Annotated in this window: 57 protein-coding genes and 1 other RNA gene (2 of these 58 only partly in view); 38 read left to right on the top strand and 20 right to left on the bottom strand. The window is 63.2% G+C overall.

The genetic code is table 11. The features are described from left to right. Together FJV77_RS03130 and FJV77_RS03125 are read left to right on the top strand one after the other, a co-directional pair. Positions 1–472, top strand: the 3' portion of a protein-coding gene (locus FJV77_RS03130) for a DUF4239 domain-containing protein (RefSeq protein WP_142865371.1). Its footprint begins 284 nt before the window's first position; the window shows 472 of its 756 coding nt (coding positions 285–756); its start codon lies off the left edge, out of view; its stop codon occupies positions 470–472. 71 nt (positions 473–543) lie between these two features. After that, a complete protein-coding gene (locus FJV77_RS03125) occupies positions 544–858 on the top strand; it encodes a hypothetical protein (RefSeq protein ID WP_142865370.1) in 315 nt (104 codons plus the stop codon). 27 nt (positions 859–885) lie between these two features. Here the strand turns inward: FJV77_RS03125 and FJV77_RS03120 are convergent, their stop codons facing one another. Beyond that, positions 886–1911, bottom strand: a complete 1026-nt coding sequence (locus tag FJV77_RS03120) for a LacI family DNA-binding transcriptional regulator (protein WP_142865369.1) — start codon at positions 1909–1911, stop codon at positions 886–888. A gap of 194 nt (positions 1912–2105) precedes the next feature. Between FJV77_RS03120 and FJV77_RS03115 the strand changes: the two genes are divergently transcribed. From FJV77_RS03115 to FJV77_RS03095, 5 genes are all read left to right on the top strand, one after another. Further along, positions 2106–3137: a Gfo/Idh/MocA family oxidoreductase gene (locus FJV77_RS03115; protein ID WP_142865368.1), complete on the top strand. Its 1032-nt coding sequence runs from the start codon at positions 2106–2108 to the stop codon at positions 3135–3137. After that, positions 3134–4042, top strand: a complete 909-nt coding sequence (locus tag FJV77_RS03110; RefSeq protein WP_142865367.1) for a sugar phosphate isomerase/epimerase — start codon at positions 3134–3136, stop codon at positions 4040–4042. The genes FJV77_RS03115 and FJV77_RS03110 overlap by 4 nt, the downstream gene beginning before the upstream one ends. A 98-nt stretch (positions 4043–4140) precedes the next feature. Beyond that, entirely contained in the window at positions 4141–5154 is a 1014-nt protein-coding gene (locus FJV77_RS03105; RefSeq protein ID WP_142865366.1) for a substrate-binding domain-containing protein, read from the top strand. 87 nt (positions 5155–5241) lie between these two features. Beyond that, the gene (locus FJV77_RS03100; protein WP_142865521.1) at positions 5242–6039 is read left to right on the top strand and encodes an ATP-binding cassette domain-containing protein; all 798 of its coding nucleotides are present in this window, start codon (positions 5242–5244) and stop codon (positions 6037–6039) included. Continuing rightward, positions 6036–7085, top strand: a complete 1050-nt coding sequence (locus FJV77_RS03095; RefSeq protein WP_142865365.1) for an ABC transporter permease — start codon at positions 6036–6038, stop codon at positions 7083–7085. Before FJV77_RS03100 ends, FJV77_RS03095 begins: the two co-directional genes overlap by 4 nt. A gap of 20 nt (positions 7086–7105) precedes the next feature. On the opposite strand, the gene FJV77_RS03090 is transcribed toward FJV77_RS03095, so the two are convergent. Next, complete coding sequence (locus FJV77_RS03090) at positions 7106–9772, bottom strand: UvrD-helicase domain-containing protein (protein ID WP_142865364.1); 2667 nt, start codon at positions 9770–9772, stop codon at positions 7106–7108. Positions 9773–10087: 315 nt separating this feature from the next. On the opposite strand from FJV77_RS03090, the gene FJV77_RS03085 reads away from it, so the two are divergent. Continuing rightward, the gene (locus FJV77_RS03085; protein ID WP_142865363.1) at positions 10088–12400 is read left to right on the top strand and encodes a glucose/quinate/shikimate family membrane-bound PQQ-dependent dehydrogenase; all 2313 of its coding nucleotides are present in this window, start codon (positions 10088–10090) and stop codon (positions 12398–12400) included. A 5-nt stretch (positions 12401–12405) separates the two neighbouring features. On the opposite strand, the gene FJV77_RS33225 is transcribed toward FJV77_RS03085, so the two are convergent. Continuing rightward, positions 12406–12528, bottom strand: a complete 123-nt coding sequence (locus FJV77_RS33225) for a hypothetical protein (RefSeq protein ID WP_281408559.1) — start codon at positions 12526–12528, stop codon at positions 12406–12408. After that, the gene (locus tag FJV77_RS03080; RefSeq protein WP_246691119.1) at positions 12495–12836 is read right to left on the bottom strand and encodes a hypothetical protein; all 342 of its coding nucleotides are present in this window, start codon (positions 12834–12836) and stop codon (positions 12495–12497) included. Before FJV77_RS03080 ends, FJV77_RS33225 begins: the two co-directional genes overlap by 34 nt. Here FJV77_RS03080 and FJV77_RS03075 point away from each other — a divergent pair. Further along, entirely contained in the window at positions 12820–13110 is a 291-nt protein-coding gene (locus FJV77_RS03075; protein ID WP_142865362.1) for a hypothetical protein, read from the top strand. The two genes, FJV77_RS03080 and FJV77_RS03075, sit on opposite strands and share 17 nt — an antisense overlap. A 180-nt stretch (positions 13111–13290) precedes the next feature. Then, entirely contained in the window at positions 13291–14196 is a 906-nt protein-coding gene (locus FJV77_RS03070; protein ID WP_142865361.1) for a dienelactone hydrolase family protein, read from the top strand. Positions 14197–14244: 48 nt separating this feature from the next. On the opposite strand, the gene FJV77_RS03065 is transcribed toward FJV77_RS03070, so the two are convergent. Continuing rightward, positions 14245–14442 carry a hypothetical protein gene (locus FJV77_RS03065; protein WP_142865360.1) on the bottom strand — a complete coding sequence of 66 codons (198 nt, stop codon included), beginning with the start codon at positions 14440–14442 and terminating at the stop codon, positions 14245–14247. A gap of 234 nt (positions 14443–14676) precedes the next feature. Then, entirely contained in the window at positions 14677–15156 is a 480-nt protein-coding gene (locus FJV77_RS03060; RefSeq protein ID WP_142865359.1) for a thioesterase family protein, read from the bottom strand. Positions 15157–15258: 102 nt separating this feature from the next. Here FJV77_RS03060 and FJV77_RS03055 point away from each other — a divergent pair, with 102 nt between their 5' ends. The 4 genes from FJV77_RS03055 (at position 15259) to FJV77_RS03040 (ending at position 21884) form a co-directional block, all read left to right on the top strand. Beyond that, positions 15259–16668 carry an FAD-linked oxidase C-terminal domain-containing protein gene (locus FJV77_RS03055; RefSeq protein WP_142865358.1) on the top strand — a complete coding sequence of 470 codons (1410 nt, stop codon included), beginning with the start codon at positions 15259–15261 and terminating at the stop codon, positions 16666–16668. Between the two features lie 94 nt (positions 16669–16762). After that, positions 16763–17194: a hypothetical protein gene (locus FJV77_RS03050; protein ID WP_142865357.1), complete on the top strand. Its 432-nt coding sequence runs from the start codon at positions 16763–16765 to the stop codon at positions 17192–17194. Between the two features lie 107 nt (positions 17195–17301). Beyond that, a complete protein-coding gene (locus FJV77_RS03045) occupies positions 17302–17742 on the top strand; it encodes a hypothetical protein (protein ID WP_185970172.1) in 441 nt (146 codons plus the stop codon). 170 nt (positions 17743–17912) lie between these two features. After that, on the top strand, positions 17913–21884 hold the full coding sequence (locus FJV77_RS03040) for an AsmA family protein (protein ID WP_142865355.1): 3972 nt from the start codon (positions 17913–17915) through the stop codon (positions 21882–21884). Positions 21885–21926: 42 nt separating this feature from the next. Here the strand turns inward: FJV77_RS03040 and FJV77_RS03035 are convergent, their stop codons facing one another. Continuing rightward, entirely contained in the window at positions 21927–22355 is a 429-nt protein-coding gene (locus tag FJV77_RS03035; RefSeq protein ID WP_142865354.1) for a MarR family winged helix-turn-helix transcriptional regulator, read from the bottom strand. Between the two features lie 170 nt (positions 22356–22525). Between FJV77_RS03035 and FJV77_RS03030 the strand changes: the two genes are divergently transcribed. Further along, positions 22526–24322, top strand: coding sequence for a chloride channel protein (locus FJV77_RS03030; RefSeq protein ID WP_142865353.1), 1797 nt, complete (start codon positions 22526–22528; stop codon positions 24320–24322). On the opposite strand, the gene FJV77_RS03025 is transcribed toward FJV77_RS03030, so the two are convergent. The 4 genes from FJV77_RS03025 to FJV77_RS03010 all read right to left on the bottom strand — a co-directional run bounded on the left by FJV77_RS03025 (position 24319) and on the right by FJV77_RS03010 (position 26129). Further along, positions 24319–24543, bottom strand: coding sequence for a ribbon-helix-helix domain-containing protein (locus tag FJV77_RS03025; RefSeq protein WP_142865352.1), 225 nt, complete (start codon positions 24541–24543; stop codon positions 24319–24321). The genes FJV77_RS03030 and FJV77_RS03025 overlap by 4 nt on opposite strands. Positions 24544–24556: 13 nt before the next feature. Beyond that, the gene (locus tag FJV77_RS03020; protein WP_142865351.1) at positions 24557–24751 is read right to left on the bottom strand and encodes a DUF4169 family protein; all 195 of its coding nucleotides are present in this window, start codon (positions 24749–24751) and stop codon (positions 24557–24559) included. Between the two features lie 18 nt (positions 24752–24769). After that, positions 24770–25312, bottom strand: coding sequence for an SspB family protein (locus FJV77_RS03015; RefSeq protein ID WP_142865350.1), 543 nt, complete (start codon positions 25310–25312; stop codon positions 24770–24772). Between the two features lie 133 nt (positions 25313–25445). Continuing rightward, positions 25446–26129, bottom strand: coding sequence for a TetR/AcrR family transcriptional regulator (locus FJV77_RS03010; protein ID WP_142865349.1), 684 nt, complete (start codon positions 26127–26129; stop codon positions 25446–25448). 188 nt (positions 26130–26317) lie between these two features. On the opposite strand from FJV77_RS03010, the gene FJV77_RS03005 reads away from it, so the two are divergent. After that, complete coding sequence (locus FJV77_RS03005; RefSeq protein ID WP_142865348.1) at positions 26318–27523, top strand: multidrug effflux MFS transporter; 1206 nt, start codon at positions 26318–26320, stop codon at positions 27521–27523. A 43-nt stretch (positions 27524–27566) separates the two neighbouring features. Here the strand turns inward: FJV77_RS03005 and FJV77_RS32755 are convergent, their stop codons facing one another. Next, positions 27567–27707 carry a hypothetical protein gene (locus FJV77_RS32755; RefSeq protein WP_246691118.1) on the bottom strand — a complete coding sequence of 47 codons (141 nt, stop codon included), beginning with the start codon at positions 27705–27707 and terminating at the stop codon, positions 27567–27569. A gap of 108 nt (positions 27708–27815) precedes the next feature. Beyond that, positions 27816–28175, bottom strand: a transfer-messenger RNA (tmRNA) gene (ssrA, locus tag FJV77_RS02995). 166 nt (positions 28176–28341) lie between these two features. On the opposite strand from ssrA, the gene FJV77_RS02990 reads away from it, so the two are divergent. Together FJV77_RS02990 and FJV77_RS02980 are read left to right on the top strand one after the other, a co-directional pair. Then, complete coding sequence (locus FJV77_RS02990; RefSeq protein WP_142865347.1) at positions 28342–28653, top strand: DUF2853 family protein; 312 nt, start codon at positions 28342–28344, stop codon at positions 28651–28653. A 338-nt stretch (positions 28654–28991) separates the two neighbouring features. Next, on the top strand, positions 28992–29786 hold the full coding sequence (locus tag FJV77_RS02980) for a thymidylate synthase (RefSeq protein ID WP_142865346.1): 795 nt from the start codon (positions 28992–28994) through the stop codon (positions 29784–29786). A gap of 11 nt (positions 29787–29797) precedes the next feature. Here the strand turns inward: FJV77_RS02980 and FJV77_RS02975 are convergent, their stop codons facing one another. Continuing rightward, positions 29798–30004, bottom strand: coding sequence for a molybdopterin-binding protein (locus tag FJV77_RS02975; protein ID WP_142865345.1), 207 nt, complete (start codon positions 30002–30004; stop codon positions 29798–29800). Between the two features lie 161 nt (positions 30005–30165). Here FJV77_RS02975 and modA point away from each other — a divergent pair, with 161 nt between their 5' ends. From modA to FJV77_RS02955, 4 genes are all read left to right on the top strand, one after another. After that, complete coding sequence (gene modA / locus FJV77_RS02970) at positions 30166–30960, top strand: molybdate ABC transporter substrate-binding protein (RefSeq protein WP_142865520.1); 795 nt, start codon at positions 30166–30168, stop codon at positions 30958–30960. 15 nt (positions 30961–30975) lie between these two features. Beyond that, complete coding sequence (gene modB / locus FJV77_RS02965) at positions 30976–31680, top strand: molybdate ABC transporter permease subunit (RefSeq protein ID WP_142865344.1); 705 nt, start codon at positions 30976–30978, stop codon at positions 31678–31680. Next, the gene (gene modC, locus FJV77_RS02960; RefSeq protein WP_142865343.1) at positions 31677–32789 is read left to right on the top strand and encodes a molybdenum ABC transporter ATP-binding protein; all 1113 of its coding nucleotides are present in this window, start codon (positions 31677–31679) and stop codon (positions 32787–32789) included. The genes modB and modC overlap by 4 nt, the downstream gene beginning before the upstream one ends. 69 nt (positions 32790–32858) lie before the next feature. Next, a complete protein-coding gene (locus tag FJV77_RS02955; RefSeq protein WP_112560439.1) occupies positions 32859–33200 on the top strand; it encodes a winged helix-turn-helix domain-containing protein in 342 nt (113 codons plus the stop codon). Positions 33201–33353: 153 nt separating this feature from the next. Here FJV77_RS02955 and cobF read toward each other — a convergent pair whose 3' ends face one another. After that, complete coding sequence (gene cobF / locus FJV77_RS02950) at positions 33354–34124, bottom strand: precorrin-6A synthase (deacetylating) (protein WP_142865342.1); 771 nt, start codon at positions 34122–34124, stop codon at positions 33354–33356. Positions 34125–34274: 150 nt separating this feature from the next. On the opposite strand from cobF, the gene FJV77_RS02945 reads away from it, so the two are divergent. The 7 genes from FJV77_RS02945 to FJV77_RS02915 all read left to right on the top strand — a co-directional run bounded on the left by FJV77_RS02945 (position 34275) and on the right by FJV77_RS02915 (position 40506). Next, complete coding sequence (locus FJV77_RS02945) at positions 34275–35294, top strand: DUF4424 domain-containing protein (protein WP_142865341.1); 1020 nt, start codon at positions 34275–34277, stop codon at positions 35292–35294. Next, on the top strand, positions 35294–35824 hold the full coding sequence (locus tag FJV77_RS02940) for a dihydrofolate reductase (RefSeq protein ID WP_142865340.1): 531 nt from the start codon (positions 35294–35296) through the stop codon (positions 35822–35824). Before FJV77_RS02945 ends, FJV77_RS02940 begins: the two co-directional genes overlap by 1 nt. Beyond that, positions 35821–36432: a dimethylsulfonioproprionate lyase family protein gene (locus tag FJV77_RS02935; RefSeq protein WP_142865339.1), complete on the top strand. Its 612-nt coding sequence runs from the start codon at positions 35821–35823 to the stop codon at positions 36430–36432. Before FJV77_RS02940 ends, FJV77_RS02935 begins: the two co-directional genes overlap by 4 nt. A gap of 157 nt (positions 36433–36589) precedes the next feature. After that, a complete protein-coding gene (gene hflK / locus FJV77_RS02930) occupies positions 36590–37708 on the top strand; it encodes an FtsH protease activity modulator HflK (protein WP_142865338.1) in 1119 nt (372 codons plus the stop codon). Beyond that, on the top strand, positions 37708–38655 hold the full coding sequence (locus tag FJV77_RS02925; protein WP_142865337.1) for a protease modulator HflC: 948 nt from the start codon (positions 37708–37710) through the stop codon (positions 38653–38655). Before hflK ends, FJV77_RS02925 begins: the two co-directional genes overlap by 1 nt. Before the next feature lie 4 nt (positions 38656–38659). Further along, positions 38660–38845, top strand: a complete 186-nt coding sequence (locus tag FJV77_RS02920; protein ID WP_142865336.1) for a DUF2065 domain-containing protein — start codon at positions 38660–38662, stop codon at positions 38843–38845. Between the two features lie 143 nt (positions 38846–38988). Next, positions 38989–40506 carry a DegQ family serine endoprotease gene (locus tag FJV77_RS02915; protein ID WP_142865335.1) on the top strand — a complete coding sequence of 506 codons (1518 nt, stop codon included), beginning with the start codon at positions 38989–38991 and terminating at the stop codon, positions 40504–40506. 45 nt (positions 40507–40551) lie between these two features. Here FJV77_RS02915 and FJV77_RS02910 read toward each other — a convergent pair whose 3' ends face one another. Further along, positions 40552–41124, bottom strand: coding sequence for a GNAT family N-acetyltransferase (locus tag FJV77_RS02910; RefSeq protein WP_142865334.1), 573 nt, complete (start codon positions 41122–41124; stop codon positions 40552–40554). Continuing rightward, positions 41121–42008 (bottom strand): phosphoserine phosphatase SerB, encoded by an 888-nt coding sequence (gene serB / locus FJV77_RS02905; RefSeq protein ID WP_142865333.1) that lies wholly within the window; start codon positions 42006–42008, stop codon positions 41121–41123. Before serB ends, FJV77_RS02910 begins: the two co-directional genes overlap by 4 nt. On the opposite strand from serB, the gene miaA reads away from it, so the two are divergent. Beyond that, a complete protein-coding gene (gene miaA, locus FJV77_RS02900; protein ID WP_142865332.1) occupies positions 41998–42966 on the top strand; it encodes a tRNA (adenosine(37)-N6)-dimethylallyltransferase MiaA in 969 nt (322 codons plus the stop codon). The genes serB and miaA overlap by 11 nt on opposite strands. Before the next feature lie 131 nt (positions 42967–43097). After that, positions 43098–43889, top strand: a complete 792-nt coding sequence (locus FJV77_RS02895; protein ID WP_112560450.1) for a GGDEF domain-containing protein — start codon at positions 43098–43100, stop codon at positions 43887–43889. A gap of 288 nt (positions 43890–44177) precedes the next feature. On the opposite strand, the gene FJV77_RS02890 is transcribed toward FJV77_RS02895, so the two are convergent. After that, positions 44178–46007, bottom strand: a complete 1830-nt coding sequence (locus FJV77_RS02890) for an ATP-binding protein (RefSeq protein WP_142865331.1) — start codon at positions 46005–46007, stop codon at positions 44178–44180. A 152-nt stretch (positions 46008–46159) separates the two neighbouring features. Here FJV77_RS02890 and FJV77_RS02885 point away from each other — a divergent pair, with 152 nt between their 5' ends. Genes FJV77_RS02885 through FJV77_RS02875 form a run of 3 tightly spaced genes read left to right on the top strand, consistent with a single transcriptional unit; the run spans position 46160 to position 47590 of the window. Further along, the gene (locus tag FJV77_RS02885) at positions 46160–46726 is read left to right on the top strand and encodes an XRE family transcriptional regulator (RefSeq protein ID WP_142865330.1); all 567 of its coding nucleotides are present in this window, start codon (positions 46160–46162) and stop codon (positions 46724–46726) included. A gap of 4 nt (positions 46727–46730) precedes the next feature. After that, positions 46731–47039 carry a hypothetical protein gene (locus FJV77_RS02880; protein ID WP_142865329.1) on the top strand — a complete coding sequence of 103 codons (309 nt, stop codon included), beginning with the start codon at positions 46731–46733 and terminating at the stop codon, positions 47037–47039. A gap of 23 nt (positions 47040–47062) precedes the next feature. Beyond that, positions 47063–47590 carry a GNAT family N-acetyltransferase gene (locus FJV77_RS02875; protein WP_142865328.1) on the top strand — a complete coding sequence of 176 codons (528 nt, stop codon included), beginning with the start codon at positions 47063–47065 and terminating at the stop codon, positions 47588–47590. Here the strand turns inward: FJV77_RS02875 and FJV77_RS02870 are convergent. Beyond that, the gene (locus FJV77_RS02870) at positions 47587–49389 is read right to left on the bottom strand and encodes an NAD(P)/FAD-dependent oxidoreductase (protein WP_142865327.1); all 1803 of its coding nucleotides are present in this window, start codon (positions 49387–49389) and stop codon (positions 47587–47589) included. The two genes, FJV77_RS02875 and FJV77_RS02870, sit on opposite strands and share 4 nt — an antisense overlap. A gap of 180 nt (positions 49390–49569) precedes the next feature. Beyond that, positions 49570–50460: a LysR family transcriptional regulator gene (locus tag FJV77_RS02865; protein ID WP_142865326.1), complete on the bottom strand. Its 891-nt coding sequence runs from the start codon at positions 50458–50460 to the stop codon at positions 49570–49572. A 121-nt stretch (positions 50461–50581) separates the two neighbouring features. Here FJV77_RS02865 and FJV77_RS02860 point away from each other — a divergent pair, with 121 nt between their 5' ends. From FJV77_RS02860 to FJV77_RS02845, 4 genes are all read left to right on the top strand, one after another. After that, complete coding sequence (locus tag FJV77_RS02860; protein WP_142865325.1) at positions 50582–51733, top strand: gamma-butyrobetaine dioxygenase; 1152 nt, start codon at positions 50582–50584, stop codon at positions 51731–51733. Next, positions 51730–52314, top strand: coding sequence for an HD domain-containing protein (locus FJV77_RS02855; RefSeq protein WP_142865324.1), 585 nt, complete (start codon positions 51730–51732; stop codon positions 52312–52314). The genes FJV77_RS02860 and FJV77_RS02855 overlap by 4 nt, the downstream gene beginning before the upstream one ends. Before the next feature lie 511 nt (positions 52315–52825). Continuing rightward, positions 52826–53983, top strand: a complete 1158-nt coding sequence (locus FJV77_RS02850; RefSeq protein WP_142865323.1) for a PcfJ domain-containing protein — start codon at positions 52826–52828, stop codon at positions 53981–53983. 253 nt (positions 53984–54236) lie between these two features. Further along, on the top strand, positions 54237–55351 hold the 5' portion of the coding sequence (locus FJV77_RS02845) for an acetolactate synthase 3 large subunit (RefSeq protein WP_142865322.1). The gene runs 667 nt beyond the window's last position; only the first 1115 of its 1782 coding nucleotides appear in the window; the start codon lies at positions 54237–54239; its stop codon lies beyond the right edge, outside the window.

Genomic DNA, 55351 nt, shown 5'->3' with positions numbered 1-55351 from the left:
CGCCGAGGTCCGTCAGCCGCTGGTCGCTTATGTGCAAAGACAGACCAACAACTGGACAGAAACCAACGAAACACCCCTCGTCGCCAACCGGCTGTCTGAACGTCTGTTGACCGAGATCAGCACACGATTGACCGCTCTGCAGCCTACTGACGCAGCGCATGGTTCCATGCTGGAGGACGCTCGCCAGCATCTGCAGAAGGTGGTGGAACTGCGCTGGGCTCTGATTGAGCAATCGGAAGGTACCATCCCGCGGCCGCTGATCGTTATGCTCGTTGCCTGGCTGGTGCTGATCTTCGCCAGTTTCGGTTTCAGGGCGCCGCGAAATGCCATCACCATAGAGACGTTCGTGGTGTCGGCAACGCTGATTGCCGGAGCGCTTTACCTGATCCTCGATATGGATGTGCCGTTCTCCGGCCCGATCCAGATTTCGTCGGCGCCTTTGCAGAGGGCTTTGGTCGAATTGCAACAGTGAGGCGGAACCCGCGGCGTTCCAATGCATTCCTGGACACGGCTGGATTTGCCGGTCCATTTGAGGGAGTCGACATGGGTTTCGATCAGTATCACGAACCGCCGGAAGAACTGACGCAGAAGGTGCGGACCTTTGCCCGCATGATCACCTCGCTGATCGAGGAGGCGGAGGCAATCGGCTGGTACGAACAGCGCATGTCGGTGGAGAAGGACCCGCAGGCCAAGGCGATCATGAAGAACGCGCAAGGCGAGGAGTTCAAGCATTTCGGTATGGATCTCGAATTCCTGCTTCGCCAGAAGAAAGACTGGCGGGCGGAACTGAAGGAAATCCTGTTCACCACCGGCGACATCGTCAGGGCCGGCGAGAAGGGCGAGAAGAAGGTGGATTGAGGCCGGCCGGCCTACGTGCAGCAGCGATCAATCGCTGTCGCGCACGATCAGTTCCAGCGGCCAGACTTCGCGGAGGATGCGCGTGCCTTCGGGGCCGGCGAAGGCGGGGAGCGAGGCCAGCAACATTTCGGCCAGCCGCCAGCCCATGGGCTCCAGCGACGGACGGAAGGCGGTCAGCGCCGGCGAAAAGTAGCGGCAGAGCGGGGTGTCGACGATGACGGTCACCGCGATGTCGTGGCCGGGCCGAATCCCCATCTCGGCCAGCGCCTTGCAGCCGCCGAGCGCCATGGCGTCATTGTTGAAGATGATGGCGGTCGGGCGATTTTTTGCCAGCATCACGCGCGGCGTCACCTGGTAGCCGCCGGCCTCGTTGATGAAGCCGTCGGCGATCAGCGCCGGATCGACTTCGATGCCGTGCCGCTTCAGGGCCTTGCGGTAGCCGTCGAGGAACAGATAGCCAAAATTGAGATTGAGCGACGGGCGGATGGCGGCGATGCGGCGGTGGCCCCGGGCCACCAGACGGTCGACGGCATCGGCACCGGCCTTTTCGAAATCGAGGTCGAGCGAGGGATAGGCCTTACCGCCTGAGCGGCTGCGGCCGAGCGTGGCGAAGGGGAAGCCGGCCTCGAGCAGATAGTCGATGCGCTCGTCCTCGCGCCGCGTCCAGGCCAGCACCACGGCATCGGCCCGGCGCGTCTCGACGACGCGGCGCAGGCGCTCCTGCTGATAGTCGCCCGGCGCCCCCATCACCACGGTGAGGTCGAGCCCGCTTTCGGCAAGCCGGCCTTGCAGCCCGATCAGGAACGGGATGAAGAACGGTTCGCCATATTGCTGGTCGCCCGGATGCGGCTGCAGCATGAAGGCGATCGAATGGGTGGCGCCTTGCCGGAGACTCCGGCCGGACTGGTTGGGCGCATAGTTCAGCTGCTTGGCGGCGGCGAGCACGCGCTGGCGGGTGTCGGCATTGACGTCGGCGCGGCCGTTCAGCGCCCGCGACACGGTGCCGATCGAAATGTTCAGGTGACGCGCAAGGTCGTGGATGCTGGACGCCAAGGACTTCTCTCCCCCAACCTTGGCTAGCACCGGCTGCCGCTCAGGCCAAGGCTTCGGGACAATTTTCGCTGGCAGCAGATTGACATTGTACGCCATCGGGTGTGTCATCGTAAACGTTTACGGAAAAACGTTTACGGTAATGCCGTGAATGCCGCGACATTCGGTCTGGAGGGACCGGACGGGAGGAATGCCGGATGATGAATGCCGTCCTCGTCGGCTGTGGAGCGATGAGCAAGGCCTGGCTTGACGCCGCGAGGCAAATCGACGGGCTGGCCATTGTCGGCCTCGTCGATCTCGACGCCGAACGAGCGAAGGCGAGGGCGCGCGAATACGGGCTCGACGGCGCCGTCATCGGCACCAGCCTCGATGCCTTACTCGACCAAACCAAGCCTGACGCCGTGTTCGACGTCGTGGTTCCCGCCGCGCGGCGCGACGTCGCCTTTGCCGCCTTTGCCCACAATTGCCATCTGCTGACGGAAAAGCCGCTGGCCGACACTCCGGAGAATGCCCGCGCCATTGTCGAGGCGGCGCGCCGAGCGGGGCGTATCCATGCCGTGGTGCAGAACCGCCGCTATGTCGCCAATGTCCGGCGCATCCGGCGCTTTCTCGACTCCGGCGCTATCGGCAAACCGACCAGCATTCATGCCGATTTCTTCGTCGCCCCGCATTTTGGCGGCTTTCGCGAGGAGATGGCGCATGTGCTGCTGCTCGACATGGCGATCCATACGTTCGACGCCGCCCGCTATATGGTCGGCGGCGATCCCGCAGGGGTCTATTGCCAGGAATGGGAGCCGGCCAATTCCTGGTACCGGCAGGGTTCGTCGGCCAGCGCCATCTTCGATCTCGGCGGCGGCAAGCGCTTCACCTATGCCGGCTCCTGGTGCGCCGCCGGCTTCCGCACCAGCTGGGAGAGCACATGGCGCATCGTCGCCGAGCACGGCAGCCTGGTCTGGGATGGCGAGGACGGGCTGAAGGCGGAGGTTGTGTTGTCGGTCCGCGATGGGCTGTTCGACCTAACCCAGCCCATCATCGTGCCGGCGCTCGATCCGGCCGACCGCGTCGGCGGCCATCTCGGCATCATCAAGGATTTCATCCACGCCATTGAAACCGGCACCGAGCCGGAAACGCGTGGGAGCGACAACATCAAAAGCCTGGCCATGGTTTTCGGCGCCATCGAAAGCGCCGAGACCGGGCGGCAGGTCGCCATTGTTGAGGAAGCATCATGACGCCAAACCCGCTTCTCGACATCCGGATCGGCACCATGGTGCGGGCCAACCTTGATGACCCGGCGGCTTACATCAAGCAGATCCTGCCGCTTGGGTTCGAGAGCATTCAGCCGTTCTTCTGGCAGACGCTGGGCGGCAAGGATCTGCCACGGCTGGCCGGCCAGATTCGCGAGGCAATCGGCGATGCCGATGTCGCCGTGTCGTCGATCGGCGTGTTCGGCAATCCGCTGGAGGATGGCGAGGTCGATCGCGGCGTGCTCGCGGCCTGGGAAACGGTCATCGACAATGCGCATCTGTTCGGCGCCTCGATGGTCAGCGGCTTCACCGGCCGCTTGCGCGGCAAGAAGTTGACCGACAGCCTGCCGCGCTTTCGCGAAGTCTGGGGGCCGCTGGCCAAGCGCGCCGCCGACAAGGGCGTGCGCATCGCCTTCGAAAACTGCGCCATGGACGGCAACTGGGCCGCCGGCGACTGGAACATCGCCCACAATCCCGACGCCTGGGAGCTGATGTTCAACGAATTGCCCGACGACAATCTCGGGCTGGAATGGGAGCCCTGCCATCAACTCGTCTACCTGATCGATCCGATCCCGCAGATCCGCAAATGGGCGCCGCGCATCTTCCACGTCCATGGCAAGGACGCGACCGTGCGCTGGGACGTGATCCGCGAGCATGGCGTCTTCGGCCGGCTGCCCTTCGTGCAGATGCGCACGCCGGGCTTCGGCGACAGCGACTGGACGCGGGTGATCAGCGAATTGCGGCTGGCCGGCTACAAGGGCGCCATCGATATCGAGGGCTGGCACGACCCGGTCTATCGCGGCGATCTCGAAATCACAGGTCAGGTGCGCGGGCTGGAATACCTCAAGCAATGCCGGGGAGGAGCGACCTACCTGCCGAACCCAACGTGAGGAGCGGCCGGCGGGAGGAGCCGGCCTAATCGTTGAGTACTTGCCGCAAGCGAATGAAGAAACCCTCGGCTTACCGAGGACAAAAGGGAGGAACGTGCATGAGCATCGCAATGAGAACGACACTTCTGCGCTCGACCGTCGTGGCCGCCGCCACCGCGCTCTGCGCCGCCATCTCCACCTTGCCGGCACAGGCGCTTGACGCCCAGTGGTGCAAGGACGTCCACATCCGCTTCTTCGTCGGCGGCGCCGAGGGCGACGCTTTCGGCACCATCGTCTATAATGGCGCCAAGCAGGCGGCGGCCGATCTCGGACCGAAGGTCGACTACATCTTCTCCCAGTGGGACGTCGAAAAGATGGTGCAGCAATTGCGCGAGGCCGTCGCCGTGAAGCCAAACGGCATCGCCATGATGGGCCATCCCGGCGACGCCGCGATCATGCCGCTGGCCGAACAGGCGCACAAGGACGGCATCAAGATGATGTACCAGAACGTGCCGGTGCCGAAGGTGGTGGAAGCGTTCGGCGGCGGCTATGTCGGCGCCCAGCAGGAGCAGCAGGGCCGCGCGCTCGGCGCCGAGGCGTTCAAGCTCGGCAAGCTCAAGTCCGGCGACAAGGCGATCATGATCGGCCCGTTCGAGAACGAGGCCCGCGGCGCGCGCGAACGCGGGACGGTGGCCGCGCTCAAGGAAGCCGGCGTCGAGGTAATCCAGCTGTCGTCGCCGCCGAGCGGCGAATGGGCGTCTGACCCGAACCTCGCCATCCCGGTGATCACGGCAGCGCTCCTCAACAATCCTGACGTCAAGGCGGTTGGCTATCCCGGCGGCCAGATGCTCGGCAATGTCGCCACCTACATGCAGGCGGCAGGCAGGAAGCCAGGCGACATCTTCAATTTCGGCTTCGACACCAGCCCGCAGATCGTCGAGGCGTTCAAGGGCGGCTGGGTGCAGCTGACGGCCGACCAGCAGCCGTTCCTGCAGGGCTACCTGCCGATCCTCAGCCTCTGCCAGCAGGTGGTGCTGGGCCTGGCGCCGATGAACGTCGACACCGGCGCCGGCTTCGTCACGCCGCAGAATTACGAGATCGTCGCCGAGCTCGCCAAGCAGGCGCTGCGCTGACCTCCCAAGCTGTCGGCTGGGCCTGAGCCCAGCCGGCAGGACCGCTGGCGAGAATGCCGGCAAGCGACAATGAACGCGAGGATCGCCATGGCCGAACGCATCATCGAACTGCGCGACATCAGCAAATCCTACGGCCAGGTCTATGCGCTGGGCGGGGTCAATCTCTCGGTCGACCGCGGCGAGGTGGTCGGCCTCATCGGCGACAATGGCGCCGGCAAGTCGACGCTGATCAAGATTCTCTCCGGCGTCGTCAAGCCGACCAGCGGCGAGATCCTGGTGCGCGGCAAGCCGGTGACCGGCTGGAGTGCGGCACGCTCGCGCGACGCCGGCATCGAGACGGTGTTTCAGGACCGGGCGTTGGCGGTGCAGCAGACCATCGTGCGCAACATCTTCATGGGCCGCGAACTCACCGGCTTCATGGGCTTCCTGAAGGTCAACAAGGAGATCGAGGAGGCGAGCCGGCTGATGCGCGAGATCGGCTTCACCTCGAAGGTGTTCACGCCGCATTCGATCGTCGGCCAGCTGTCGGGCGGCGAACGCCAGGGCGTGGCGATCGCGCGCGCCATCTACAAGCAGGCAGAGCTGATCATCCTCGACGAGCCGACGACGGCGCTGTCGCTGACCGAGACCGCCAAGGTGTTTCACTTCGTGCGCCAGGTGCGGGCGAGCGGTCGCTCGATCCTGTTCATCGGCCATAACATCCACCATGTCTTCGACATTGCCGACCGCTTCGTGGTGCTGGACCGCGGCAAGGTGGCGCTGACCGCCGACCGCACTGAGGTCAACTCGGCCGAGGATCTCATCAACTTCATGGAAGACGTCGCGCACCCCGGCGGATTGGCTGGATTGCACGAGGCCGGCGACGCGGGGAGGGCAGCACGATGAGCAAGACCATGGAACCCGATCTGCACGAGCCGGCGGCCAGCATTCCCCGCCCCAATTCCCAGAAGGAGTGGAAGCACCCATCCGATCACTGGATGCGCGGCTTCATCCTCGACAACCGCGCCTCGCTCGGCACGCTCGGCGTGTTCATCATCATGATGGCGGTGTTCCTGATCGCCAACCCGATCGTCTTCACCACCTGGTATCTCTACAGCTCGGTGTTGACGACGCTGCCTGTTGCGCTGTTCGTGGTGGTGCCGCTGGTCTTCGTCGTCACCTGCGGCGAGATCGACCTGTCGTTTCCGGCAACGATGGGCTTTGCCTCCTGGGTGTTCGCGGTGGTGGTGCAGGCCGGCTACGATCCGTTCCTCGGCATTGCCGCCGCGGTTCTCACCGGCACGCTGCTCGGCTTCCTGGTCGGCTCGCTGGTGGTCTATGGCGGGCTGTCGTCGCTGATCGCCACGCTCGGCATGAATTTCCTGCTGCGCGGCCTGATCCAGATCATCAACGAGGGCAAGTCGACGGCGCTGACCGGCCTTGCCGACAGCTCAGCCTACAAGATCTTCTCCAGCCAGGTGTGGGGCATCCCGGTGCAGATCTTCTGGGCGCTCGCCTTCGTCGTTTTGTCAGCGATGCTCTACAACCGCCACCGCTTCGGCGCGCAGGTCAGGGTGGTCGGCGACAACCCCGACAGCGCCCAGCAGATGGGCATCGACGTCAAGCGCGTGCGGGTGAAAGTGTTCGTCTTCGTCGGCATCGGGGCTGCGATCGCCGGCACGTTCTCCGTGATGATCAACTCCACCTGGTGGCCGACGGCCGGAGACGGCTATCTCCTGCCGGTGCTGGCCTCGGTGTTCGTCGGCGGCACGCCGACCTGGGGCGGCATCGGCACGGTTGCCGGCGGCGCCATCGGCGCGGTCACGGTGTCCTTCATCCAGACCGGCGTGGTCGCGGCAGGCCTGAGCGGTTTCTACGTCCAGTTCTTCAACGGCCTGATCATCATCCTGTCGCTGCTGGGGCATAAGTGGAACCAGGCGAGGTACAGGTGAGGGGTAGCCGTCAAGGCAGCTCAAACCGCCGCGACGAACCCGTCCAGCACGCGTTTCTGGCCGGCTTTGTCGAAGTCGATGGTCAGCTTGTTGCCTTCGATGGCTGAAATGTTGCCGTTGCCGAATTTCTGGTGGAAGACGCGGTCGCCGACGTTGAAGGGCGACGGCGCGTCGGCGACGGATTTGGCGACCAGTTCGCCGTCGATGGTGCGGCCTTTGACCGAGGTTCGTCCGGCGCCGTAGCCGGAGTCGGTCTCACCATAGCCGATGCGCTCGACCTGGTGGCCGGAGCGCGAGCCCCAGTTGCGGTCGGTGGCCTCGGTGCGGTTGGCTTGCGCCCGCTGCCAGCCCGGCGTCGCATAGGTGTTGGAGAAGGCGCCCGGTTTTTCCGCGCTGCCGGTGTTGGCGCCGACATTGTCGAAACGTGAGGCGCCATAGGGGTTTTGGCGGCCGCCACGCCCGGAAGCAAAAGAACCGCCGCCATAGGAATTGCCATAACCGCCATAGGAGTTGCCGCTTTCGGCGACCTCGACATGGGCGTTCGGCAACTCTTCGAGGAAACGCGACGGGATGGTCGATTGCCATAGGCCATGGATGAGCCGGTTGGAGACGAACCAGATATGCAGGTTCTTCTTGGCGCGGGTCAGGCCGACATAGGCGAGGCGCCGTTCTTCCTCCAGGCCGGAGCGGCCGCCTTCATCCAGCGCGCGCTGATGCGGGAACAGGCCTTCCTCCCAGCCGGGCAGGAAGACGGTCTCGAATTCGAGGCCTTTGGCCGAATGCAGCGTCATGATGCTGACGGCATCGAGCCCGGCATTCTGCTCGGCATCCATGACCAGCGCCACATGCTCGAGGAAGGAGCGCAGCGACTCGTACTCCTCCATGGAACGGACCAGTTCCTTCAAATTTTCCAGCCGGCCCGGCGCTTCGGCCGAGCGGTCGTTCTTCCACATGTCGGTGTAGCCGCTCTCCTCCAGAATGGTCTCGGCGAGTTCGGTGTGCGGCGTGGTTTCCAGCGCCTTCTGCCAGCGCTCGAAATTGGCGGCGACTTCACGCAATGCCGCGCGCGGCTTCGGTTTCAGCTCGTCGCTTTCGGCGAGGTTGCCGGCCGCTTCCAGCATCGGAATACGCAGCGCACGTGCAGTGTCGTGGATCTGGCGGATGGTGGCTTCGCCAAGGCCGCGCTTCGGCACATTGACGATGCGCTCGAAAGCGAGGTCGTCGCCGCCATTGGCGACGACGCGGAAGAAGGCCAGCGCATCGCGGATTTCCATGCGCTCGTAGAAACGCGGGCCGCCGATGACGCGGTAGTTGAGGCCGAGCGTGATGAAGCGGTCTTCGAAGGCGCGCATCTGGAACGACGCGCGGACCAGGATCGCCATGTCGTTGAGATTGTGCTTGGCGCGCTGGTAGGTCTCGATGGTTTCGCCGACGGCGCGCGCCTCCTCCTCGGAATCCCAGGCGGCGTGGACATGCACCTTGTTGTCTTCGGGCTCGTTGCGATCGGTGAACAGCGTCTTGCCGAAGCGGTCCTCATTGTGAGCGATGAGATGCGAAGCGGCGCCGAGGATATGCGCGGTCGAGCGGTAATTGCGCTCCAGGCGAATGATGGTGGCGCCGGGAAAATCCTTGTCGAAGCGCAGGATGTTGTCGACCTCGGCGCCGCGCCAGCCATAGATGGATTGGTCGTCGTCGCCGACGCAGCAGATGTTGACTTTGTTTTCGCTCACGGTCTGTTCCGCGCCTGCCGGCGCGGGCCCTCCGCGGGGGCCTCGCAACGGCTCGGACGCCCGGTCGGGCTTGCGGCCTTCGGCCGGATGCAAATCCGCAGACGCTGCGCGTCCAGCTTGCGGCCGCTGCGCGAGCAGCCGCAGCCACATGTACTGCGCGGTGTTGGTGTCCTGGTATTCGTCGACGAGGATGTATTTGAAGCGCTTGTGGTATTCCTTGAGCACATCCGGATTGGCGCGGAAAATGCGGATCGGGTGGCAGAGCAGATCGCCGAAGTCGCAGGCGTTGAGTGTCTGCAGCCGCTCCTGATAGGCCTTGTAGAGCTCGCGGCCCTTGCCGTTGGCGAAGCTGCGCGCATCGCCTTCGGCGATATCGGCGGGGCCTTGGCCCTTGTTCTTCCAGCCGTCGATCATCTGGGCGAACTGCTTGGCCGGCCAGCGCTTGTCGTCCAGCCCCTCGGCCTGGATCAACTGCTTGATCAGGCGCACGACGTCGTCGGTGTCGAGGATGGTGAAACCGGACTTCAGCCCGGCAAGCTCGGCATGGCGGCGCAAAAGCTTGACGCCGATCGAGTGGAAGGTGCCGAGCCACGGCATGCCCTCGACATTGCCTTCGCCGATCAGGATGCCGATGCGCTGCTTCATCTCGCGCGCGGCCTTGTTGGTGAAGGTCACCGCCAGGATCTGCGACGGGAAGGCTCTGCCGGTGGCGAGGATATGGGCGATGCGGGTGGTCAGCACCCGCGTCTTGCCGGTGCCGGCGCCGGCCAGCACGAGGACCGGGCCTTCCGTTGTTTCGACAGCTAGCCGCTGCTCGGGGTTCAACCCTTTCAGGTAGTCAGGCGCGCTGTTTTGGCCACTGCGGGCCGCCATGGCGCGCGCGGCGATCCCCGACGGGGCCGCGGGCCGCGCACTGGGTTCGTCAAAGAAGGGCATGTCTTCCGTAAAGCCGGACATCGCCCCGAATGTAGTGATTCGGTGGGGAAAGACCAGAAGTGTCTACGGTTTGTTCCGTTTTTTGAAGGGGAGAATGCCTGATATGGCAGGAATTTTTTCCTTGGTCTCGTTTTGAGGTGTGATCCACCGATCCATTGCGCCTCCAAAAACGCCGGTAGCCCGCACCGAGCCGCTCAATGATCGCGGATCGGCTGTCTCACCTTATGCTGGCAGGCTTTGCTTGACACACGCGGCCTGCGGGAGAAAGCTGGCGACAGGGCAGGGGACGGCTGCCTGAGAGGCGCCGCAAAGCGCAACAGTCGAAGGAGTATCATCTTGGCTGTGGTCATCACCTCCCTCATCCTGTTCCTCATCGGCCTGGCACTTGGCGGCGGCGGCGTCCGGCTCGTGATGCTGGGCGGCAGCTGGTATTATGTCATCACCGGTCTCGCCTTCCTGATAACCGCCTGGCTGCTGTTCCGGCGCAAATCGACGGCGCTGTGGCTGTATGCTGCGATCGTGCTGTGCACGCTTGCCTGGGCGGTGTGGGAAATCGGCTTCGACTGGTGGGAACTCGGCCCGCGCGGCGGCGTCATCGTGCTTCTGGCGCTGTGGCTGCTGACGCCGTGGGCAAGGCAGGGCCTCACCGGCCCCGACGCGCGTGCGCCGCTCATCCTGGCGGTGCTCGCGTCGCTCGCAGTGGCCGGCTATTCGATGACCGCCGATCCCAAGGACATCGCCGGCGAGCTCAGCGCCGACAAGGTGACGCCGACTGCGGATCTCGGCGGCAATGTGCCTCCGGGCGAGTGGCACTTCTACGGCCGCACGCCCTATGGTCAGCGCTATTCGCCGCTCGACCAGATCACGCCGGACAATGTCGCCAAATTGCAGCCGGCCTGGACCTACCAAACCGGTGACGTCAAGGGTCCGGATGACATCGGCGAAACCACCTATCAGGTGACGCCGCTCAAGGTGGGCGACACGCTCTACATCTGCACGCCGCACAATTTCGCCATCGCCATCGATGCCGCGACCGGCAAGGAGAAATGGCGCTTCGACCCCAAGATCAAGCTCGACAAGGACCGCCAGCACCAGACCTGCCGTGGCGTGTCCTACTACGCCGATGCCAGGATCGCCGCTGGCCAGCCCTGCGCGACACGCGTCTATCTGCCGACCTCGGACGCGCGGCTGATCGCGCTTGATGCCGCCAATGGCCAGGTCTGTCCGTCGTTCGCCGAAGCCGGCACGCTGAACCTGTTGACCAACATGCCGTACCCGAAGTCGGGCTACTACTATTCGACATCGGCGCCGCTGATATCAGGCGGCAAGATCATCGTCGGCGGCGCGGTCAACGACAATTATTCGACCGAGGAACCGTCCGGCGTCATCCGCGCCTTCGATGTCGACACCGGCGCGCTGGTGTGGAACTGGGATTCCGGCAACCCGGACCAGACGACACCGCTGGCGGCGGGCCAGACCTACACCCACAACTCGCCCAACATGTGGTCGACACCGAGCGCCGACGAGAAGCTCGGACTGCTCTACGTGCCGCTCGGCAACCAGACGCCGGACCAGCTCGGCGCCGGCCGTAGCGCCAATGTCGAGAAGTTCTCCTCCTCGATCACCGCGCTCGATCTCGCCACCGGACAATTGCGCTGGGTGCGGCAGACCGTGCATCACGACCTCTGGGACATGGACGTCCCGGCGCAGCCGACGCTGGTCGACATTACCACGGCTGCCGGCCTGGTTCCGGCGCTGGTCGGGCCGACCAAACAGGGCGACCTCTATGTGCTCGACCGGCGCAGCGGCGAACCGATCATCCCGGTCAAGGAAGTGCCGGCGCCAGGCGGCGCCATCGAGGGTGATCACACCTCGCCGACGCAGCCGTCTTCGGACCTCTCGTTCAATCCGAACCCGCTGACCGGCGCCGACATGTGGGGCATCACCATGTTCGACCAGCTGGCCTGCCGGATCGAATTCCAGGGCCTGCGCTATGAGGGCCGCTATACACCGCCTTCCGTAGAGGGGTCGCTGATCTATCCCGGCAATTTCGGCACGTTCAATTGGGGCGGCGTCGCCGTCGACCCGGTGCGGCAGGTGATGTTCGGCATGCCGACCTATCTCGCCTTCAAATCGCAGCTCATTCCGCGCGACCAGGTGCCACCGCCGGATGAAGGTCGCGGCAGCGAACAGGGGCTCAACCGCAATGAGGGTGCGCCATACGCGGTGGTGATGGGGCCGTTCCTGTCGCCACTCGGCGTGCCATGCCAGGCGCCACCATGGGGCTATGTCGCGGGCGCCGATCTCAGAACCGGCAAGATCGCCTACAAGCACCGCAACGGCACCGTCTACGACATGACGCCGCTGCCTCTGCCGCTGAAGGTCGGGGTGCCCGGCATTGGCGGGCCGATGATCACCGCCGGCGGTGTCGCCTTCCTGGGCGCGGCGGTCGACGACTATCTGCGCGCCTATGATGTGACGTCGGGCAAGCAGCTCTGGCGGGCCAGGCTGCCGGCAGGCGGGCAATCGACGCCGATGACCTACACCGTCGCCGACGGCCGCCAGTTCGTGGTCATCGTCGCCGGCGGCCACGGCTCGGTCGGCACCAAGCCGGGCGACTATGTGATGGCGTATACGCTGCCGAAGTAGATGGCCTAGAGTCCGAGATGGCCTTTCAGGCTTGGCACCGAACCCAGTACTTCATTGGTCAGCTGCGGCCCGGCGGCGGCTTCGGCCTGCTGGATCAGCATGGTGCCGGCCTTCTGGATCTGGGCCATGTCGAGGCCGGGGCTTTGAGCGCGGCGACACCATTAATCAGTGCGCCGGTCTTTTCGCCAAGCACGCCGCCAAGCGCACCTTGCAGCGACGACAGGAAGCCACCACCGCCGGCAGGGGCGGCAGCCATGACGTCGTATTTCTGGGCGAGTGCGTCAGCGCCCGGTATCTTGGCAAAGAAGCTGGAGACGGTGGTGCCTTCGGCTTCATGTTCGAGCACCGAGAAGATGGTGCCGACGACCTTTTCGGTGACCGCCTGATCGAGGCCGGCTTTCTGCGAGACGATGGTCACGATGCTCTGGGCGTCCATGATGTTTCCCCTCGGTGTTACTGTCGGTTATCGGGTTTTCGAACGGCGCCAGTCGACCCGGACCTTCACCATCCGCTCGGCAGCTTCCGACGCGGCGGAGCGCAGGGCCAGCAAGGCGGCTGCGGCAACCACGAGCGCGCTTAAAAGGATCGGAGTGGACAAGGTCATAGCGTTGTTCCTTCTCGTCTGGCTGCCGCAACGGGCGAAGCCACAATCAACTTCCCCTGATATTGTGGCGGCACCATCAACATTCTCTGAAATGACCAAAATGTGATGGCCGCGCGGTTGGTGCGGCTGACTTGTGCCAACTGCGCGGCCTGACGACGAAAGTGTCACTGATCCGTGACTGGACCGTGCGGGCTTGCACCCTATCTTGACCCGTGAGGTCATCCCGGAGTGACCGCAAGGTCATCCCGGAGTGACCGTGAGGTCATCTCCCAGCGAGGAGCACGCCATGACGAAACCCATCGCCGAAGCCGCCAAGCCTGCCATCCCTGCCATCAGCCAGGCGATGATCGATGCCTATGACGAATACACGCATCTGACGCTCGACCGTCGCCGCTTCATGGAACGGTTGACCAGACTCGCCGGGTCGGGTGCCGCGGCGGCCGCGATCGCGCCGCTCTTGGCCGCCAATTCGGCGCAGGCGGCTGTTGTCGCCGACAACGATCCGCGCCTGAAGGCTGAAGACATCACCTATCCCGGCAGCAGCGGCGAGATGAAGGGTTATCTGGTCAAGCCGGCGAGCCTGTCCGGCAAGCTCGGGACCGTCATCGTCATTCACGAAAACCGTGGGCTCAATCCGCACATCAGGGACATCGCGCGCCGTGTGGCGCTGGAAGGGTTCGTGGCGCTGGCGCCGGATTTCCTGTCGCCGCTCGGCGGCACGCCCGCTGACGAAGACAAGGCGCGTGACATGTTCACCAAGCTCGACGCCAGCCAGGTCACCGCCGATGGCCTGGCGACAATCGCCTATCTCAAGGGCGACAAGGACGGCAACGGCAAGGTCGGCGCCGTCGGCTTCTGCTGGGGCGGCGGCGCGGTCAACGATCTGGCCGTCAAAGCGCCCGATCTTGCGGCCGGCGTCGCCTATTATGGCATGCAGCCGAAGGCCGAGGACGCGGCGAAGATCAAGGCCGCGCTGTTGCTGCACTATGCCGGGCTCGACGAGCGCATCGATGCCGGCATCGATGCCTACAAGAAGGCGCTCGACGCCGCGCATGTCGAATACACGGTCTATGTCTATGACGGCGTCAACCATGCCTTCAACAACGACACGTCAGCCGCGCGCTACGACAAGAAGGCAGCCGATCTCGCCTGGGGCCGGACGATCGCTTTCCTGAAGGAGAAGCTGGCTTAGTAGACCGGTCAACGCCCGGCGGGGCAATGAGGGCAGTGCAGGCCGACGTCAGGCGTGGCCGCGTTTCATGCGCGCCTGCTTCAGGATGGCGCGCCAGCGAATCATGTCGAAAGGGATCGGCTCGTTGCTGTTGGCGATGTGGAAGATCTCGTTGTTGACGTTCTTCAACGAGCGCCAGAAATCATAGTCAGTGACGCGCGGATCGGCAGCCAGCCTGTCCACTTCGACCTTGATGTCGGTTTTCATGCACGTTCCTCGAACCGCCTGTGCCCCGCCGCCCGCATCGCAACTCGGATCAACCCGTTCTCAAACGGTCCGCTGAGTCGTTCAATGGCTCAAATGGTTTGTTAACGTTAAAATCTCGGTAAGGTTAACGCGGGGCCGAAAGCGCTTCAAGCACAGCGACCAGTGGATTTTGGGGACGCTGCGACTTTGGCTTGCCAGTGTGGCTTTCGAGCCCCTTGTGAGGACAGAGTTCGCTTATTTGCGTTTGATGCCGATCGAACGGCCGGCGCGTTCGGGCATCGGCAGCGCGGCATGGGCGGCGCGCATCGCTTCCACCTTGGCCTGCACGTCGGCGGGGAAGGGTGCGACTTTCGGTCCGGACATGTCGACATGCAGCGACAGGGTTTCGGAGGTGGCGGCGAGCCAGCCGTCGACATGGCGGATTTCCTGGTAGGCCCTGAGCCGCTTGTCGTCATGGTCGATCAGCTGGAACGAGACGACGACCTTGTGTTCGAGATGCAGTTCCTGCACGTAGCAGACATGGACCTCGGCCGTGTAGATGGTGAGGCGCCGCTCCTTGACATAGTCCAGCCCCATGCCCATTGCCGCAAAGGCCTCGTCCGAGCAGCGGTCGAACAGCACGTTGTAGTAAGCCATGTTGAGGTGGCCGTTGTAGTCGATCCAGTCCTTCTCGATATCCATCGGTTTGGAGACGTAGGGGGCGGGGATGGGCATGAGAACTTCCTTGTTCTGGTGCTGGACAGGATGCAGCCGGCGAGACTACGCATCCATAATCGCATAACAAGCGTGGACGCTGGTCCATTCGCGGAGGAATTCATGGCTTTGAGCGACCTCAACCCGGTCGAACGCAACGAGGAAGGCATCGCAGCCGTGCTCGGCATCCTCAAGCAGCAGTTCGGCGAACGTTTCCAGACCGGCGCGGCGATCCGCTCCCAGCATGCCCACACCACCACCTATATCCCGACGCAGGCGCCCGACGGTGTCGCTTTCCCGGAGACGACAGAAGAGGTGCAGGAGATCGTGCGCGCCTGCGCGATGCACCGCGTGCCGGTCATCGCCTTCGGCGTCGGCTCCTCGCTGGAGGGCCACACCAACGCGCCGGGCGGCGGCATCTCGGTCGACACCTCGCGCATGAACCGGATTCTTGCGGTCAACCCTGAGGATCTCGACTGCATGGTCGAGCCCGGCGTGACGCGCGAGGACCTCAACCGGCATTTGCGCGACACCGGCCTGTTCTTTCCGATCGATCCCGGCGCCAATGCTTCGCTCGGCGGCATGGCTGCAACGCGAGCATCGGGCACCAATGCGGTGCGTTACGGCACGATGCGCGAGAACGTGCTGTCGCTGACGGCCGTGATGGCCGATGGCGAGGCGGTGACGACCGGCAAGCGGGCGAAAAAGAGTTCTGCCGGCTACGATCTGACGCGGCTTTTGGTCGGCTCGGAAGGCACGCTCGGCATCATCACGTCGCTGACCTTGAAGCTGCAAGGCATTCCGCAGGCGATCTCCGGCGGCGTCTGTCCGTTTCCAAGTCTGGAGGCGGCATGCAACGCGGTCATCGCGACCATCCAGATGGGCATTCCGGTGGCGCGCATCGAACTGGTCAATGCGCTGCAGATGCGGGCGATGAAGCATTATTCCAAGCTCGACTATCCCGAGAGCCCGTGCCTGTTCGTCGAATTCCATGGCAGCGATGCCGGTGTTGCCGAGCAGGCCGAAACTTTTGGTGCCATCGCCGAAGACAATGGCGGCGGGCCGTTTCTGTGGACCAGTGTCGCCGAGGAACGGACGAAACTGTGGAAGGCCAGGCACGATGCCTATTGGGCATCGCTGACGCTGCGGCCCGGCACCAAGGGCCTGTCGACCGATGTCTGCGTGCCGATCTCGCGGCTGGCCGAATGCGTTACTGAGACCGAGGCCGATATTGCCGAAATGGGCCTGGTGGCGCCGATCGTCGGGCATGCCGGCGACGGCAATTTCCACGTGCTGGTGCTGATGGATGTCAACGACCCCAAAGAGATCGCGCTGGCCGAGACATTCGTCGCGCGGCTGAACATGCGGGCGATCGCCATGGACGGCACCTGCACCGGCGAACACGGCATCGGCCAGGGCAAGGTCGGCTTCCTGCGCCACGAGCTTGGCCACGGCGTCGACATCATGCGATCGATCAAAAAGGCGCTCGATCCGCAAGACATTATGAACCCGGGCAAGATATTACCTGCATAGCCGAATATTGCGGAGGCGAGGGGCGGCAATGCGGTACGGGACCAAGACTGTGGAGCCTTTGGTCATAAGGGCATCGCACGGCAAGACATTGCTGATGCTGCTGGCCAGCCTCGTCTTTGTCCTGGGCAGTGCTTTCCTAATCTACGTCTCTGAAGACGATGACACCACCGGGCTTTGGTTGTGCATGGCGTTCTTCGGGCCGTGCGCGCTGGTCTTTGTATGGCTGCTTGTGCGCCCACAAATGCTGATGCTGAACGGACAAGGTTTCATGCTCGGCGGCGGTCTTGTCCGATCGCCGAAACTGGTCCGCTGGCAAGACGTTGAAGGCTTCCACGTCTACAGCCTGCCCAAAGCCGGCGAGATGATCGGCTATAATTTCGCACCGGGTGTCAAGAAGAGCTCCGTCATGCGCAGCATCACCAAAAGCCTGGGCGCCGAAGCCGCATTGCCCAAGGGCTGGGAATTTTCGCCCGAAGAGATGGCCGTGCTGCTGAACGAATATCGCCGAAGGGCCTTGGCGAGATAATACCGCGGAGCGCGAGAGCTGCGTCGTTGCCGGGAGAGGGCCAGTAGATGCCTACATCGGAGGCCCTAATACCGATCGACGTGCCGTTGTCGTCCGCCGGCGCGCCCTTGCCGCATGTCTTTGCCGATGAGGGCAGGCTGCTCATTGCTTACATCGTCGACAGTCCGGATCCATCATTCGACGGCACCAATCCGCGCTCGTTTTCATCTGTGGCCGACGATCAATCGATCGCAATCCTGACGGCAGATCCCTACCTGGCATTCCAGTTCGGCCCGCCAAACGACGAAGTCATCAGCGGGCACCGCTTGTATGGACTGGGGCTGCGGCCGTACTCCGCGTTCGAAGTCCTCAATTCCTCCTGGATCGCCTCCTTCGAGAAGGCAAATCGGGTTCACCCGTCCCACAGGCCGGAGCTGTTTTCCGGTTATCGGCACATGATCCTGACTTTCCATGATTCGACGCTGGAATTCATCGCCGAGGGCTTTTCGGTCAGCCTTCACCAGGGAGCTGTTCTGGCGACACTGTTGGAGGCCGTCGGACGCCGTTGATCGGTCATGCCAATCGGCTTTCTGGGTTGCTTTGGCGATGCAGTTGATCAGCCAAGGTTTTTTCCTCGAGTGATAGCCTCAGCAACGCGTCTGCCAAGGAAATTGCCTCTTTATCGACACGCTGATGCGGGTAGAGTGCGGTTGACTTTCAATCAACCCGTTCGGAGCTGATGCTCGCACGCTTGTTCGTGATCTTCGGTGGCTTGTTCGTGCTGGTGCTGCTGGCAGCACTCGTGGTGCCGTATTTTATCGACTGGACGGGCTACCGCGCCGAGTTCGAGCGCGAGGCGAGCGCCATTCTCGGCCGCAAGGTGACGGTGCAGGGCGACGCTACGGCAAGGCTGTTGCCGTTCCCGTCGGTGACCTTCTCCAATGTGACCGTCGCCGGTGGCCCAGGCGGCCAGCCGGCGATGACCGTCGAGACGTTTTCGATGGATGCCGAACTGGCGCCGTTCCTGCGCGGCGAAGTGCTGATCTTCGACATGCGGCTGGTGCATCCGAAGGCGGCGATCGACATCGCCGATGACGGCACGGTCGATTGGGCGATGCGGCCGTCCTCGCCTTTCGATGTCAATCAGATCTCGATCGAGAAGCTGACGGTGACGGAGGGTGAGATTGCGCTCAGCCATGCGGCGGGTGGGCGCAGCCATCTGATTTCTGAAATCAATTCGACCATCTCGGCCAAGTCGCTGGCCGGGCCGTGGCGCATGGACGGCACGTTGCGGCTCGACGGCCTGCGCTCGACGGTCGTCGCTTCGACGGGGAAGGCCGAGGGCAATGGCCAGATGCGGCTCAGGCTCAAGTTCGATCCCGATGCCTATCCGCTGCTCGTCGAAACCGACGGCAATGCCGGCATCGTCAAAGGGGCTGCCGTCTATTCCGGCCAGTTCAAGATTTCCGGCGCCGACAAGAATAGTCTCGACAAAAGCGGGGCAGCGCTGCGCGGCAGCGATGGCGAGGTTGTTGAGATCAATACGGGCAAGGTCAGCGCCGGCAAGCCCGATCCGGGGTTTCGGCTGAACGGCAAGTTCTCGCTCGACCACCAGAAACTCGGCGTCGATGAATTCCGTTTCGAGACCGGGCCGCTCGACAATCCCTACACCGCCGACGGCAAGGCTTCGGTCGATCTCGGGCTGAAGCCGAACTTCGCCATCGAGGCCAATGGCGCGCAGGTGCAATTGGACGAGGCGGTGGGCGCTGAGAAGGGCGCCGGCCTGACCCTGGACCAGCGCATTGCCGGTATCGAGCAGGCGCTGCTCGACCTGCCGAAGCCGACCATACCCGGCACCGTCGAGGTCAAGCTGCCGGCGGTGGTGGCCGGCGACACCACGGTTCGCGACGTGCATCTCTCCGCCGAGCCGGTCGAGGGCGGCTGGTCGGTGAAGTCGATGGCTGCGACCTTGCCAGGGCGCACCACGCTGGAAGCCGACGGCATGCTCAGCGTCGAGGATCATTTCGGCTTCAGCGGCTCGCTGCTTTTAGCGGTGGCGCAGCCTTCCGGCTTTGCGGCCTGGCTGTCGAAAGATGTCGACGAGGCGATCCGCCGCCTGCCGGCCGCCGGCTTCAAGGCCAAGGTCGACCTGTCGGAGAGGCGACAGGCGTTCAGCGATCTTGAACTGATCCTCGGCAAGGCAAAGTTTTCCGGCCGCATCGATTCCAGCCAGCCCGACGACGCCAAGCCGTCGGTGCTGATGCGGCTCACGGGCGGCGAACTCGATGTCGACGGGCTGACGGCGTTCGCCTCGATCTTCGTCAGCGACAAGGGCGCCAACCGCTTTTCCGACCGCGACCTCGATTTCCAGATCAAGGCCGGGCCGGTTAGTGCCGGCGGGCTGACCGCCGACACAGTCGATACCGCGCTCCGGCTGCGCGACGGGCTGCTCGAAATCGACCGGCTGTCGATTGGCGGCCTTGCCGGCGCGTCGATCAGCGCCACCGGCCGGATCAAGGATTTTCCGGCGAGCCCTACCGGCAAGCTCGACGCCTCGGTGGTCGCCGTCGACCTGAAGCCGCTGATCGACATCGCCGCGCAACGCTATCCCGACAATGATGTGCTGAAGGGGCTGGCAAGCCGCACGTCTGCCTATCCCGAGCTGCTCCAGGACGCGCGAGTCGATCTGGTGGCAAGTGCCGCCGACAATGGTGACGGCACAACAGGCCTGGCGGTGAGCGGGCAAGGCAAGGCGGGTGGTTCCGCCTTTTCGGCGTCGCTGTCGGGCAGGGGTGCCGTCGGCCAGTTGCTCGACGCGCCGGTGACGCTGACCTTCAACGCCAAAAACCCCGACGCCACCGCGCTGCTGGCGCTCTATGGAATGCCGGCGCTGCCGCTCGGCATGCTCGGCCAGGCAAGTACCGATGTTTCAGCCAAAGGCACGCTTGGCGGCGGCCTGGCGACGAGCTTCAACCTGGCCGCCGATGATTTCAAGGCAACGTTCGACGGCACCGTCGCCGAAAGCCCGCAAGGCGCCACCGTCAAGGGCAAGATCGGCGTCGATGCCTCCGATATCGAGCCCTGGCTGATGACCACCGGCGTCGGCCTGCCGGGCATGGGCACCGGCACATCGACCTCGCTCAGCGCGGATGCCGATTTCGGCAATGGCCTTTTGGTGCTGAGCGGTCTCAGCGGGTCCATCAACGAAGCGGCGGTGTCCGGTGACATCAATCTCGACGTGAAGCAGGGCCTGCCGCACCTTGCCGGTGCGCTGGCGCTCGACGAACTCGACCTCGACCCGATGGCGGTGGCGCTGTTCGGCGACCAGTCCTTCATCGCCAGCAACGGCAACTGGCCGACGGCGCCGTTCGGTCAGAAATCCATCCTGCCATTCACCGCCGACCTCGATCTGACGACGGCCACCCTTGCCGCCGGGCCGCTGGCCACGGCCTATGACGCATCGCTGTCGCTAAAACTCGACCAGGAAGGCATCCGGGTTTCGGACCTGAAGGCAAAGCTGCTCGGCGGCGCACTAACCGGCCTGTTCGAATTGAAGAATACCGACGGCACCGGGCTGTTCTCCGGTCAGATGAGGCTTGCTGGCGCGGATCTCACCACCGTGCTGCCCAATGCCGGCCTGAGCGGCAGTGGCGATTTCTCGACTGGCCTGTCGACCAGCGGCAAATCGGTCGACGCGATGATTGCCGCACTCTCCGGCTCCGGCACGGCGGCGCTGAAAGGCCTGACCATTGCCGGTGTCAATCCCGATGCCTTCGGCGCCTTGATCGCCAAGGCCGATACGATCGGGCGCGACATCGACGTGGCCAAGACCGCGGGCTTTGCGCCTGACATTGCCGGCGACGGCAATTTTGCCGCTGGTGATACCGACATCGCCTTTACGGTTGCCGGCGGTACGCTCAGGGCGCCGCCGGTCAAGCTGGAAAATGCTGGCGCGGCGTTGTCCGCCGACATTACGGCGGACCTGAACACCAGTACCGTCGCCGCCAGGGGTACGATCACCTACAAGCCTGGCGACGAGGCGCTGGTCGGGTCGGATCCCTCGGTCAATTTCAGCGTCGACGGGCCGTTCGGCGCGATGAAGAAGCTGTTCGACAGCGAGCCGCTGGCGCAGTTCCTGACCCAGCGCGCGCTGGAGAAAGAGCAGCAACGGGTCGAGGCGATGCAGGCCGCACTGCTCGAGAAGCAGCGCTTGCGGCGCGAAGTGCGCTATTACGCTGCCCTGCAGACCGAACGTGACAATGCGGCCGAGGAACTGCGCAAGCAGGAGGAAGCGGCGCGGCTGAAAGCCGAGGCCGACGCCAGGGCGAAAGCTGAAGCCGACGCAAAAGCGCAGGCCGAAGCGGATGCCAAGGCCAAGGCAGATGCGCAAGCAAAGGCCGACGCCGATGCGAAAGCGCAGGCGGAAGCCGACGCCAAGGCCAAGGCGGACGCCGAAGCGAAGGCGCAGGCCGAGCAGCAGGCAGCCGAAGACGCCGCCAAGGCCGAAGCCGAACGGAAGAAGGCTGAGCAAGCGATGCGGATTGCTTCGCAGGAAAAGGCCAGGCTGGAGGCCGAGCGCAAGGCGCAGGAGCAAGCGCCGAAGGTCGACCGTTCACTGCCCGGCGTCAATGACGGTACGGCACCGGCGCCGCCAAAGCCCAAGACAAATCCATTCTCGGTCGACAATCTGCTGAAGTCGCTGGGTAATTAGAAGGCCTTGCATGGCTGAAGGCAAACGGTTCGCGACTGCGGCCTATTGCTTGTGACGGGTCAGCAGGCGTCCCATCATCGGTTCGATCCGCTCGAGCTCATCGAGATGCGCCGCCGACAATTCGGCAAGACGATCTTCGGCGTGCTCGGTCAATCGCAAAAACACGCGGCGCTGGTCGTCCTTGTCCTGGTCTCTTGAGACCAGCCCGGCCTCTCCAAGTCGGTTGACCAGCTCGACGGCGCTGTGGTGGCGGATGCGCAGGCGTTCTGCCAGTTCGCCGATTGTCACCGGTCCGCCACCTGGAAACCCCTTGATGGCAAGCAGCGCCTGATGCTGGCGCGGCGTAAGGCCGGCGGCCTCCGCCTGAAGCTGGCTGAATTCGAGGAAACGGCGGATCAGATAGCGAAACTCGGACAGCCGCTGGTAGTCGGCTTCGCTGATCGCGGGGCGTGGTTTCTGCGGAACGGTCATTCCCGATCTATCGCCCTTTCTCGGCAAAGCTCAACGCTGGCCCATCTTCATCGTTCAAAATGACGCGGCGGGTTGGTCGATAGCGGTCTTGAATATTTATATCGTATTACGATACATAGCGGCCCGACAACAGGGCGGCGCTCGGCGCCTCCAGAAAGCCGGGTCGCCAAATGAAATCCTCCGATAGCCACCACCTTCGCGACTTCACCACCGATGCGCGTGTGCTGCTCATCGCGGCGATCGTCGTCGTGGTCGCAACCGCAGGGCTGTTTGCCGGCATTGCGCTGTTGAAACTGATCCGGCTTGCCACCAACATTGCCTATTTCGGCCAGTTCTCGCTTGCCGAGCTGAAACTTCAGGACACGCCGCTTGGTTATGCCGCCGTCATCGTTCCGGTGATCGGCGCGCTGATCATCGGCTTGATGGCCAGGTACGGCAGCGAGAAGATCCGCGGCCACGGCATTCCCGAAGCCATCGAGGCGATTCTGCTTGGTCGCTCGCGCCTCGGCGCCAAGGTGGCGATCCTGAAGCCGCTGTCGTCAGCTATTTCGATCGGCAGCGGCGGTCCGTTCGGCGCCGAAGGGCCGATCATCATGACCGGTGGCGCCATCGGCTCGCTGATCGCGCAGATGCTGCCGGTCAGCGACAATGAGCGCAAGACATTGCTAGTGGCGGGTGCGGCGGCCGGCATGACCACCGTCTTCGGCACGCCGATCGCGGCCATCATGCTGGCCGTGGAATTGCTGCTCTTCGAATGGACGCCGCGCAGCTTTATTCCCGTGGCAGTCGCAGCCATCATTGCCGAGGTCGAACGCACCATGCTGCATTTGCCGGGGCCGATCTTTCCGTTCCAGGGCAGTATGGTGTCTTCATTCACTGGGCTGGGCGGCTGGGTGCTGATCGGGATATGCGCCGGGCTGCTGTCCGGCTTGCTGACGCAGATGGTCTATGCCTGCGAAGACGCTTTCCAGAAGCTGCCGATACACTGGATGTGGTGGCCGATGATCGGCGGCTTGGTGGTCGGCATTGGTGGGCTGATCGAGCCGCAGGCGCTGGGCGTTGGCTATGACAACATCGCCGACATGCTTGATGGCCGCTTGATCGCCACGGCGGCTCTTGTCCTGCTTGTGGTCAAGGCGATCATCTGGTCGGTGGCGCTTGGTTCGGGAACGTCGGGTGGCGTTCTGGCGCCACTGCTGATCATGGGTGGGGCCATGGGTGCAGTGCTCGCCGGTATCCTGCCTGAGGCGACGCCTGGCTTCTGGCCATTGCTGGCGATGGCGGCGACCATGGGCGGCACCATGCGTGCGCCGTTGACGGCTACCTTCTTTGCGGTCGAATTGACCGGCAACACCCATGTCCTGGTGCCGTTGATCGCCGCCTGTGCTACCGCCCATGCCGTCACCGTGCTGTTGATGAAGCGCTCGATCCTGACCGAGAAGGTGGCGAGGCGAGGGCACCATCTGGTGCGCGAGTACCGCGTAGACCCGTTTGCGCTGACCCGCGTGCGCGAGGTGATGACAGCAAAGGTCGAAAGCGTGCCGGCGACAATGACGCTGCATGGCGCGGCCGCTTTCCTCACCGCGCCCGAGACACGGCACCCGAGCTTTCCGGTGGTCAATGAAGACGGCCATGTGCTTGGCGTCATCGATCCGCCGGCCATCCTGCGCTGGCGCCGGGCCGGCAAGCATCGCACGACGACGCTCGGCGAACTGCTCGCCGGCTCAAAGGTGACGCTCGCCTATCCCGACGAATATCTGGAAGGCCTCTCCGACAAATTGCTGACGGCCAACATTTCGCATCTGCCCGTCGTCACGCGGGAGGAGTCCCGCCTGGTCGGCTATATCGGCTGGAAGGATTTGATGCGGGTGAGGGCGAAGAAGCAGGCCGAGGAACGCGACCGCACGGCATTGCTCGGCTTTGGCACCCGACACCGGAAACAGGATAGTGCGGCCGATCCAGTTTAGAATCTGGCGTTGCCCTTCGCCCAGTCCAGCACATAGAGCCTGAGCGCCGAGGACAGGTTGGCGTCGCGAGGCCTTGTCTCGTCGATGTCGGCAACCAATGCGGCGAGTGTCATATTGCGCGCAGCGGCGATGGCGACGAGATCGTCATAGAAGGGTTTTTCGAGCGAATAGCTGGTGCGGTGGCCGCGGATCGTTACCGAGCGTTTTTCGACCGGGCTCACCGCAGGCTGTCCATCAATCGCCCTGATCTTCCGGGCGTTCGCGGCGATGGCCGGCGACGAACTTCTCGGCCTTATCTGACGTCAGCCGGTCGCGGGTTTTTTCGGCTTTGGAACGGCCGTGCAGAGCGCGGTTCTCGCCGGCCAGCTTTTCCTTTTCGGCGCGCGCTTTTTGCTTGCGGAGCTGTCGAAGGTTGACGACGTCGCCCATGTCGCGCCGTCCGTCCCGCTACTTCTTGCGGAAGGCGTCGAGCGAGACGACGTCTGCGCCCTTGCCGGCGGCATCGGCCACGGCCGGCTTTTTCTCGGCTTCGGCCGCGGCGGCCTTCTTCTCGGCCTTGGGTTTTTTCTCGGAGACGATGGCCAAGGGCTCGGGAGCCGGCTGTGCCGGTGCTTCGTCTTCGGCGGGAACGTCTGTCTTGACGTCGAATTCGAGTTCGAAATTGACCGACGGATCGTAGAAGCCGCGCACGGCCGAGAACGGGATTTCGAGTTTCTCCGGCACGTCGGAGAAGGACAGGCCGACCTCGAAACCGGTATCGGTCACCTTGAGGTCCCAATACTGGAACTGGATGACGATGGTCATCTGTTCGGGATAGCGCTCGCGCAACCTCGACGACACGCGCACGCCCGGTGCGCCGGTCAGGAAGGTGATGAAGAAATGATGATTGCCGGGAAGGCCGGTGCGCGCGACTTCGGCCAGGACCTTGCGCATGACGCCGCGCAGCGCCTCCTGGGCTAAAATGTCGTAGCGGATGTGGTCGTCGGCCATGTGCTGGTCGGGTTCCGTTGAATCGTCCGCATAGCTGTAATCAAGCTTGAGGGCGGCGTAAACCGGATATAGATCGCTGATGCGCCGAAGCGAGGCCCGTCACGGACGATTTGATCGCCGACTTTAGATTCGTTCAGGCGCTGGCCAACTGCTTTTCCACCGCCGCTGCGGATCTGCGCTTGCCAAAGGCGCGCAGGAAGGTGCGCACGCCGTGCGTCGCCGACTGCAGTACTTCATCCTCCGACGGCATGCCGCCGAGCATGAAGGTGGTCTGCAGTTCGGCGTTGGCCAGCGCCAAGAACTGGCGCGCGGCGACATCGGGATCGTCGACCGCGAGGTGGCCGGCATGGGCGAGGCGGGCGAAGCGCGCGGCGAGTGCGGGCCAGGTCCGGCCGGGACCCTGGTCGCGCCATTCGCCAAACAGTTCGGGATAGCGCTCGCCTTCGGTCTGGATCAGCTTGCGCAGGAAGCGTCCGTCGCGATTGCAGATGCAGTTCTGGTTCATGCGCACGGCGAAGCCGATCAAATCGCCTTCGAGATCCCTGGGCTGGTCGGGGAAGCTGGCGAAGGTGGCGAAGATGCCGGCATTGCAGCGCTCGGTCAGGTCGCGCACCACGGCCGTGAAAAGCTTTTCCTTGTCGCGGTGGTGATTGTAGATGGTCTGGCGCGAGACACCGGCCTCCGCCGCGATCAGGTCGATATTGGCGCCGGCAAAGCCTTCGCGGCAAAACACAGAGGCCGCCGCATCGATGATCGACATACGCTTGGCCTCGTGGCCGCGTGGCGGGAAAATGTCAGGAGAAACGGCAGGCTTCATAAAAATCTATATAGAGGTGATTGACGAATTAGACAAGACTGTCTAAATTTGTGGACATAAGAAAACGGAAATTTGCTCCGAGTGGGACGAATGAATTCGCCCCGGGATGTCGGATTTCCACGGGATGGAACGTCCTGGGGTTAGACGTCGCTTGGCGGCGGCAACCAGATTTGAAAGAAGCCTTTATCATGAGTCTCAAATTCCTCCGCATCGCGGTCGTGCTCGGCTTGTTGTCCGCCATCGGCCCTTTCGCTATCGACATGTACCTGCCGGCGCTGCCTTCGATCGGCGAGGATTTGCATGCCGGCACCGCCGCCGTGCAGATGAGCCTGCTGATTTTCTTCCTGTCGATGGGCTTCGGCCAGATCGTCGTCGGGCCGATCTCCGACATGGTTGGCCGCAAGCTGCCGCTCTATGGCGGCTTGGCGCTGTTCATGGTCGGGGGCATCGGTTCGGCAATGGCGCCGACCATCGAGTGGCTGATCGCCTTCCGCTTCCTGCAGGGCCTCGGCGCCAGCGCCGGCATGGCCGTGCCGCGCGCCATCGTGCGCGACCTGCACACCGGCACGGAAGCCGCCAAACTGATGTCCTTGCTGATGCTGGTGTTTTCGGTGTCGCCGATCCTGGCGCCGCTGACCGGTAGCCAGATCATCGAGAATTTCGGCTGGCGCGCTGTGTTCTGGACGGTGACGGGCGCGGCCCTGCTGGCGACCATTCTTTTGGCGACCTCGCTCAAGGAGACGCGGCCGGCGGAAGAACGCGTCGGTTCCTCCTTTGGCACCGCACTTGCCGGCTATCGCTTCCTGATGGGTGACCGCAATTTCCTCGGCCTGGTGGCGATCGCCGGCTTCGGCATTGCCAGCTTCTTCGTTTACCTCTCGAGTTCGTCCTTCATCCTGATCGACCATTACGGGCTGTCGCCTTCGGTCTACAGTGTGTTCTTCTCGATCAATGCGGTGGCCTTTATCGGCATGTCGCAGCTGACGGGATTGCTGTCCGAACGCTTCGGGCTGAAGCGCGTCGTCTGGGTCGCGGTGACCGGCTATGCCACGACGATGGTGGCGTTGTTCGCGATCATGGCGACCGGCGTCGACCGGCTCGACGTGATGGCGGCGCTGCTGTTCATCGGCTACGGCTTCCTCGGCCTGGTTATCCCGACCACGTCGGTGCTGGCCATGGAAGAGCATGGCGAGATCGCCGGCACGGCCTCGGCGCTGATGGGCACGCTGCACTTTGCCATCGGCGCGCTGGCCATGGGTGTCGCCGGCATCTTCTTTGACGGCACGCCGCTGCCGATGGTCGCCGGCATTACGCTCTGCGCCGTGATCTCGTTCACGCTGGCCAAGCTAACGCTCGGCCGTTCGCGCGACGCGATCGAAGCGCCGGCGGAGTAAGCAGCCACATCTTGTGAAAAAGGCCAGGTTTTCCCGGCCTTTTTCATTTCAATCCGGCTTTCGCCAGAATGAAGCGCATTCGCGCTTCGACGGAGGCCAGCGGCAGCTCGATCAGCTCGTAGCCCAATTCGTGTAGACGCCGACCGCCAGTCAGCACGAAGAATCGATCGGTAAAGTTTTGCATCTCCTGTTCCATGGAGAAGAGGCGCACGCGGCTCGATGGCTTCGCGGCCCATAGCCACGCGAAGTCGGCGTCAGTCGACGTTGCGCGTACAATATTGGGGAGTGGAGAAGTGGAGGTTTCTGTTGCCAGGTACCTCCGAACCCCGCCTAGAAGTGCGAACCTCTAGGGCTTGATTTGAAGCGTTCGCACTGCATTAAGCAGCGAGACGAGCTTCCGCATAGTTGTCGTTGGCAACTATAAGTTTAGCCCGATGACGGTGGTACAATGCCGGGCAAAAGTACGATCTTTACACCTTCGTCGATCCTATTTCGCCCCCAGCAAAAACCGCCTCGTCGTCAAAGCGGCTTTTGGTGGAGGCGCCGGGTACCGCCCCCGGGTCCGAACGGCTTATTTCATCGCCCATTTATCGCCATAGTCGGTCAAGCCGACAAAACGAATATAGGGGGTCGTCGCTCGAAATGAAAGGCCGCAATCGCGCTTCTTCCCAGAGCCAAACTGCGACGCCGAGGGTTGACTTGGACACGGTCTCAACCGAAGCTTTGCGCCGGTGAGGAGTATCGACCTAGCGCACAGGTTGCGTAGCGCGCCACAGCCCTCATCGACCGGATCCGTGGCGCCGACGAGGGGAAGTCCGATGGCCGACTATCTTGCGGATGTGAAGAAATACGACGCCGGCGCCAGCGCCGATGCGGTCGAAAAGATCGTCAAGCATCTGGGTATTGCGCTGAGGAACCGCGATTCCTCGCTGGTATCGTGCACCGACCCCAAAGAACTCGATCGCGTAAAGACCAACTGGGTCGCCAAGAAGCTCGGCATCGCCGACGGCGCCAAGGCGGATGCATCCATCGAAAAGACCTGCAAGGCGATGGCTGCCGACAACACCAAGAGCCGCGTGACCTTTTACTATCTCGTCGCCAAGGATCTGGGCAAGCTGGGCTCGCTTTAGAGACTTTTGCTGGATGGCGAGCCTTCTGGCTTGCTCCTTGTTAAGCGTCGGCGCTGCCCCTCATTGCCCTGCCGGGCATTTCTCCCCGTATAGTGACGGGGAGAAAGAGCTGGCCGCAGCTTGGCGCTCTTTCATCGACACTTGTGATTGGCGAAACCGTCGGCGACAGCACCCCTCTCCCCGTCACTATACGGGGAGAGGATGCCGGCAGGCAGGTGAGGGGCAGCGCCAATCCTTGAAAGAGTGGTGGGGGCAAACAGCGCTCTGGCCCCTTTTTATATGTTCGACCACCTGTCAGGCAGCTATAATGTCCGCAATCCCGAATCGAGGCGAAGCCGATGCGCCAGTATCTCGACCTTTTGCAGCATGTGCTGGACAATGGCGCCGATCGCGGCGACCGCACTGGCACCGGCACGCGTGGGGTGTTCGGCTACCAGATGCGCTTCGACCTGGCGCGCGGCTTTCCCGTCACCACCACCAAGAAGCTGCATCTGAAGTCGATCATCCATGAACTCCTGTGGTTCCTGGCCGGCGACACCAACATCAAATATCTCAACGACCATGGCGTTTCGATCTGGGACGAGTGGGCCGACGAGAATGGCGATCTTGGCCCGGTCTATGGCAAGCAATGGCGCTCCTGGCCGGATGGCCATGGCGGGTCGATCGACCAGATTGCCAATCTTCTCAAGGAGATACGCAGGAATCCGAATTCGCGGCGGCTGATCGTTTCGGCGTGGAACCCGGCCGAAGTCGAGGCCATGGCGTTGCCGCCCTGCCACTGCCTGTTCCAATTCTACGTCTCGGAGGGCAAGCTGTCCTGCCAGCTCTACCAGCGCTCGGCCGACATCTTCCTCGGCGTGCCCTTCAACATTGCCTCCTATGCGCTGCTGACCCTAATGGTGGCGCAGGTCACCGGGCTGAAACCTGGCGATTTCGTCCACACGCTGGGCGACGCGCATCTCTACTCCAACCATTTCGAGCAGGCGCGCGAGCAATTGCGGCGCACGCCCAAGGCGCTGCCGACGCTTTGGATCAACCCGGAGGTGAAGGATCTGTTTGCCTTCCGCTTCGAGGATTTCCGGCTGGAAAACTATTTTGCTGACGCAACGATCAAGGCGCCGATCGCCGTATAGCTCTCCGTTCCTCAATCAATACCGACCATGACGTCCGATGCCTTGATCACGGCATAGGCCTGCTTGCCCTTTTCGAGCTTGAGATCGGCGACGGCCTCGTTGGTGATCGAAGCGGTGACGACCGAGCCGCCGACGTCGATGCGGACATGCGAGGTGGTGGCGCCTTTGACGATCTCGGTGACCGTTCCCTTGAGGATGTTGCGTGCGCTGATTTTCATGGGGCTTCCTTTGCAAGGTTCTGTTCCCGTCATAACCAGAACAATCGATGCCGAACAGACGCTTTCGACGGCTGGCGGCCTTCCCTTGTTATATTCATCCGGATATATCGATCGGCAGGCGCCGAGCCGGACGGATTTCAAACCCAGGGAGAGTTTTCATGTTGAGGCACAAAGGTTTTGGATTGAGAGCGATCGCGGTCGGCGGCTTTGCTGCAGCACTGATGGCCGCGATGCCCGCCGCTCATGCGGAAGACAAGGTGATCGTGTTTGCCGCGGCCAGCCTCAAGGACGGGCTCGATGCCGTCGCCAAAGCCTGCGAGGCCGATGTCGGCCAGGCCGCGACCGTCTCCTACGCTGCGAGTTCCGCACTGGCCAAGCAGATCGAGGGCGGGGCTCCCGCCGACGTCTTCATCTCGGCCGATCTCGACTGGATGAAATATCTCTCCGACAAGAAGCTGACCAAGCCGGACACCGAAGTGAAATTGCTCGGCAACCAGATCGTTCTGGTGGCGCCGAAGGATTCGACGGTCGAAACCAAGATCGAGAAGGGCTTTGACCTCGCCAGGCTGGTCGGCGACGGCAGGCTCGCCATGGGCGATTTCAAGGCGGTGCCGGCCGGCAAGTATGGCAAGGCAGCACTTGAATCGCTCGGCGTCTGGTCTTCGGTCGAAGGCAAGGTGGCGCAGGCCGAGAATGTGCGCGCGGCACTCAAGCTGGTGTCGACGGGTGAAGCACCGCTCGGCATCGTCTATGCGACCGATGCGCATGCCGACAAGGGCGTCAAGGTGGTCGGCATCTTCCCGGAGGATTCGCATCCGCCGATCATCTATCCGGTTGCCCAGATCGCTGATTCAAAGGACAAGGATACGCCGGCCTTCCTGAAGTGCCTGCAGTCCGCCAAGGCGGCGGAGCTGTTTAGGGATCAAGGTTTCACCGTGCTCACGCCGAGCAATTAAGGTAGCGCCTGACGCATGAACTGGCTGCTGGACCTCACTCCCGACGAATGGAATGCGGTCCGGCTGTCGATCAAGGTGGCGACGGTGGCGATGCTGTTCAGCCTGCCACCGGGCATCGCGATTGCGCTCTTGCTTGCCCGGGGCAAATTCTGGGGCAAGACGCTGCTCAACGGCGTGGTGCATCTGCCGCTGATCCTGCCGCCAGTGGTGACCGGCTATCTCTTGCTGCTCACCTTCGGTCGTCGCGGGCCGGCCGGTGCATTCCTGGCTGAGCATTTCGGCATCGTCTTCTCGTTTCGCTGGACGGGCGCGGCTCTCGCCTGCGGCATCATGGGCTTCCCCCTGATGGTGCGGGCGATCCGGCTGTCGATCGAGGCAGTAGACCGCAAGATGGAAGCCGCCGCAGGCACGCTCGGCGCCAATCCGCTGTTTGTGTTCGCCACGATCACGCTGCCGCTGATCCTTCCCGGGCTGATCGCCGGCTCGATCCTGTCCTTCGCCAAGGCGATGGGCGAGTTCGGCGCCACCATCACCTTCGTCTCCAACATTCCCAACGAGACGCAGACGCTGCCTTCGGCGATCTACACTTTTACGCAAGTGCCGGGCGGCGATGACGGGGCGCTGCGGCTGACGCTGATTTCCGTCGTCATTTCGATGGCGGCACTGGTCGCCTCGGAAGTGCTGGCGCGGCGCGTTGGCCGGCGGATGGACATCGAATGAGCGTTCTTGTCGACATCAGCCATCGTCTCGGCGAGTTCGCCATCGACGCGCGCTTCGAAAGTGCCGGGCGGCTGACGGCGCTGTTCGGGCCCTCAGGCTCCGGCAAGACGACGTTGATCAACATGATCGCCGGCCTGATCCGACCCGGCGAGGGACGCATTGCGGTCGACGGCCGTGTGCTTGTCGACACGGATGCCGGTATTTTCGTGCCGAAGCACAAGCGCCGCATCGGCATGGTGTTCCAGGATGCTCGGCTGTTTCCGCATATGAGTGTGGCCGGCAATCTGCGCTATGGCCGCTGGTTCACGCCGCCGGCAGAGCGCTATGCCAATATGGACGCGGTGGTCGAACTGCTCGGCATCGGTCCTCTGCTCGACCGGCGGCCGGCTAAGCTCTCGGGCGGCGAGAAGCAGCGGGTAGCGATCGGCCGGGCGCTGCTGGCCAGCCCGAAACTGCTGTTGATGGACGAGCCGCTGGCCTCGCTCGACGATGCGCGCAAGGCCGAGATCCTGCCCTATATCGAGCGGCTGCGCGACGAGACCAAGCTGCCAATCGTCTATGTCAGCCACTCCGTCGCCGAGGTGGCGCGGCTGGCGAGCGACGTGGTGGTGATGGCGCAAGGCAAGGTCGCGGCTTCCGGCCCGACCGGCGCGATCATGCAGCGGCTCGATTTGTTGCCGGTGGAAGAGCGCGGCGAGGGCGGTGCGGTGCTCGACACCATAGTGCTGCGCCACGACGAGGCTTTCGGCATGAGCGTGCTCCGTTCGGCGGCGGGCGAAATCCGGGTGCCACGGTTGGCTATATCGGTCGGTGCGCCGGTGCGCATTCGCATCCGCGCCCGCGACGTGATGATCGCCACAGAACAGCCGACGGGCCTCAGCGCGCTCAACATCCTGCCGGGTATCATCGTCGCAGTAAGTCCAGGTGAGGGGCCGACGGTCGAGGTCGGCATCGACTGCAATGGTGCAACCGTGCTTGCCCGCATCACCGAGCAGTCGCGACACGCGCTGAACCTCCGGTTGGGGAGCAAGGTGTTCGCGGTGGTCAAGACGGTGAGCTTCGACAGGGCTAATACCGGCGCCGGGCTGCCGGCCGAAGCGGATGGCTGATAGCCGCTATATCGTTTTGGAATAGCGCTATGGGTCGAGAGAGGCTAGTGTGATCGCGGAGGACACGACATGCCGTCGCTTAGCTTGCGGATAAATCTCGATCCGGACGGGCGCATCGGTCCGGGCAAGATCGAGCTTTTGGAGCAGATCGCCACCTTCGGCTCGATCTCGGCCGCGGCGCGAGGCATGGAGATGTCCTACAAGCACGCCTGGGATCTGGTCGAGGACATGAACCGCGTGTTCGGCAAGCCGCTGGTCGCAGCGCAGACCGGCGGTCGCAAGGGCGGCGGCGCGCAGTTGACCTCGGTCGGACTGGCGGTGGTCAGCCGTTTCCGCGCCATCGAACGCGCTGCGGCAGCAGCGGCGGCCACGCATATGGAGGCATTGCAGGCGGAGATTGATGCGGGGTGAGGAGGGGGAAATGAAGAACTGGAGAAATGAAGAACTGGAGAAATGAAGAACTGAAGAACTGAAGAACTGAAGAATATGGGAGTGGATGTTGGCCGCACTCCTTACCAATTCTTCAATTCTTCAATTCTTCAGTTCCTCATTTCTTCAATTCCCCTACTCCCTACCCTCCGCTTTGCGCAGCAGGTACGTATCCATGATCCAGCCCTTTTTCCGGCGGACTTCTTCACGAACCTTCTCGATCTCAGCGCCGACATCACCTAGGCGGCCGGAGAGAGTGATTTCGTCGGGTGTGCCGAGATAGGCGCCCCAATGGATGATCAGATCCTTGTCGGCCAGCGTGTTGAAGGCGCATTTGCCGTCGAGCATGACCACGGCGCTGCCGGCATTTTGCGGCATACCTTCTTCGGTCAGGCGGCGGCCGGTGGTGATCAGCACGGGGTCGCCGATACGGTTCAGCGCCATTTTGTGACTGGCGGCGAGCGCCTGGACGGCGGTGATGCCGGGAATGACCTCCAACTCGAACCCGACATTGCCTCTGAGCCGCACCCGCTCGAGGATACGCAGCGCGCTGTCGTAGAGAGAAGGGTCGCCCCAGATCAGGAAAGCGCCGCAGCCGTTCTCGGCAAGCTCGTCGCGGATCAGGCCTTCGTAGATCTCGGCGATTGCCTCGTGCCAGTCGTCGACGGTCGAGCGGTAGGACGGCGCCGGCTCGGCGCGCACCGGCACGTCGAATTCGACGCGGCGTGATTTCGGGTTGCTGACGAAACGATCGCAGATCTGGCGGCGCAGTTCGGCAAGGTCGTTCTTCCTTGCGCCCTTGTCGGGAATGAACAGGACGTCCGCCCGGTTCAGGCCTTCTATGGCCTGCACGGTCATATGATCGGGATTGCCGGCGCCGATGCCGATAACGAGAAGCTTGCGCATGACGCGAACTCCTGCCCGATCGGAACCTGTTAGTCCAGACCGCCGATTGGCGTGTCCAGACCGCGGCGGTACGCTTCTGGAGATGGAATGGCTTTGAAACGCCACATTGAAACCGCTAGGGTCGCCGCGCATTCTCGCCGAGGGGCTTTCATGCTGCGCTATGTTCTTACCACCATGCTGGCGCTTTCAGCCGCGCCTGCACTGGCCAATGATTCGACCGCGGAACTCGGCACCGGTGGCCTGATCCTGTCACGCAGCGATGCGGTGGCGATGCAAAGCGAGGACCTCACCATCTCGCCGGAAAAGGTGACGGTCGACTACGTCTTCCACAACAACACCGACAAGGATGTCGATGCCATCGTTGCCTTCCCGTTGCCCGACATCGAAGGCGATCCGGAGGAAATGCCGGCGATCCCGGAAAACCAGAGCGACAATTTCCTCGGCTTCGAGGTGACGATCGATGGTGCGCCGGCAAAGCCGCAGCTCGAGCAGAAGGTGTACGCGCTCGGTATCGATATCGGCGCCGATCTGAAGGCGCAGAACGTGCCGTTCAATCCATTCGGCGATACGGCCAAGGCGGCCCTGGCGAAGCTGCCGAAGGCGGTGGCCGAGGATTGGGAGAACCGCGGCATCATCATCGAGGATACGGGCAGCGACGGTACTGAGGCGAACAAGGTCTATACGCCGTGGTGGCAGTTGCGCTCGACCTATTGGTGGCGCTCGACATTTCCGGCCAACAAGGACGTCCATGTCTCGCACCGCTACAAGCCCAGCGTCGGCGGGACGTCATCGGTCAGCTTCTTCTATGACCGCAAGTTCCAGGGTAGCCAGTATGCTGCCTACAAGACCCGCTACTGCATGGACAACAATTTCGAGAATGCGGTGAGCAAGGCGGCCAAGGACGATCCGGACGGTTATCCCAAATTTTACGAGAAACGCATCGCCTATATCCTGACCACCGGCGGCAACTGGGCGAACGGCAGCATCGGCAAGTTCAAGTTGACCGTCGACAAGGGCAATCCGAAAGCGCTGATTTCGTTCTGCGGCGACAATGTAAAAAAGGTCGGGCCGACGACCTTCGAGACGACGGCGCAGGATTTCTATCCCGAGCACAACATCGACATATTGCTTTTGGAGCCGTCGGGCGACGGCGCCGGGGAAGCCAACTGATGGACGTCGCGATCTATGTCGCCATCGCCGAGAACGGCGTCATCGGGCGCGACGGCGGCTTGCCGTGGCGGCTGTCCACCGATCTCAAGCGGTTCAAGGCCGATACTATGGGCAAGCCCGTCATCATGGGCCGCAAGACCTATGAAGGCATCGGCCGGCCGCTGCCGGGCAGGTTGAACATCGTGGTGACCCGCGACAAGGCCTGGCGCGCCGAGGGCATCGAGGTAGCGCACTCGCTGGAAGCCGCGATCCAGCTGGCCACGGTGCGCGGGCGTTGCATGAGCGGCGTCGACGAAATCTGCGTCATCGGCGGCGGCGAAATCTATGCGCAGGCGCTGCCGCTCGCCGACCGCCTGCATGTCACCCATGTGCTGGCCAAGGTCGACGGCGATGCGCATTTCCCTGACATCGATCCGGACAGCTGGCGAATTGTCCGTTCGCAGGATTTTCCGGCTGGTGAAAAGGACAGCCATGCAACGCGCTATACGGTTTACGAGCGCCGCCGGCCAATGACGCAGGTATCTTCATGACCGACAACACGCATCCACCGCTCGGTACCTTCATGGATTTGCTCGCTACAGAAATACGCTCGCGTATGGGAAATGAACCGGCGCGTGAAGCTGCGCACCAGCGGATTTTCGGTGACACCGCGCTCGAGGCGCCGCAGGCAAGCCGTGAGAGACCCCACCGTCAGCCGGCTTGTCGCCATCTCGCGGAATGCTTTGCCGAACTTGAAACGATCGGCGGCAATCTCGGCAAGCTCGCCGCCGTGCTGCGCGAGATCGAGCCGCATCTCAGCTGGAACAACCAGAGCGAGCGTCGCAAGTCCGCGGTCTTGGCCGAAAATTATGCTGATTCCTTCATTGTCGGCCCGGGCGGCTTCGTCCCGAGCAGTGCCATCGAGATCGGAGTGTCGGTCATGGCGCCGCATACGACCTATCCTGATCATCGGCATCCACCGGAAGAGCTTTATCTTGTCCTGTCTCAAGGGGAATGGCGGCAGAATGCCGAGGCGTGGCATGAACCCGGGTTCGGCGGGGTCGTCTACAATCCACCTGACATCGTTCATGCCATGCGCGCGGATGCCAAGCCGCTTTTTGCCATTTGGTGCCTTCCCCTCGACAATACGCCGCATTGATAGGGCGACTTATTGGAATTCGCTGCTTGCAGCGGTCCAAATCGGACGGTGCAGTGTCGGATCGCGTTGAAAGCGCATCGCGGCGTCCCTATAGAAGAACAACTGGATTTTGCGCCGCAAGGCCGGCGCTGAGGGAATTCCAAGCGAAAGGACATTCATGCCCTGGAACGACAAGAGCGGTGGCGGCGGCGGCCCATGGGGCGGCGGCGGCGGCAATCAGGGGCCATGGGGGCAGGGACCGAAGGGGCCTGGCGGCCCGCAAGGGTCACCTCCCGATCTCGAGGACATCATCCGCCGCGGCCAGGACCGGCTGCGGCGTGCGCTGCCCGGTGGCGGCGGCGCCAGCCCGGCCGTCTTTGCGCTGATTGCTGCGGCGCTGATCGTGCTGTGGGCGTTCAAGGCGGTCTACACCGTGCAGCCCGACGAGGTTGCGGTCGAGTTGCGGTTCGGCAAGCCGAAGCCGGAGCTGTCGCAGCCGGGCCTGCATTTCCATTGGTGGCCCGTTGAAACCGTCGAGACGGCCAACATCGCCGAGCAGCTCGTCGATATCGGTGGCGGCGGCGCGACGAGTGGCAACACGTCCGGGCTGATGCTTACCGGCGACCAGAATATCGTCAACGTCCAGTTCTCGGTGGCCTACCAGGTCTCCGATCCAAGGGCCTATCTGTTCGACGTCTCCGATCCCGAAGGCATGCTGCAGCAGGTCGCTGAAAGCGCCATGCGCGAAGCCGTCGGCCGGCGACCGGCCCAGGACATTTTCCGCGACGATCGCCAGGGCATTGCCGCGTCGGTGCGTGAAATCATCCAGACGACGCTGGACGGCTACAAGGCTGGCCTGAACGTCAATGCGGTTTCGATCGAGGACGCGGCGCCGCCGCGTGAAGTGGCGGACGCGTTCGACGAAGTGCAGCGCGCCGAACAGGACGAGGACAAGTTCGTCGAGCAAGCCAACCAGTATTCCAACCAGAAGCTCGGCCAGGCGCGCGGCGAGGCCGCACAGGTCCGTGAAGACGCGGCGGCCTACAAGAACCGTGTCGTGCAGGAGGCCGAAGGCGAGGCGCAGCGCTTCATCTCGGTCTACGACGAATATGCCAAGGCCCCCGATGTGACGCGCAAGCGACTCTATCTGGAAACGATGGAGAAGGTCCTGAAAGACTCCAGCAAGGTCATCGTCGAACAGGGCAATGGGCAAGGGGTCGTGCCCTATTTGCCGCTGCCGGCACTGCAGCCGAAGGCGCCGGCGCCCCTTGGCGCCACGACCGGAGGAACCCAGTGATGGCCAATCGTCTTCCCATCCTCGCCGTCATCGCGGCCGTGCTTCTGTTCCTGATCTACTCCTCCGTCTTCGTGGTCAACGCGCGCCAGCAGGCGCTCGTGCTGCGGTTCGGCGAGATCGTCGATGTCAAGAATGAACCCGGTATCTATTTCAAGGCGCCTTTCGCCTTCTTCGACGCCGACAGCGTGCAATTGATCGAAAACAGGGTGCTGCGCTTCGATCTCGACAACATCCGCGTCCAGGTTTCGGGCGGCAAGTTCTACGAGGTCGATGCTTTCATCGCTTACCGCATCTCGGATCCGCGCGTCTTCCGCTCCGCCGTGTCCGGTCAGATCACACTGGCCGAAGCCCGACTGAGGACGCGTCTCGACGCAGCGCTGCGCCGTGTCTACGGTCTGCGCGATTTCGAAGCGGCGCTCTCGGAAGAGCGGGCTGTGATGATGCGCGAAGTGCGCGATCAGCTTCGGCCGGACGCGACGTCGCTCGGCCTGCAGATCGAGGATGTGCGCATCCGCCGGACCGACCTGACCGCTGAGGTTTCGCAGCAGACCTTCGACCGCATGAAGGCCGAACGTCTGGCCGAGGCCGAACGGCTGAGAGCGCGCGGCAAAGAGGCCGCGCAGCGCATCACGGCACGCGCCGACCGCGAGGTGGTGGAAATCGTCGCCGAAGCGCGCAAGGAATCGGAAATCCTGCGCGGTGAGGGCGAGGCCCAGCGCAGCGCGACTTTCGCCGATGCCTACAAACGCGATCCGGCCTTCTTCGACTTCTACCGGTCGATGAATGCCTATGGCACGGCGCTGGACAACTCCGGGACGACGATGGTGCTGTCGCCGAACTCGGAGTTCTTCCGCTTCTTCCGCAATCCGGATGGCACGGACGCGAAGCCTGCTGCGCCGGCGACGGCACCTGCCGCGCCGGCAGCGCAACCTGCACCCGTCCAGTAGGGCGGTGCAGGATTTCCTTGCGGCCATAGGCCTGGTCCTGGTTGTCGAGGGCCTGGTCTATGGCGGTTTTCCCGGCCTCGCCAAACGCCTTGCCGGCGAAGTGCTGTCGATGCCGGAAAAAGCGCTGCGCATCGTCGGGCTGGCGGCGATCGCCATCGGTATCGGCATTGTCTGGCTGGTGCGTGGCTGAGGATCGCTGATATCAGGTGTAACGGAGGATTTATCCTCCTGATGTGGCTATAGCCGCAGATGTGCCGTATTTCTTGCCAACATGACGCAACGTGGCGTTTTGCCGAAGCGCTTTTTCTTTTCAGCAATTCCGGGAGGCTCTCGATGACATCCAACACCCTTCTGCGCGCGGCGCGGCGGACGTTCATCGCAGGTGCTGCGGCACTTATGGTCGGCGCGCTTGCCGTTCCGGCTTTCGTGACGCCGACGGTGGCCGCTGACGGACCGGCTTCGGTCGCCGACCTCGCCGAAGGGCTGATCGGCGCGGTGGTCAACATCTCGACCTCGCAGACCGTGAAGGGCACGGAAGGTCCGGGCGCGGTGCCGATGCCGCAACTGCCGGAGGGCTCGCCGTTCCAGGATTTCTTCGACGATTTCTTCAAGAACCGTGGCGGCGACAAGGATGGCGGCACGCAAAAGGTGCAGTCGCTGGGCTCCGGCTTCGTCGTCGATGCCGAGCAGGGCATTGTCGTCACCAATAATCACGTGATTGCCGATGCCGACGACATCGAGGTGAATTTCTCCGACGGCGTGACGTTGAAGGCGACGCTGGTCGGCACCGACACCAAGACCGACGTCGCGGTGCTCAAGGTCGACCCGAAGGGCCACAAGCTGACGGCGGTGAAGTTCGGCGATTCCAACAAGATGCGCGTCGGCGACTGGGTGATGGCGATCGGCAATCCGTTCGGCCTCGGCGGCACGGTCACGGTCGGCATCGTCTCGGCCCGCAACCGCGACATCAATTCCGGCCCCTATGACGACTTCATCCAGACCGACGCCGCCATCAACCGCGGCAATTCCGGCGGCCCGCTGTTCAACAGCCTGGGCGAGGTCATCGGCATCAACACCGCGATCATCTCGCCGTCCGGTGGCTCGATCGGCATCGGTTTCTCCATCCCCTCGCAGATCGCTTCGGGCGTCGTCGACCAGTTGCGCCAGTTCGGCGAAACCCGCCGCGGCTGGCTCGGCGTGCGCATCCAGCCGGTGACCGACGACATCGCCGAGAGCCTCGGCATGGCGACCGCCAAGGGCGCGCTGGTTGCCGGCGTCATCAAGGGCGGACCGGTGGACAACGGCACAATTCTGGCCGGCGACGTCATCATCAAGTTCGACGGCAAGGACATCCATGAAATGCGCGACTTGCCGCGCGTGGTGGCGGAAAGCCCGGTCGGCAAGGCGGTCGACGTGATCATCGTGCGCAAGGGCGTCGAGCAGACGGTGAAGGTGACGCTTGGCCGGCTCGAAGACGGCGAGAAGCTCGCCAGCGGCGAGGACGGCACTACCGACGAGGACAAGGGCGGCGACAAGGCGCCTGCGGTTTCAACGGCTTCGGTGCTCGGCATGACCGTCGGCGAACTCAATGACGAGACGCGGACCAAGTTCGGCATAGCGGCTGATGTTTCGGGCGTCGTCATCACCGATGTCACCAAGGACTCGGCTGCGGCCGAGCGCGGCATCCAGGCCGGCGAAGTGATCACCGAGATTGCCCAGGAATCGGTCGCGACCCCGAAGGACGTCATGGACCGGATCGGCGCGCTGAAGGAGCAGGGTCGCAAGAATGCGCTCTTGATGCTGGCGTCGAAGACCGGCGAGTTGCGGTTTGTCACGATCCGGATGGATTGAGACCGGAAAGCGCCATAAGCTATTGTTTTTCAACAAAAAGGGCGGCTACCGAGCCGCCCTTTTTCGTGCCTGCCAATCCTGCCGCGACAGCCGGTAGAGGACATGTCGCTTGAGATGCGGGTGGCTGTCGGGGATGGATGGGTGGTCGAAATCGCGAGCCGGGTCGGGGCTCATGCCAAGACGCTCCATGACGGCCGTCGAGCGGCGGTTGGCCGCGACGGCAAAGGAGACGATTTCGTCGCGGCCGAGCGTTTCGAAGCCGAAAGCAAGCCAGGCTTCGGACGCTTCGGTAACGTAGCCCTTGCCCCAGAATTCCGGCACCAGACGCCAGCCGATCTCGATCGTATCGGAAGGCAGGGATGGCACGTGATCGGTTTTTAAGAGGCCGACAAAGCCGATACATTCTCCTGTCGTGGCAATCTCGGCGGCGGCAAAGCCAAAGCCGTCCTCGGCGATCCAGCCTCGAAATTCGTCCATCTTGGCATCCGTCTCGACACGGTCGCGGCGGAACGGAAAGAATTCCATCACCCGCTCGTCCGAATTGATGCGATGGAAGAGCTCGCGGTCGCGTTCTTCCCAGTTGCGCAGGATCAGGCGTTCGGTGCGCATCGGTTTCATACGACGAATTCCTCCTGCCGGTAGCCCTGCACATAAAGCAGCGCGGTGAGATCGCCATGGTCGATGCGGACTTTGGCTTCGGCGGCGACGGTGGGTTTGGCGTGAAGCGCAACACCGGTGCCGGCAAGCCGGATCATGTCGAGGTCGTTGGCGCCGTCGCCGACGGCAATGGCGTCGGCCGGCGTCAGGCCGAGGCGGGCCGAGATTTCGATAAGCGCATCGGCCTTGGCGGCGCGGCCGAGGATCGGTTCGGCGACCAGGCCGGCAAAGCGCCCGTTTTCCTCGATCAGGCGGTTGGCGCGGTTTTCCTGGAAGCCCAGCATGTCCGCGATGCGGCTGGTGAAGACGTCGAAGCCGCCGGAGAGGAGTGCCGTCCAGGCGCCATTGGCCCGCATCGTCTGCACCAGAGTGCGACCGCCCGACGCCAGTGTCAGGCGGTTGGCGATGATGCGGTCGACAACGGCGGTATCGAGGCCTTTCAGCAGCGCCACGCGTTCCCGTAAGGCGGGCTCGAAGGCGATCTCGCCATTCATCGATCGTGCCGTGATGGCGGCGACGCGATCTTTGACGCCGATCTCGTCGGCCAGTTCGTCGATGCATTCCTGGTCGATCATGGTCGAATCCATGTCGGCGAGCAGTATTGTCTTGCGGCGCGTGTCCGCCTGCTGGACGATCACGTCGACAGGCTCGGAGGCAAGCGCAGCGCGCAAGGCGGCAATCGTCTCTGTGGTTTCAGCCCCTTCGGCCAACACCAGATCGCACGCAACGCCTTCACCCAGCCAGCGAACAGCGCTTGCGCCGACCGAGCGTGAGGCCATACTCGCAAGCGAGGCCGACACGGTGCGGCGGACGGGGTGGGACACAAGCGTGGCGATGAGCGGCATCGAAAATTCCAGCGGGCAGGCGGGCGAGGGCCGCGTGAAGAACGCGATCCTGATAGCCGGGCCGACCGCCAGCGGCAAGTCGGCGCTGGCGCTCGATCTCGCCGAGCGCAAGGGCGGTGTCATCGTCAACACCGATTCCATGCAGGGCTATTCGGTGCTCGATGTGCTGACGGCGCGGCCGAACGCGGCCGAACTCGGCCGCGCGCCGCACTTTCTCTACGGCCACGTGCATCCCTCCACCGCCTATTCCACCGGTGCCTGGCTGCGCGACGTGATGAAGCTGATCGATGACGGTACGCTTGCCCGGCGGCCCGATGGCCCTCCCTTTGAGCGACCGGTGATTTTCGTCGGCGGCACCGGGCTTTATTTTCGCGCGCTTGCCGAGGGCATTTCGGAGATGCCGGACATTCCGCAGCAGGTGCGCGACCGCTGGCGCTACGAGTTGAAGGAACAAGGCGCGGCCAAGCTGCATCGCCTCCTGATGCACGAGGATTCGGCGGTTGCCATGCAGCTGAAGCCGACCGACGGCCAGCGCATCGTGCGGGCGCTGGAGGTGCTTGACGCCTCCGGTCGCTCCATTCTCGAATGGCAAGCGGCGCGTGGCCGGCCGCTGATCGACCGCGACAGCGCGCGTTTCTTCGTCATTGAGCCGGACCGCGCGGCCCTTGTTGAGCGGATCGAAACGAGGTTCGACCGCATGCTCGATCTTGGCGCTCTCGACGAAGTCAAACGGCTTGTGGCGCTTGGTCTTGATCCCGACCTGCCGGCGATGAAGGCGATCGGCGTTCGCGAACTCTCGGCCGCGATGGCTGACGACATCAGTTTCCCCCAGGCCATCGAGCGCTGCAAGGCCGCGACGCGGCAATATGCCAAACGGCAAACGACGTGGTTTCGCCATCAGTTGGGGCCGGAATGGCTAAGGTTGCAGCCTGGTGACGACCTTCAAACCGCGATTTGATTCTCCTGCTGCTAATACAATTAAAGAAACAGGATCCGGAATGAACATTCCCGTTCCGGTTGTCTGGGTTAACTGTCCGTAAGGCGCCGTCATGCCATAAATCGGGCGGGTACTTTTCCAACGGGGAGCAGATGCGTTTCCACAAGGCGGAATCCGCATTTTTCGTCTTTATTTTCGTGATCCTTGCCGCAGGCCTGGTGACGCTTCATGCCTATGGTCTTTTGCAGGGCATCGCCGCCGACATGGATACGGCGTCCCGCATCGAGAGGATCGTCTACCTCAACAGGCTGCTGTTCATCACCGGTGTGCTTCTGGCGACGGCGCTGTTCTTCGGTGTGTTCTTCATCTACCCGCTGATTCGTAGACAGGCGACGGAAGAGGGCAAGCTGCGGGCGATGACGGTGTCGCTCAGCGCCCGTTCGGAAACGCTGCAGCATGCGGCGCTGACCGATGGTCTCACCGGCATGCAGAACCGGCGCTATTTTGACGATGCGCTGAAGGAATATCTCGAAGAATTCCGCCGCATCGAGAAGCCCGTCGGGCTGATGATCCTCGACCTCGACCATTTCAAGCAGGTCAACGACACACATGGCCACGATGTCGGCGACGAGGTGCTGAGGGCAGTCGCCAATTGCCTCAAAGGCATGACGCGCTATCACGACGTGGTGGCGCGGCTCGGCGGCGAGGAGTTTGCCGTGGTCACGCCCAACATGGATGCGGAGTTGCTGGGGAAATTCGCCGAACGCATCCGCAAGGCGATTGCCAACATGTCGGTGCTGTCGGGCAATGTCCGCCTCAAGATCACCACCAGCGTCGGACTTGCTGTGTGGGACCGGAAGGAAACGGCCGAGGAATTTTACCGCCGCGCCGACCGCCAGCTCTATGAGGCGAAGAGGCAGGGCCGCAACCGCGTCTGCGCCTAAAATCCCGGCATTAAATTCGTGAGGCTGGCCGCCTGGCGCCGTTTTCTGCGCTTCCGGTGCTCACGGACTTGATGTCCGCTCCGCTCCGGCCTTCGCCGGCCGAAGCACTCATAAGTGTCTCCGCTCTATGAAGGCTACGGCCGGCGTAGGCCGGTTCTCGAAAACGACACCATCCGACTCAGCCTGACGAATTTTCTGACGGGATTTACCCAAGCAAGCCAACGACGCCGAGGCTTGGACACCGGCGCGGCTTTTCAATTGTTCGGCAGAAGGACGTTACGCTGAAGCTCAGTCGTTCTGCGGGCGCATGCCGAAGGTTGTGGGCTTGAGGCCATAGCGCAGGTCGAAATCGTCGTCTGGCTGGACGCGCGGCGCTGGCGGCTTGCGGAAATCTGGATCGCCGGCCTGGCGGCCGGTATCCACGACCTCGGCGAAGGCCATCGCCTGTTGTGGCTTCGGCACGTTGCGCAGCCGCTCGACGATGGCCGCGAGATCGACGTCGTTGCCGTCCTGCGAGAACTCGTCCTGCTCTCGCTTGGCGGTGCCGGGGATCAGATTCTCCGCCAGCTTTTCGAATTTCAGCCGCATGGTCGTCGCCACGCCTTCACCGAAGGCGATGGCTTCGCGCTGGCCCATGGAGGACAGGAAAGCCAGCGTCGAGGCGGAGGAATCGGCGATCGCCGAGCGGATGATTGCCTGGTCCTGCTCGTTGGCCAGGCGCATGGCAAAGAAGGTCGAGCATTGCGACAGGATGGTCGGATCAAGTTCGCCCGGACGCTGGGTGACGACGCCGAGATAGCAGCCATATTTGCGGCCTTCCTTGGCGATGCGCGACAACGCATGCCTTGTCGGCGCGAAGCCGAGGCGGGGGTCGGCCGGCATATAGCGATGCGCTTCTTCGCACAGCAGCAAAAGTTTCAGCCGGCCTTCGCTCCACAGAGCGAGGTCGAAGGCAAGGCGCGCCAGCACCGAACAGACGGAGTTGACCACTTCGGACGGCATGCCGGCCATCTCGAAGCAGGTCACCGGGCGGCCATGATGCGGCACCCGGAAAATGTTGCCGATCGTCTCGTGGATCGTGTCCTCGATCAGCCGCGAATTGAACATGAAGCGATAGCGCGGGTCGGATGCCGCCGACTCGATGCGCGTCTTCAGCGATTTCAGCGTTGGGCGGTCGTTCTTGCTTTCCAGAAGGCCCATACGCTCGTCGATCTGCTTGATGAGATCGACCATGCGGTAGGGCACCGGCGTGTCGGCGGTCAGCGCATCGCTGCCGCGTCGCACATATGTGCCGGAATTCGGGTTGCGGTAGAGATTCTTGGCGGCGGGGATCAGGTCACGCAGCACATCGACCTCTTCCGGCACGACCTCTCGGCCGCGAAACAGCACCTCGGCGAATTCCTCCAGCCTGAACATCCAGAACGGCAAATCGAGCGTCTTGGAGTCGACCTTGACGCAGAATTCCGGCAGCGACGCGGCGAATTCATTGTGAGGATCGAGGATGAGGATGCGCAAATCGGGCCGGGCGGCGATCGACTTGCGCAAGAGCAGCGAGACCGCCGTGGATTTGCCGACGCCTGTCGTGCCGACAATGGCGAAGTGGCGCGCCAGCGTGTCGTCGATGGCGATGTTGGCGTCGATCGCCTCGTCCTGCGACAGCGTGCCGATGGTGATCGAATGACGCCCGGCGAGGTCATAGACCGCCTGCAGGTCGCGGCTGCGGATGCGGTGGGCGATGGCGCCGATATGCGGATAGGTGGTGATGCCGCGGTCGAAAATCGGGCGGTCGCCGGGCTCGGCGCCGTCGCGCACCTCGCCGATCAACTCGACGTTCACCTCGATCGGGTTCTGCCCCTCATTGCTCCACGCGCGATCCGACTTGCCGATCTCATAGACCAGGCCAACCGTGCGCGATGTCCCGAGGTTGATGGAGATCATCTTGCCGACCGTCCACAGGCCGGTGACCGCTCCTTCGATGTCGTCGGCGTAGGCGCTGATCGTGGCGCGGGCGCCGTCACACTGCACGACATTGCCCAGAATGCGCTTGTCGTTCTGCTCGGCGCGGCGGCGCTCCTGCGAGGTCGGTTCGCCGACGGAGGCTTCGCGCTCGACAAACATACGGTCCGATCCCCATTTCCGTGGAGCGTTGACCCTACACAAATGGGGTTAAGGTGGCGTGATGCGGGATGGTGTAGCAGGCGTTAACCCGTTAGCGAAAATTCAACCGACCGGCCTCTTTCCCAGTGCGCAAATTTCGATATATTGGACGAATGACTGATATAGCGAATGATGTATCCGCCACGATCGGCAAAAGAATCCACGCCGAAAGAACCTTGCGCAACTGGTCGCTGGCAGAGCTGGCGGACCGCTCCGGCGTCTCCAAAGCCATGCTCAGCACCATCGAGCGTGGCATGACCAGCCCGACCGCGTCTCTCCTGGTGCGCATCGCCGCCGCCTTCGGCATGACGCTGTCGACGCTGATTGCGCGCGCCGAGCAGCAAGGCGGTGGCCTGCTGCGCGAAAGCGAGCAGCCGGTGTGGCGAGATCCCGGCACCGGCTATGTCAGGCGGCATCTGTCACCGATCTCCGACATGCCGCTCGAACTGATCCGGGTGCAATTGCCGGCGGGCGCCAAGGTAAGCTTCCCGGCAGCGTCCTATGCCTTCATCAAGCAGCAGATGTGGCTGATCTCCGGACGTCTCGAATTCACCGAGGGCGATGTCGTGCACAGTCTTGAGCCCGGCGACTGCCTGGCGCTCGGCGCGCCGTCGGACTGCACGTTCCACGCTGTGGGACCGCAGTCCGCCGACTATCTGGTCGCGCTGGTCAGGGGCTGAGGTCGTGGCAAGACGTCCCAAGCGCTCCGATAATGGCGGACCGCCGCTCGATGATTACAAAGGACCGCCCTGGGGCAAGGGCGATCCATACATCTTCCTCGCCTGGCAGGAAGCGCACGCCAAGGCGTGGAAGGCGCCCAGCCGTGACGTCATGCTGATGCGCATGGAAAAGGCCGAACGGCTCGGCCTGACCTATGAGGAATACACGCTTGAAATCCTCGAACGCGGGCTGCACCTGCAGCCGAAAGACGCCGATCGCATCGCCGCGATCAAGGCAGGACGAAAACGGCGCCGCGTCGCGCGTCTGGATTGATACCAAAAGGAGATAGTGCAGGCATGAGTTCCATCGAAATCAGGTCACTGACTGCGGAAACACGCGACATGCTGGCCGACCTCCTGATCGAGACGGTCGCGGCCGGCGGCTCGGTCAGCTTCATGCATCCCTTGTCCCGGCAGGCTGCGAGCGCCTTCTGGGACATGTCGCTGGAGGCTGCGGAAAGGGGTAAAAGAGCAGTGCTGGGCGCCTGGCAGGGAGACGCTCTCGTCGGCACCGTGACCTTGCTGCTGGACTTTCCGGTCAACCAGCCGCACCGCGCCGAGATCGCCAAGCTGATGACCCGTGTCGCGCACCGCGGCAAGGGCATAGCGAGCCGGTTGATGCGGGCCGCCGAGGCTCTCGCCGTCGAAAAGGGCCGCACGCTGCTGGTGCTGGACACGGCGACGGAAGAGGGCGCTTCCGGCCTTTACGAGAAACTCGGCTTCACGCTCACCGGTGAAATACCGGACTTTGCCTTGAAGCCGCATGGTGGGCTGACCGGCACGCTGGTCTACTGGAAGCGCATCAGCCAGCCCGCCACTGCCTAACCCTTGTGATGCACCTGCTGCAGCGCATAGACCGGCGTCGCGATGCCTTCCATCCGCGCCTTCAGCTGCAGCGACAGGAACTGCGAATAGTGGCGTGACTGATGCAGGTTGCCGCCATGGAACCATAGCGCCTCCTGCTGCGTCGGCTTCCACATGTTGCGAAGCTCGCCTTCCCAGGGACCGGGATCCTTGGTGGTGTTGGAGCCAAGGCCCCAGCATTTGCCGACCTTGTCTGCGACCTCCCGTGAGATCAAATCGGCCGCCCAGCCATTCATCGAGCCGTAGCCGGTGGCGTAGACGATGAGGTCGGCCGGCAGTTCGGATCCATCCGAGAGCATCACCGAATGCGCTTTGATCTCCTTCACCTCGACGCCGCTCTTCAATTTGATCGAGCCGTCGACGATCAGGTCGGAAGCGCCGACATCGATGTAGTAGCCCGAGCCGCGCCGAAGATACTTCATGAACAGGCCGGAGTCGTCGTCGCCCCAGTCGAGCATGAAGCCGGCCTTCTCCAGGCCGTTGTAGAAGCTGGCGTCGCGCTTCTTCATCTCCGCATAGGCCGGGATCTGGAACTCGTGCAAGATCTTGTAGGGCAGGGAGGCAAAGATGAGATCGGCCTTGGCGGTGGTCACGCCGCTCTCGACCGCCTTTTCCGAATAGAGCGAGCCCAGCCCGATCTCCATCAGTGTATCCGATTTGACGATGTGGGTGGTCGAGCGCTGCACCATGGTGACGTCGGCGCCGGCCTCCCAAAGGGCGGCCGCGATGTCGTGGGCTGAATTGTTGGAACCAATGATAACAGCCTTCTTGCCGACATAGGCGTCGGGGCCGGGATGCTTCGAGGAGTGATGCTGGTCGCCCTTGAAGCTTTCCATGCCCTTGAAGCTCGGCATGTTGGCCTTGCCGGACTGGCCCGTGGCCAGCACCAGCTGCTTCGGCTTCAGCGTGATGTCCTTGCCGTCGCGGCGCACGACAACCGTCCACTCCTGCTTCTTGTCGTCATAGACGGCGCTCTTGGCCTCGGTCGAGGACCAGTAGTTCAACTCCATCACCTTGGCGTACATTTCCAGCCAGTCACCGATCTTGTCCTTGGGCGCGAAGACCGGCCAGTTCCTGGGGAAGTCGATATAGGGCAGATGGTCGTACCAGACCGGGTCGTGCAGGCAGAGCGACTTGTAGCGCTTGCGCCAGCTGTCGCCGGCGCGCTCGTTCTTCTCGACGATGATGGTCGGCACGCCGAGCTGCCGCAGACGTGCGCCGAGCGCGATGCCGCCCTGGCCGCCGCCGATGATCAGCGTGTAGGGCTGCGTCTTGAAGCCGAGTTCGGCGGCTTCCTTCTCGCGCTCCTCCTTCCAGGTCGGCCGGTTCTTGCCATGGCCATGCTTGGCGCCGAGCGGGCGGTCGAAGCCGGCCGGTTCCTCATGGCCCTTGAGCTCGACCATGGTGGTGAGCAGCGTCCAGATCTTGCCGTCCTTCAGCCGGATGTGACCGAAGCCGCGCGCCGCCTCCGTTTCGAAGCTGATCCAGCCGTCCAGCACGCCGTCGCTTTCGCTCGCGTCCTCGCCCTTGGCGATCGCCCAGTTCGACGGTTTGGTCTTGGCCAACTGGCTGACCAGCATGTCGCGCACTTGGTCGCGGCCCTCCATCGTCTTGATGTTCCAGGTGAAGGTGACGAGATCGCGCCAGTAACAATCCTCCTGAAAGCAGGCGACAGTCTTGTCGATATCGCCGGCGCTGAGTGCCGCGCCGAAGGTATCGAGCAAGTCTGAGAGTTTCTTGTTCGGGGCCTTGTCGAGCATTGAATTTCCTCCGCGATTTTTTCCTGGCCGCCTGTAGCGAACGGAACCCTGCCGAAGCTTGACGTCCGGCTTCGTGCAGTATCGCGGCAAACTACGCGCCGCGTCACGTCGTCCAATAGTTTGACGTGTATTCAGGGACTTATCGGGAAATCGCCGTTCGGACCGCGCCCGGCTCAAATGCTACGGGCGCTCAGCCATGCGCTGGCCGAACACGGTTGCGAACCAGTGACGGACATCGTCCTCGGCGCGGCTGAGATGGGCGCCGGAAGGGGCGGTCAGATAGTGGCCGGCGCCGCCCGACAGGGCGAAATCGGACAGGGCCACGAGCGATCCGTCGCGCAGTGCTGCATCAGCCAGCGGGCGCGATCCCAGCACCATGCCGGCGCCGTGCTTCGCCGCCTCCAGCGCGGCGACGAAACTGTCGAATTTGTGCGCCGACGCGATAGTGGGCTTCATGCGCGCGGCCGCGAACCATTCGCCCCACATTTCGCGCGCTCCGACGACGGTCAGTTTCGGCAATTCCGTCCAGTCCGGCATCTTGGCGAGATGTGGCGCCGCCATCGGCGTCAATGTTTCCCGGGTGAGCCGATCGGCCTGTCGTCCAGCAAAGGAGCCATTGCCGAAACGGATGTCGAGCATGCCGGAGCGTTCGCCATAATCGGCAGGCGTGTGGATGGTCTCGATCTGCAATTGGACATGCGGCAGGCTGGTCGCCATTTCGGGCAGGAGCGGCGCGATCATCAGCACGGCAAACGAGATCGGCGAGCGTATCGTCACGCTCTGGATCGTCTTTGGTTCGAACAGCTCGCGCGTGCTGTTGGCAATCACCGCGAAGGCCGATTGCAGATGCGGCAGATAGGCCGCGGCCTCCGGCGTCAAGTCGACGCCGCGCGCCAGGCGGATGAACAGGGGATGCTTCAGCCGCTCTTCGAGCAAGCGGATGTGCTGGCTGACGGCCGCCTGGGTCAATCCGAGTTCGGCCGCGGCGGCGGTGAAATTCGACAGCCGCGCGGCGGCCTCGAAACTGCGCAGCCAATCGAGTGGCGGCAAGGGCAGGGCTGATTGAGGCATAAGTAGTTTATGGTCTTTGGGCGCAAAATGATAATTTGAATTATGCCTGCTGCGCCTTCACCATGCAATCGGAAACCCTGCGGACCTCGCTGCGGGGCACAGCGGACAGGAACGGATTTTCATGCTCACCCACGCGCTGATCGGCGACGAAGGTAAAACAATAGACCTTGGCTGGAAGGATGGGACGCGCACCCGCTTTCACGCCATGTGGCTGCGCGACAATGCGCTGGACGACAAGACGCGCAGCGCCGGCAACGGCCAGCGGCTGATCACCATTCTCGACATTCCGGCGCAAACGCGGATCGGCGCCGCCGCGATCAAGGCTGACGCCCTCGAAATCAGCTTCGTGCCCGAACAGAAGACCGTCAGCTTTCCCGCGGCGTGGCTGAGCGCCAACGCCTATGATCGCGATGCCGCCCGCGAGCCCGGGTGGACCGGCGAGGCCACCGTGCGATGGACCAAGGCCTCGATGCAGAATTCGGTGCCGCGCGCCGGATACGTCGCTGCCAGCCGTGACCGCACAGTCCTGCGGCAGTGGTTGTCGGCGGTGAAGACCTATGGCTTCGCGGTGATGGACGATCTGCCGGCCGAATCCGGGGCGCTGTGCAAAGTGTCCGATCTGTTCGGCTATATCAGGGAGACAAATTACGGCCGCTGGTTCGAAGTCCGCGCCGAGGTCAATCCGACCAATCTGGCCTACACCAATCTTGGCCTGCAGTCGCACACCGACAATCCTTATCGCGATCCGGTGCCGACGCTGCAGATCCTGTCCTGTATCGAAAACACGGTTGAAGGCGGCGAATCCAGCGTCGTCGACGGTTTTGCCGTCGCGGCCGCCTTGCAGGCCGAGAATCCCGAAGGCTTCCGCCTGTTGAGTTCATACCCGGCCCGTTTCGAATATGCCGGATCGTCGGGCGTGCGGCTGCGGGCCAAGCGGCCGATGATCGAGCTCGGGCCGGATGGCGAGCTCATCGCCATCCGCTTTAACAACCGCTCTTTGGCCCCGACGGTCGATGTTCCATTCGCCGACATGGAAGCCTACTACGCCGCCTATCGGCGGTTCGCCGAACTGATCGAGGATCCGTCCTTCGAAGTGACCTTCAAGCTCGAGGCAGGGCAGGCCTTCATCGTCGACAACACGCGCGTCATGCATGCCCGCAAGGCGTTTTCCGGGACCGGCAAGCGCTGGCTGCAGGGCTGCTACGCCGACAAGGACGGCCTGCTGTCGACGCTTTTGGCGATCGAACACGGCTTCAAGGAGGCTGCGGAATGAGTGGCCAGGATTTGAACGCGGACAACATCGTCGAGTTCATTGCCGACATCTTCGAGCGCCGGGGTGCTGAATCCTATCTCGGCGAACCCGTCACCATGTCGGAGCACATGCTGCAGGGTGCGTGGTTTGCCGAACAAGACGGCGCGCCCGATGTGCTGGTGGCGGCGGCATTGCTGCACGACATCGGCCACTACACCAGCGAGTTCGGCACCTATTCGCCCGACGATGTCGAGGACAAGCATCATGACGAGGCCGGCGGCGAGGTGCTGGCGCCGTTCTTTCCGCCTGTCATCGTCGAATGCGTCAGGCTGCATGTCGCCGCCAAGCGCTACCTCTGCGCCACCGACCCGACCTACTTCGGCAAGCTGTCGCAGGCCTCGGTCCACACGCTGTCGCTGCAGGGCGGGCCGATGAATGCCGAAGAAGTGGCGGAGTTCCGCAAGAACCCGTTCCATGAGGAAGCGGTGCGGGTGCGCATCTGGGACGAGGCCGGCAAGGTCGCCAACATGAAGACAAGGAATTTTCGCGACTACGTACCGCTGCTGCAAGGTGTCGTCCGCGACTTCGCCAATCGCGCCTGAACGTCGCCTTGCTGTTGCCACTGGCCGGATGTATGTGCAGCACCGGGCATGGATGCTTTCATGTCCTGCAACCCAACCACGCTTTCGAAGGAGGCGACGATGAGATCATTTTCACGCATTTTGCGCCTCCGCTGGCGGCGGACGAGCTGAGCCGCTTCGCGGCTTCACCCCGCCGTGAGGCGTGGCGGCAGCCACCGTCCGAAGGCGATCACATCGATACCCAATGCCCGGCAGACGCCGTGCCAAACCGGTTGGAGCCAGTTGCTCCCGCCGACGATGGTCGCTGTCCGAACGCCTGAGATGCATCTTTGCAACAGCCTCCTAGGCCATTGTAAACATTAAAAGAATAGCTCTTGCGTCGAGAACCCCGCAGGCGTACTGACGCCGCCCATTCGTAACCCGTCATCCCGAGAGGAGACCTGTCAAATGTCACGGCAACCCAGATCGACACATATCGTGCCGGCGCTGGAATTGCGTGCGGCTGACAGAGTTCCAATCGGGAAGAACGGCCATGGCCAGGTCCATGATCCAGCTCAGGCAGGATGCCGAGCGCCAACGCATTGAAGCATATCAGGCATCGCTGCAGCGGGTTTCCGCCGCGCCGCGTCCCGCTCCGGATTTCGAGCGGGCGATCGAGGAAGCACACCGCGGCTTCGGCATGGCGGTCCGCGACGGCAAGTTGTGGCGTCCGAAGCTGAAGACGCGCGACCCTGCGCGTCTACGGCTGGCCGCGGCGCGTCATCTCTACGCGATCTACCCTGTTCATGCCGCGCTCGAAGCCATCTGGCTCGACAGTTCGGGGCTCGATGCCAACGAGATCAAGCTGCGCAAGGCCTGGTACATCGCGGCTGCGGGTGGCAACTCGCTCTACAAGGCTGGTGCCAATGAATGGCTGTCGCGCAAGGAGGTGCATTGCTTCCTGAACGTGTCCGGCGAGTTCGGCTTTGAGGAGGCGTTCTGGTTCGCGATCGTGCGGTCCTACACCGAAGATTGCGGGCTGGCGGCACGGCTTGCGCGCACCAAGATCGCGCGCACGCCGCGCGGCGATCTCGCCTTCTGGCGCGAAGTGGCGCGCTTCTTCTGCGAGCATCCGGCGTCGAAGGAGGAGATCGACGACCTCTGCGATTTCCTCGGCGCCAGGCACCGGCGCGACCGAGCTTACAGCCTGAAAGGCCGTACGCTCGCTTCGCTGCGCCGGCAGATGGTGGACTGGCACCGCGACCTCGCCGCGATCGAGCGCATCGAGGCGATGCGCCGGCGGGCAGAAGCTCGAGCCAGGCCGGCTGCCGGCGCACCGGCGCAGACCAACGCCTGGGCCGGCTCGCGCTTGCAGGACTGGGAGTGGCATCCCCAGCCCAAGGAGGCGAAAGTGTATGGCGAGTGGTTCTCCATCCGTCAGTTGAAGACGGCCGAGGATCTCGTTGCCGAGAGCCGGGCTATGCATCACTGCGTCTCGATGTATGCCGCCAAATGCATTGCCGGCTACGCCTCGATCTGGACGCTGCGGCGCAAGGCACTGGGCAAGACCGATCGGCTGCTGACGATCGAGCTCGATCAGAAGCATCGCGCGGTGCAGGTGCGCGGTTTCGGCAATCGCCTGGCCACGCCTGAGGAACAAAAAATCCTCGAGCGCTGGGCCAAGGCGAAGGCCGTGACGCTTGGCGCCTGATAAAAGTGAATCCGCGCGGCCCAAAAGGCCGCGCGGATTGCCCGTTGACATCGACGCAAAACCAATTCTATTGTCCGCCACCATGAAAAAGGCACTCATTCTCGTAGGAAAGCGCGTGGGCAAGGCGGTGTAACCGCCGGGCGAAAACCTCCCATGCGCAACACACAGGCTCCCTCGGGGGCCTTTTTTATTGCCCGAAACACGACTAAACGACCAGCAATCGCCCAATGGCGGACAGTACGGGACAGGACCGATGAGCAACGGACAGAGTGAGCGGCGTGAAATGACTGGCGCCGAAATGGTGGTGCAGGCGCTGAAGGACAATGGCGTCAAGCATGTCTTCGGTTATCCCGGCGGCGCGGTGCTTCCGATCTACGACGAAATCTTCCAGCAGGACGAGGTCGAGCATATTCTGGTCCGTCACGAGCAGGGCGCCGGCCATGCCGCTGAAGGCTATGCGCGCTCGACCGGCAAGGCCGGCGTGCTGCTCGTGACATCGGGGCCGGGCGCCACCAATGCGGTGACGCCGCTGCAGGACGCGCTGATGGATTCGATCCCTCTGGTCTGCCTGACCGGACAGGTGCCGACCTCGCTGATCGGCTCGGATGCGTTCCAGGAGTGCGATACGGTCGGCATCACGCGGCCCTGCACCAAGCACAACTGGCTGGTGAAGGACGTCAACGAACTCGCCGCCACCATCCACGAAGCTTTCCATGTCGCCACGACCGGCCGTCCCGGCCCGGTGGTGGTCGACATTCCGAAGGACGTGCAGTTCGCCAAGGGCATCTATGTGCCGCCGCAGACGGCGCCGCGCACCAGCTACCAGCCGAAGGTCCAGGGCGATCTGGAGAAGGTGAAGGCCGCGGTCGAACTGATGGCAGCTGCCCGGAAGCCGATCATCTATTCGGGCGGCGGCGTCATCAATTCCGGCCCGGAAGCGAGCCATTTGCTGCGCGAACTGGTCGACCTCACCGGTTTCCCCATCACCTCGACGCTGATGGGGCTCGGCGCCTATCCGGCATCGGGCAAGAACTGGATGGGCATGCTGGGCATGCACGGCACCTATGAAGCCAATATGGCGATGCACGATTGCGACGTGATGATCTGCATCGGCGCGCGTTTCGACGACCGCATTACCGGACGGCTGACCGCGTTCTCGCCGAACTCGAAGAAGATCCACATCGATATCGACCCGTCGTCGATCAACAAGAACGTCCACACCGACGTGCCGATCATCGGCGATGTCGGCCGCGTGCTCGAGGACATGGTGCGGTTGTGGCGGGCAAGCGCCAAGGCCGACAAGAAGGCGCTCTTTCCCTGGTGGGAGCAGATCGCCAAATGGCGCGCGCGCGATTCACTCGCCTACAA

The sequence above is a fragment of the Mesorhizobium sp. WSM4306 genome, assembly GCF_007003975.1.
Lineage (GTDB): Bacteria > Pseudomonadota > Alphaproteobacteria > Rhizobiales > Rhizobiaceae > Mesorhizobium.
This window is presented reverse-complemented; position numbering and strand designations above follow the sequence as displayed.

Coding starts and splice junctions, on each gene's coding strand:
- FJV77_RS02860 (WP_142865325.1), top strand. CDS start 50,582: ATGCTCACCCACGCGCTGATCGGCGACGAAGGTAAAACAATAGACCTT.
- FJV77_RS33225 (WP_281408559.1), bottom strand. CDS start 12,528: ATGGCCCAGATCCAGAAGGCCGGCACCATGCTGATCCAGCAGGCCGAA.
- FJV77_RS03035 (WP_142865354.1), bottom strand. CDS start 22,355: ATGACCGTTCCGCAGAAACCACGCCCCGCGATCAGCGAAGCCGACTAC.
- FJV77_RS03115 (WP_142865368.1), top strand. CDS start 2,106: ATGATGAATGCCGTCCTCGTCGGCTGTGGAGCGATGAGCAAGGCCTGG.
- FJV77_RS03020 (WP_142865351.1), bottom strand. CDS start 24,751: ATGGGCGACGTCGTCAACCTTCGACAGCTCCGCAAGCAAAAAGCGCGC.
- FJV77_RS03075 (WP_142865362.1), top strand. CDS start 12,820: ATGCTCTGGGCGTCCATGATGTTTCCCCTCGGTGTTACTGTCGGTTAT.
- FJV77_RS03080 (WP_246691119.1), bottom strand. CDS start 12,836: ATGGACGCCCAGAGCATCGTGACCATCGTCTCGCAGAAAGCCGGCCTC.
- FJV77_RS03040 (WP_142865355.1), top strand. CDS start 17,913: ATGCTCGCACGCTTGTTCGTGATCTTCGGTGGCTTGTTCGTGCTGGTG.
- FJV77_RS03110 (WP_142865367.1), top strand. CDS start 3,134: ATGACGCCAAACCCGCTTCTCGACATCCGGATCGGCACCATGGTGCGG.
- FJV77_RS02895 (WP_112560450.1), top strand. CDS start 43,098: ATGCGTTTCCACAAGGCGGAATCCGCATTTTTCGTCTTTATTTTCGTG.
- FJV77_RS02915 (WP_142865335.1), top strand. CDS start 38,989: ATGACATCCAACACCCTTCTGCGCGCGGCGCGGCGGACGTTCATCGCA.
- FJV77_RS02990 (WP_142865347.1), top strand. CDS start 28,342: ATGGCCGACTATCTTGCGGATGTGAAGAAATACGACGCCGGCGCCAGC.
- hflK (WP_142865338.1), top strand. CDS start 36,590: ATGCCCTGGAACGACAAGAGCGGTGGCGGCGGCGGCCCATGGGGCGGC.
- FJV77_RS03010 (WP_142865349.1), bottom strand. CDS start 26,129: ATGAAGCCTGCCGTTTCTCCTGACATTTTCCCGCCACGCGGCCACGAG.
- FJV77_RS03090 (WP_142865364.1), bottom strand. CDS start 9,772: ATGTCCGGCTTTACGGAAGACATGCCCTTCTTTGACGAACCCAGTGCG.
- FJV77_RS02890 (WP_142865331.1), bottom strand. CDS start 46,007: ATGTTTGTCGAGCGCGAAGCCTCCGTCGGCGAACCGACCTCGCAGGAG.
- FJV77_RS03095 (WP_142865365.1), top strand. CDS start 6,036: ATGAGCAAGACCATGGAACCCGATCTGCACGAGCCGGCGGCCAGCATT.
- FJV77_RS03125 (WP_142865370.1), top strand. CDS start 544: ATGGGTTTCGATCAGTATCACGAACCGCCGGAAGAACTGACGCAGAAG.
- FJV77_RS02925 (WP_142865337.1), top strand. CDS start 37,708: ATGGCCAATCGTCTTCCCATCCTCGCCGTCATCGCGGCCGTGCTTCTG.
- FJV77_RS03100 (WP_142865521.1), top strand. CDS start 5,242: ATGGCCGAACGCATCATCGAACTGCGCGACATCAGCAAATCCTACGGC.
- FJV77_RS02935 (WP_142865339.1), top strand. CDS start 35,821: ATGACCGACAACACGCATCCACCGCTCGGTACCTTCATGGATTTGCTC.
- FJV77_RS02955 (WP_112560439.1), top strand. CDS start 32,859: ATGCCGTCGCTTAGCTTGCGGATAAATCTCGATCCGGACGGGCGCATC.
- FJV77_RS03065 (WP_142865360.1), bottom strand. CDS start 14,442: ATGAAAACCGACATCAAGGTCGAAGTGGACAGGCTGGCTGCCGATCCG.
- FJV77_RS02870 (WP_142865327.1), bottom strand. CDS start 49,389: ATGCTCGACAAGGCCCCGAACAAGAAACTCTCAGACTTGCTCGATACC.
- FJV77_RS03070 (WP_142865361.1), top strand. CDS start 13,291: ATGACGAAACCCATCGCCGAAGCCGCCAAGCCTGCCATCCCTGCCATC.
- FJV77_RS03105 (WP_142865366.1), top strand. CDS start 4,141: ATGAGCATCGCAATGAGAACGACACTTCTGCGCTCGACCGTCGTGGCC.
- FJV77_RS02945 (WP_142865341.1), top strand. CDS start 34,275: ATGCTGCGCTATGTTCTTACCACCATGCTGGCGCTTTCAGCCGCGCCT.
- FJV77_RS03005 (WP_142865348.1), top strand. CDS start 26,318: ATGAGTCTCAAATTCCTCCGCATCGCGGTCGTGCTCGGCTTGTTGTCC.
- cobF (WP_142865342.1), bottom strand. CDS start 34,124: ATGCGCAAGCTTCTCGTTATCGGCATCGGCGCCGGCAATCCCGATCAT.
- FJV77_RS02910 (WP_142865334.1), bottom strand. CDS start 41,124: ATGAAACCGATGCGCACCGAACGCCTGATCCTGCGCAACTGGGAAGAA.
- FJV77_RS03060 (WP_142865359.1), bottom strand. CDS start 15,156: ATGCCCATCCCCGCCCCCTACGTCTCCAAACCGATGGATATCGAGAAG.
- FJV77_RS03030 (WP_142865353.1), top strand. CDS start 22,526: ATGAAATCCTCCGATAGCCACCACCTTCGCGACTTCACCACCGATGCG.
- FJV77_RS02885 (WP_142865330.1), top strand. CDS start 46,160: ATGACTGATATAGCGAATGATGTATCCGCCACGATCGGCAAAAGAATC.
- modB (WP_142865344.1), top strand. CDS start 30,976: ATGAACTGGCTGCTGGACCTCACTCCCGACGAATGGAATGCGGTCCGG.
- miaA (WP_142865332.1), top strand. CDS start 41,998: ATGAGCGGCATCGAAAATTCCAGCGGGCAGGCGGGCGAGGGCCGCGTG.
- FJV77_RS02980 (WP_142865346.1), top strand. CDS start 28,992: ATGCGCCAGTATCTCGACCTTTTGCAGCATGTGCTGGACAATGGCGCC.
- modC (WP_142865343.1), top strand. CDS start 31,677: ATGAGCGTTCTTGTCGACATCAGCCATCGTCTCGGCGAGTTCGCCATC.
- FJV77_RS02940 (WP_142865340.1), top strand. CDS start 35,294: ATGGACGTCGCGATCTATGTCGCCATCGCCGAGAACGGCGTCATCGGG.
- FJV77_RS02850 (WP_142865323.1), top strand. CDS start 52,826: ATGGCCAGGTCCATGATCCAGCTCAGGCAGGATGCCGAGCGCCAACGC.
- FJV77_RS32755 (WP_246691118.1), bottom strand. CDS start 27,707: ATGCAAAACTTTACCGATCGATTCTTCGTGCTGACTGGCGGTCGGCGT.
- FJV77_RS03015 (WP_142865350.1), bottom strand. CDS start 25,312: ATGGCCGACGACCACATCCGCTACGACATTTTAGCCCAGGAGGCGCTG.
- FJV77_RS02975 (WP_142865345.1), bottom strand. CDS start 30,004: ATGAAAATCAGCGCACGCAACATCCTCAAGGGAACGGTCACCGAGATC.
- FJV77_RS02855 (WP_142865324.1), top strand. CDS start 51,730: ATGAGTGGCCAGGATTTGAACGCGGACAACATCGTCGAGTTCATTGCC.
- FJV77_RS03055 (WP_142865358.1), top strand. CDS start 15,259: ATGGCTTTGAGCGACCTCAACCCGGTCGAACGCAACGAGGAAGGCATC.
- FJV77_RS02875 (WP_142865328.1), top strand. CDS start 47,063: ATGAGTTCCATCGAAATCAGGTCACTGACTGCGGAAACACGCGACATG.
- serB (WP_142865333.1), bottom strand. CDS start 42,008: ATGCCGCTCATCGCCACGCTTGTGTCCCACCCCGTCCGCCGCACCGTG.
- FJV77_RS03050 (WP_142865357.1), top strand. CDS start 16,763: ATGCTGCTGGCCAGCCTCGTCTTTGTCCTGGGCAGTGCTTTCCTAATC.
- FJV77_RS02865 (WP_142865326.1), bottom strand. CDS start 50,460: ATGCCTCAATCAGCCCTGCCCTTGCCGCCACTCGATTGGCTGCGCAGT.